The 57,017-nt window shown below is 59.1% G+C and carries 55 protein-coding genes and 1 tRNA gene (1 of these 56 running past the window's edge); 21 read left to right on the top strand and 35 right to left on the bottom strand.

Annotated features, from left to right (window positions below; genetic code table 11):
* The 10 genes from QZ196_RS07255 to rlmJ all read right to left on the bottom strand — a co-directional run.
* Positions 1-555 carry the 5' portion of a type 1 glutamine amidotransferase gene (locus QZ196_RS07255; RefSeq protein ID WP_296425137.1) on the bottom strand. 129 nt of this gene lie to the left of the window's left edge, so only the first 555 of its 684 coding nucleotides appear in the window; the start codon lies at positions 553-555; its stop codon lies beyond the left edge, outside the window.
* Positions 556-687: 132 nt separating this feature from the next.
* Positions 688-2,019, bottom strand: a complete 1,332-nt coding sequence (locus QZ196_RS07250) for a glutamine synthetase family protein (RefSeq protein WP_296425136.1) — start codon at positions 2,017-2,019, stop codon at positions 688-690.
* Positions 2,016-2,822, bottom strand: a complete 807-nt coding sequence (locus QZ196_RS07245) for an ABC transporter permease subunit (RefSeq protein WP_296425135.1) — start codon at positions 2,820-2,822, stop codon at positions 2,016-2,018. Before QZ196_RS07245 ends, QZ196_RS07250 begins: the two co-directional genes overlap by 4 nt.
* Positions 2,819-3,703: an ABC transporter permease subunit gene (locus tag QZ196_RS07240; protein WP_296425167.1), complete on the bottom strand. Its 885-nt coding sequence runs from the start codon at positions 3,701-3,703 to the stop codon at positions 2,819-2,821. Before QZ196_RS07240 ends, QZ196_RS07245 begins: the two co-directional genes overlap by 4 nt.
* Positions 3,704-3,760: 57 nt before the next feature.
* Complete coding sequence (locus QZ196_RS07235) at positions 3,761-4,486, bottom strand: transporter substrate-binding domain-containing protein (RefSeq protein ID WP_296425134.1); 726 nt, start codon at positions 4,484-4,486, stop codon at positions 3,761-3,763.
* Positions 4,487-4,510: 24 nt separating this feature from the next.
* Positions 4,511-5,284, bottom strand: coding sequence for an amino acid ABC transporter ATP-binding protein (locus QZ196_RS07230; RefSeq protein ID WP_296425133.1), 774 nt, complete (start codon positions 5,282-5,284; stop codon positions 4,511-4,513).
* Positions 5,285-5,367: 83 nt separating this feature from the next.
* Positions 5,368-5,775, bottom strand: a complete 408-nt coding sequence (locus QZ196_RS07225; protein ID WP_296425132.1) for a PhnD/SsuA/transferrin family substrate-binding protein — start codon at positions 5,773-5,775, stop codon at positions 5,368-5,370.
* Positions 5,772-6,125 carry a hypothetical protein gene (locus tag QZ196_RS07220; protein WP_296425131.1) on the bottom strand — a complete coding sequence of 118 codons (354 nt, stop codon included), beginning with the start codon at positions 6,123-6,125 and terminating at the stop codon, positions 5,772-5,774. The genes QZ196_RS07225 and QZ196_RS07220 overlap by 4 nt, the downstream gene beginning before the upstream one ends.
* Positions 6,122-6,565, bottom strand: a complete 444-nt coding sequence (locus QZ196_RS07215; RefSeq protein ID WP_296425166.1) for a TerB family tellurite resistance protein — start codon at positions 6,563-6,565, stop codon at positions 6,122-6,124. The genes QZ196_RS07220 and QZ196_RS07215 overlap by 4 nt, the downstream gene beginning before the upstream one ends.
* Positions 6,566-6,570: 5 nt before the next feature.
* Complete coding sequence (rlmJ, locus tag QZ196_RS07210; RefSeq protein ID WP_296425130.1) at positions 6,571-7,362, bottom strand: 23S rRNA (adenine(2030)-N(6))-methyltransferase RlmJ; 792 nt, start codon at positions 7,360-7,362, stop codon at positions 6,571-6,573.
* Positions 7,363-7,481: 119 nt separating this feature from the next.
* Here rlmJ and QZ196_RS07205 point away from each other — a divergent pair, with 119 nt between their 5' ends.
* Positions 7,482-8,222 (top strand): MipA/OmpV family protein, encoded by a 741-nt coding sequence (locus QZ196_RS07205; protein WP_296425129.1) that lies wholly within the window; start codon positions 7,482-7,484, stop codon positions 8,220-8,222.
* A 441-nt stretch (positions 8,223-8,663) separates the two neighbouring features.
* Positions 8,664-9,224 (top strand): hypothetical protein, encoded by a 561-nt coding sequence (locus QZ196_RS07200; RefSeq protein WP_296425128.1) that lies wholly within the window; start codon positions 8,664-8,666, stop codon positions 9,222-9,224.
* A 248-nt stretch (positions 9,225-9,472) separates the two neighbouring features.
* Here the strand turns inward: QZ196_RS07200 and QZ196_RS07195 are convergent, their stop codons facing one another.
* The 3 genes from QZ196_RS07195 to QZ196_RS07185 all read right to left on the bottom strand — a co-directional run bounded on the left by QZ196_RS07195 (position 9,473) and on the right by QZ196_RS07185 (position 12,106).
* Entirely contained in the window at positions 9,473-11,116 is a 1,644-nt protein-coding gene (locus QZ196_RS07195; RefSeq protein WP_296425127.1) for a CTP synthase, read from the bottom strand.
* Between the two features lie 160 nt (positions 11,117-11,276).
* Positions 11,277-11,633 carry a preprotein translocase subunit SecG gene (gene secG, locus QZ196_RS07190; protein ID WP_296425126.1) on the bottom strand — a complete coding sequence of 119 codons (357 nt, stop codon included), beginning with the start codon at positions 11,631-11,633 and terminating at the stop codon, positions 11,277-11,279.
* Between the two features lie 77 nt (positions 11,634-11,710).
* Positions 11,711-12,106 (bottom strand): DUF6524 family protein, encoded by a 396-nt coding sequence (locus QZ196_RS07185; protein ID WP_296425125.1) that lies wholly within the window; start codon positions 12,104-12,106, stop codon positions 11,711-11,713.
* Between the two features lie 140 nt (positions 12,107-12,246).
* Between QZ196_RS07185 and QZ196_RS07180 the strand changes: the two genes are divergently transcribed.
* A complete protein-coding gene (locus tag QZ196_RS07180) occupies positions 12,247-13,539 on the top strand; it encodes an adenylosuccinate synthase (protein WP_296425124.1) in 1,293 nt (430 codons plus the stop codon).
* The gene (locus tag QZ196_RS07175; RefSeq protein ID WP_296425123.1) at positions 13,539-13,760 is read left to right on the top strand and encodes a DUF2842 domain-containing protein; all 222 of its coding nucleotides are present in this window, start codon (positions 13,539-13,541) and stop codon (positions 13,758-13,760) included. The genes QZ196_RS07180 and QZ196_RS07175 overlap by 1 nt, the downstream gene beginning before the upstream one ends.
* Before the next feature lie 138 nt (positions 13,761-13,898).
* Here QZ196_RS07175 and QZ196_RS07170 read toward each other — a convergent pair whose 3' ends face one another.
* Entirely contained in the window at positions 13,899-15,680 is a 1,782-nt protein-coding gene (locus QZ196_RS07170) for a hypothetical protein (RefSeq protein ID WP_296425122.1), read from the bottom strand.
* Between the two features lie 220 nt (positions 15,681-15,900).
* Between QZ196_RS07170 and QZ196_RS07165 the strand changes: the two genes are divergently transcribed.
* Positions 15,901-16,485, top strand: coding sequence for a thiamine diphosphokinase (locus tag QZ196_RS07165; protein ID WP_296425121.1), 585 nt, complete (start codon positions 15,901-15,903; stop codon positions 16,483-16,485).
* On the opposite strand, the gene QZ196_RS07160 is transcribed toward QZ196_RS07165, so the two are convergent.
* From QZ196_RS07160 to QZ196_RS07150, 3 genes are read right to left on the bottom strand one after another with little or no spacing between them, the layout of a single operon-like run.
* Positions 16,427-17,353, bottom strand: coding sequence for a DMT family transporter (locus tag QZ196_RS07160; RefSeq protein WP_296425165.1), 927 nt, complete (start codon positions 17,351-17,353; stop codon positions 16,427-16,429). The genes QZ196_RS07165 and QZ196_RS07160 overlap by 59 nt on opposite strands.
* A gap of 38 nt (positions 17,354-17,391) precedes the next feature.
* Complete coding sequence (locus QZ196_RS07155; protein ID WP_296425120.1) at positions 17,392-18,765, bottom strand: L-serine ammonia-lyase; 1,374 nt, start codon at positions 18,763-18,765, stop codon at positions 17,392-17,394.
* The gene (locus QZ196_RS07150; protein ID WP_296425119.1) at positions 18,765-19,451 is read right to left on the bottom strand and encodes a glutathione S-transferase family protein; all 687 of its coding nucleotides are present in this window, start codon (positions 19,449-19,451) and stop codon (positions 18,765-18,767) included. The genes QZ196_RS07155 and QZ196_RS07150 overlap by 1 nt, the downstream gene beginning before the upstream one ends.
* A gap of 151 nt (positions 19,452-19,602) precedes the next feature.
* Here QZ196_RS07150 and rpiA point away from each other — a divergent pair, with 151 nt between their 5' ends.
* From rpiA to QZ196_RS07125, 5 genes are all read left to right on the top strand, one after another.
* Positions 19,603-20,391: a ribose-5-phosphate isomerase RpiA gene (gene rpiA, locus QZ196_RS07145; RefSeq protein WP_296425118.1), complete on the top strand. Its 789-nt coding sequence runs from the start codon at positions 19,603-19,605 to the stop codon at positions 20,389-20,391.
* A 37-nt stretch (positions 20,392-20,428) separates the two neighbouring features.
* A complete protein-coding gene (locus tag QZ196_RS07140) occupies positions 20,429-21,865 on the top strand; it encodes an FAD-dependent oxidoreductase (protein WP_296425117.1) in 1,437 nt (478 codons plus the stop codon).
* A gap of 78 nt (positions 21,866-21,943) precedes the next feature.
* Entirely contained in the window at positions 21,944-23,077 is a 1,134-nt protein-coding gene (hflK, locus tag QZ196_RS07135) for an FtsH protease activity modulator HflK (protein WP_296425116.1), read from the top strand.
* Positions 23,077-23,955 (top strand): protease modulator HflC, encoded by an 879-nt coding sequence (locus QZ196_RS07130; protein ID WP_296425115.1) that lies wholly within the window; start codon positions 23,077-23,079, stop codon positions 23,953-23,955. The genes hflK and QZ196_RS07130 overlap by 1 nt, the downstream gene beginning before the upstream one ends.
* A 206-nt stretch (positions 23,956-24,161) precedes the next feature.
* Positions 24,162-25,616, top strand: coding sequence for a Do family serine endopeptidase (locus QZ196_RS07125; RefSeq protein ID WP_296425164.1), 1,455 nt, complete (start codon positions 24,162-24,164; stop codon positions 25,614-25,616).
* A 74-nt stretch (positions 25,617-25,690) separates the two neighbouring features.
* Here the strand turns inward: QZ196_RS07125 and QZ196_RS07120 are convergent, their stop codons facing one another.
* Complete coding sequence (locus tag QZ196_RS07120) at positions 25,691-27,784, bottom strand: TRAP transporter fused permease subunit (RefSeq protein ID WP_296425114.1); 2,094 nt, start codon at positions 27,782-27,784, stop codon at positions 25,691-25,693.
* A gap of 58 nt (positions 27,785-27,842) precedes the next feature.
* Complete coding sequence (locus QZ196_RS07115; protein WP_296425113.1) at positions 27,843-28,844, bottom strand: TAXI family TRAP transporter solute-binding subunit; 1,002 nt, start codon at positions 28,842-28,844, stop codon at positions 27,843-27,845.
* A 332-nt stretch (positions 28,845-29,176) separates the two neighbouring features.
* Between QZ196_RS07115 and QZ196_RS07110 the strand changes: the two genes are divergently transcribed.
* Positions 29,177-29,500 (top strand): 2Fe-2S iron-sulfur cluster-binding protein, encoded by a 324-nt coding sequence (locus QZ196_RS07110; protein ID WP_296425112.1) that lies wholly within the window; start codon positions 29,177-29,179, stop codon positions 29,498-29,500.
* A complete protein-coding gene (locus tag QZ196_RS07105; protein WP_296425111.1) occupies positions 29,500-30,201 on the top strand; it encodes a VCBS repeat-containing protein in 702 nt (233 codons plus the stop codon). Before QZ196_RS07110 ends, QZ196_RS07105 begins: the two co-directional genes overlap by 1 nt.
* A gap of 57 nt (positions 30,202-30,258) precedes the next feature.
* Here QZ196_RS07105 and cobS read toward each other — a convergent pair whose 3' ends face one another.
* Complete coding sequence (gene cobS, locus QZ196_RS07100; RefSeq protein WP_296425110.1) at positions 30,259-31,020, bottom strand: adenosylcobinamide-GDP ribazoletransferase; 762 nt, start codon at positions 31,018-31,020, stop codon at positions 30,259-30,261.
* Positions 31,021-31,097: 77 nt separating this feature from the next.
* Here cobS and cobT point away from each other — a divergent pair, with 77 nt between their 5' ends.
* Entirely contained in the window at positions 31,098-32,108 is a 1,011-nt protein-coding gene (cobT, locus tag QZ196_RS07095) for a nicotinate-nucleotide--dimethylbenzimidazole phosphoribosyltransferase (RefSeq protein WP_296425109.1), read from the top strand.
* Here the strand turns inward: cobT and QZ196_RS07090 are convergent.
* Together QZ196_RS07090 and QZ196_RS07085 are read right to left on the bottom strand one after the other, a co-directional pair.
* Entirely contained in the window at positions 32,105-33,985 is a 1,881-nt protein-coding gene (locus QZ196_RS07090) for a cation:proton antiporter (RefSeq protein WP_296425108.1), read from the bottom strand. The two genes, cobT and QZ196_RS07090, sit on opposite strands and share 4 nt — an antisense overlap.
* Positions 33,986-34,045: 60 nt before the next feature.
* Complete coding sequence (locus tag QZ196_RS07085; protein ID WP_296425163.1) at positions 34,046-34,504, bottom strand: Lrp/AsnC family transcriptional regulator; 459 nt, start codon at positions 34,502-34,504, stop codon at positions 34,046-34,048.
* Between the two features lie 137 nt (positions 34,505-34,641).
* On the opposite strand from QZ196_RS07085, the gene hppD reads away from it, so the two are divergent.
* Complete coding sequence (gene hppD / locus QZ196_RS07080) at positions 34,642-35,736, top strand: 4-hydroxyphenylpyruvate dioxygenase (RefSeq protein WP_296425107.1); 1,095 nt, start codon at positions 34,642-34,644, stop codon at positions 35,734-35,736.
* Here hppD and QZ196_RS07075 read toward each other — a convergent pair.
* Both QZ196_RS07075 and QZ196_RS07070 read right to left on the bottom strand, forming a co-directional pair.
* Positions 35,733-38,135: a hypothetical protein gene (locus tag QZ196_RS07075; protein ID WP_296425106.1), complete on the bottom strand. Its 2,403-nt coding sequence runs from the start codon at positions 38,133-38,135 to the stop codon at positions 35,733-35,735. The genes hppD and QZ196_RS07075 overlap by 4 nt on opposite strands.
* Positions 38,136-38,245: 110 nt before the next feature.
* Entirely contained in the window at positions 38,246-39,538 is a 1,293-nt protein-coding gene (locus QZ196_RS07070) for an O-acetylhomoserine aminocarboxypropyltransferase/cysteine synthase family protein (protein ID WP_296425105.1), read from the bottom strand.
* Between the two features lie 86 nt (positions 39,539-39,624).
* On the opposite strand from QZ196_RS07070, the gene QZ196_RS07065 reads away from it, so the two are divergent.
* A complete protein-coding gene (locus QZ196_RS07065; RefSeq protein WP_296425104.1) occupies positions 39,625-40,047 on the top strand; it encodes a VOC family protein in 423 nt (140 codons plus the stop codon).
* Between the two features lie 33 nt (positions 40,048-40,080).
* Here the strand turns inward: QZ196_RS07065 and QZ196_RS07060 are convergent, their stop codons facing one another.
* A complete protein-coding gene (locus QZ196_RS07060; protein WP_296425103.1) occupies positions 40,081-40,515 on the bottom strand; it encodes a hypothetical protein in 435 nt (144 codons plus the stop codon).
* Entirely contained in the window at positions 40,505-41,146 is a 642-nt protein-coding gene (locus tag QZ196_RS07055) for a DUF5671 domain-containing protein (protein WP_296425102.1), read from the bottom strand. The genes QZ196_RS07060 and QZ196_RS07055 overlap by 11 nt, the downstream gene beginning before the upstream one ends.
* A 121-nt stretch (positions 41,147-41,267) precedes the next feature.
* Here QZ196_RS07055 and QZ196_RS07050 point away from each other — a divergent pair, with 121 nt between their 5' ends.
* A complete protein-coding gene (locus tag QZ196_RS07050) occupies positions 41,268-42,713 on the top strand; it encodes a ferredoxin reductase family protein (RefSeq protein WP_296425101.1) in 1,446 nt (481 codons plus the stop codon).
* 192 nt (positions 42,714-42,905) lie between these two features.
* Here the strand turns inward: QZ196_RS07050 and QZ196_RS07045 are convergent, their stop codons facing one another.
* The gene (locus QZ196_RS07045; protein ID WP_296425100.1) at positions 42,906-43,907 is read right to left on the bottom strand and encodes a hypothetical protein; all 1,002 of its coding nucleotides are present in this window, start codon (positions 43,905-43,907) and stop codon (positions 42,906-42,908) included.
* A gap of 84 nt (positions 43,908-43,991) precedes the next feature.
* Positions 43,992-44,285, bottom strand: coding sequence for a hypothetical protein (locus tag QZ196_RS07040; protein WP_296425099.1), 294 nt, complete (start codon positions 44,283-44,285; stop codon positions 43,992-43,994).
* A gap of 389 nt (positions 44,286-44,674) precedes the next feature.
* Here QZ196_RS07040 and QZ196_RS07035 point away from each other — a divergent pair, with 389 nt between their 5' ends.
* The 4 genes from QZ196_RS07035 to QZ196_RS07020 all read left to right on the top strand — a co-directional run bounded on the left by QZ196_RS07035 (position 44,675) and on the right by QZ196_RS07020 (position 49,584).
* The gene (locus tag QZ196_RS07035; RefSeq protein ID WP_296425098.1) at positions 44,675-45,775 is read left to right on the top strand and encodes an ABC transporter ATP-binding protein; all 1,101 of its coding nucleotides are present in this window, start codon (positions 44,675-44,677) and stop codon (positions 45,773-45,775) included.
* Positions 45,776-45,850: 75 nt separating this feature from the next.
* Positions 45,851-46,963, top strand: coding sequence for an extracellular solute-binding protein (locus QZ196_RS07030; protein ID WP_296425097.1), 1,113 nt, complete (start codon positions 45,851-45,853; stop codon positions 46,961-46,963).
* Between the two features lie 117 nt (positions 46,964-47,080).
* Positions 47,081-48,694 (top strand): ABC transporter permease, encoded by a 1,614-nt coding sequence (locus tag QZ196_RS07025; protein ID WP_296425096.1) that lies wholly within the window; start codon positions 47,081-47,083, stop codon positions 48,692-48,694.
* Between the two features lie 2 nt (positions 48,695-48,696).
* Positions 48,697-49,584: an ABC transporter permease gene (locus QZ196_RS07020; protein WP_296425095.1), complete on the top strand. Its 888-nt coding sequence runs from the start codon at positions 48,697-48,699 to the stop codon at positions 49,582-49,584.
* 27 nt (positions 49,585-49,611) lie between these two features.
* On the opposite strand, the gene QZ196_RS07015 is transcribed toward QZ196_RS07020, so the two are convergent.
* The 7 genes from QZ196_RS07015 to QZ196_RS06985 all read right to left on the bottom strand — a co-directional run bounded on the left by QZ196_RS07015 (position 49,612) and on the right by QZ196_RS06985 (position 56,014).
* Positions 49,612-50,541 carry an AEC family transporter gene (locus QZ196_RS07015; protein WP_296425094.1) on the bottom strand — a complete coding sequence of 310 codons (930 nt, stop codon included), beginning with the start codon at positions 50,539-50,541 and terminating at the stop codon, positions 49,612-49,614.
* Positions 50,542-50,624: 83 nt separating this feature from the next.
* Positions 50,625-51,428 (bottom strand): MBL fold metallo-hydrolase, encoded by an 804-nt coding sequence (locus QZ196_RS07010; protein ID WP_296425093.1) that lies wholly within the window; start codon positions 51,426-51,428, stop codon positions 50,625-50,627.
* Positions 51,425-52,213 carry a TatD family hydrolase gene (locus tag QZ196_RS07005; RefSeq protein ID WP_296425092.1) on the bottom strand — a complete coding sequence of 263 codons (789 nt, stop codon included), beginning with the start codon at positions 52,211-52,213 and terminating at the stop codon, positions 51,425-51,427. Before QZ196_RS07005 ends, QZ196_RS07010 begins: the two co-directional genes overlap by 4 nt.
* Before the next feature lie 11 nt (positions 52,214-52,224).
* The gene (locus tag QZ196_RS07000) at positions 52,225-53,331 is read right to left on the bottom strand and encodes a DNA polymerase III subunit delta' (protein WP_296425091.1); all 1,107 of its coding nucleotides are present in this window, start codon (positions 53,329-53,331) and stop codon (positions 52,225-52,227) included.
* Positions 53,328-53,936: a dTMP kinase gene (tmk, locus tag QZ196_RS06995; protein WP_296425090.1), complete on the bottom strand. Its 609-nt coding sequence runs from the start codon at positions 53,934-53,936 to the stop codon at positions 53,328-53,330. Before tmk ends, QZ196_RS07000 begins: the two co-directional genes overlap by 4 nt.
* Entirely contained in the window at positions 53,933-55,111 is a 1,179-nt protein-coding gene (locus QZ196_RS06990) for a D-alanyl-D-alanine carboxypeptidase family protein (RefSeq protein WP_296425089.1), read from the bottom strand. Before QZ196_RS06990 ends, tmk begins: the two co-directional genes overlap by 4 nt.
* Positions 55,112-55,141: 30 nt before the next feature.
* On the bottom strand, positions 55,142-56,014 hold the full coding sequence (locus tag QZ196_RS06985) for an SPOR domain-containing protein (protein ID WP_296425088.1): 873 nt from the start codon (positions 56,012-56,014) through the stop codon (positions 55,142-55,144).
* Between the two features lie 289 nt (positions 56,015-56,303).
* Between QZ196_RS06985 and QZ196_RS06980 the strand changes: the two genes are divergently transcribed.
* Positions 56,304-56,393, top strand: a tRNA-Ser gene (locus QZ196_RS06980).
* The last annotated feature ends 624 nt before the right edge of the window (positions 56,394-57,017 follow it).

Raw genomic sequence — 57,017 nt, 5'->3', positions numbered from 1 at the left:
GGTCGCCAGACCGCTGATAAAGGCCGCATCAAATTCCGGATGGGCCTGCACGGTAAAGGCGCGCTGGCCATAGATCAGCGCGGCGTTCTCGCAAAATGCGTTGCTGGCGCATGTCGTTGCATCTGTGGGGCGCGTAACAACCTGATCCTGATGCCAGGCATTCAGCGACACAGACTGTCCGTTCCAGTCATAGGTCTGGCGGCCGACAGCCCAGCCACCGTCAAATTTCATGACCTTGCCGCCAAGCGCTTGCGCGATGATCTGATGGCCAAAGCAGATGCCGACCATCGGGATGCCAGCGGCATAGATGTCGCGGATCAGCGCCTCAAGCGGGGGGATGAACGGAAGATCTTCGTAGGTACCGTGTCTGGAGCCGGTAATCAGCCAGCCGTCACTGTCTGTGATCTGTGCCGGAAATTCCATATCAACGACGTTGTACGTCTGGAAACTGAAACCATTTCCTTGCAGTAGTTTTTCGAAAAGATCAGCGTAATCGCCCAGTTCAGGCCGGATTTCATCCGGCGCATGGCCTGTTTGCAGGATACCGATTTTCATAAAGCACCATGTGTTTGGATTGACGACACGCTAGCCTGAGTGAAAGACCACCGCAAGCACGCGCAGCAGCGAAGGCTTTTCTGGAAAATCCTTCTGGACCCAAAATTTTCCGGAAAATTTGGTTTCTCCTGCTTAAACCGTATCCAGATACAGTTCCAGTCGCTGTTCATCCGTCAACTCTTTGAAGTAATGAAGCTCCTGCCGTTTCGTCATGACGAAATTATCGACCAGCGTGTCGTCAAAGATGCGCCGCGCGATCGGGCTATCTTCAAACGCATCAATCGCGGCTGCCCAGGTGTCAGGAATTTGCAGGATGTCTTGATCATAGGCATTGCCTGAAATCGGCTTGGGTGGGGTCAGGTTGTCCTCGATCCCGATCAGTGCCGACCCCAGCACCGCCGCCAGAAACAGATAGGGGTTCACATCGCCGCCGGCGACGCGGTGTTCGACCCGCCGTGCCTTGAAACTGCCACCGGGGACCCGGACGGATGCTGTCCGGTTGTCATAGGCCCAGCAGACGCCTGTTGGCGCGTGGCTTTCGGGGACCAGCCGTTCATAGGAATTGCCGTGCGGCGCAAAAATCAGCGCCAGATCGGGGATCCCTTTCAGGCAACCGGCAATCGCGTTGTGCAGCAACGGCGTGCCTTCAAATGTGTCATTGGCCATCAGGTTGTTGCCATCGGCATCAATCACGGAAAAATGCGTGTGCAGCCCGCTGCCGGCATATTCGTGATATGGCTTTGCCATGAAACTGGCGGCCATCCCGTGATTGCGCGCCACACCGCGCACCAGCATCTTGAACAGCCACGCATCGTCGGCGGCCTTGAGCGCGTCAGGGACATGTTCGAGGTTCACCTCGAACTGGCCCATGCCAACCTCTGAAATCGCCGCCTCGGCAGGGATATCCATCACTTCGCAGGCGTCATAAAGATCGTTGAAAAACCCGTCAAAGGCGTCCAACGCCCGCAACGACAGGACCTCGGCACCGGGCCGCCGTTTGCCAGAACGCGGTGATCGTGGCTGCCGGATGCCATCGCCGCTGTCATCGACCAGATAGAATTCCATCTCGGTCGCAACCACCGGCGTCAGGCCGCGTGCCTTGTAGCGGCCAACGACACGGCTAAGCGCCTGACGCGGATCGCCTTCGAACGGGGTGCCGTCTTCGTGAAACATCCACATGGGCAGCAGGGCCGAGGGGCTTTGCAGCCACGGCATCGGAACATAGCCACGTTCGGTGGGCATCAGCACCCCGTCGGGGTCGCCAGCTTCGAACACCAGTGGGCTGTCTTCGACATCCTCGCCCCAGATATCAAGATTGAGGATGGAAAATGGAAACCGCATGCCGTCTTCTTCGAGTTTTGGTGCAAACTTGCGTGGCACGCGTTTGCCACGTGCCTGCCCGTTCAAATCTGCCGCACCGCAGCGCACATTGCGCACTTCGTGATGGTCGTCGAGCCAAGTCATCTGATTGCCTGTGGTTTTATGCGCAGCTTTGCGCGTTGGTCCTGCGGTAAATGGCGGTTCAGCCCGGCGTTGACCAGTCCAAAGATGCCGACCACAATCAGGGTCAGCACAATGAAATAGCCGGCCAGGATCGGATACGGGACGAAAGGGTTGAATGTCTTGTCGGCAAAATAGCTGGCATAGTACAGCGCATCACCGCGTTGCTGCGTCGCTGGAAACCCCGAAAAGAACACCAATGTCGTGGCGTGAAACAAAAAGATGGCTTCGTTCGTGTAGGCAGGCCAGGCCAGACGCAACATCGTCGGCCAGATCACCCGCCGAAACCGCGACCAGCCCGACAGGCCATAGGCATCCGCAGCTTCGATATCGCCCTTGGGGATGGATTGCAGTGCGCCATAGAATATTTCGCCGGAATAGGCGGCGGTATTGAGGAAAAGCACCACCAATGCCCCCGCCCATGCCGAGGTCAGCGGGCTGAAGAACGGATAGGCACCTTTAAGACTGAGGAACAGAAAGTAGGCAAAGAAGAACTGGATGAAAAGCGGTGAGCCGCGAAAGATAAAGATGAACCATTCGGACGGTTTGCGGATGAACGGGTTGCGGGCCGCTTTGCCCATCGCCACCACCGTGGCCAGAAAAAAGCCGGCACAAAGCGCGACGACGCCAAAATACACATTCCAGATCATGCCGGACCCGATCAGGGTGAACTGCTGGCACAGTGTGAAATCATTGCGCGGCAGCAGGCGTTCGCCAATACCCTGGCTGCGCAACCCGTAGTCGATGATGGTTTCCCAACAGCTCATCGTGCCGCCTTTCGCTGGCGTTCCCCGGCGGCAGTCGCCTGCCCAAGGGTCAGTCTGGCCATTATCTTGTCCAGAACAAGTTCGGACACTTTGGTAAAGCACAGGTAGAAAACAAGCAGCGCGAAGAAATACCAGATGCGCCAGTCAGGATGCGGATAGTCGGTGAACTGCGGCTGTTTGGCCCCGCCCAACTCGCGCGCCCAATAGACAATATCCTCGACCCCCAACAGAAACAAAAGCGGCGTTGACTTGATCAGAACCATCCACAGGTTGGATAGGCCAGGCAGGGCAAAGACCCACATTTGCGGCACCAACACACGCCAGAATGTCTGGCGGCGCGACATCCCATAAGCCTCGGCGGTTTCAAGCTGGCCGCGCGGAACGGCACGCATTGCGCCAAACAGGACATTTGCGGCAAAGGCCCCGAAAACGATGGAAAACGTCAAGACAGCGATGGAAAACCCATAGGTTTCATGGACCCATTGCGGCGCATTGCCCAGCGGCAGTTTCGCGGCAGCGCAGACGACGAAATCACTGCCCTGCCGCACCGGGTCGGTCCAGTCCGGGCATTTTATCGTATGACGGATGTATTCAAACATCTGATCCAATGCGATCACGAAGAACAAAAAGAATGCAATATCCGGGACGCCGCGCACGATCGCGATATAGGTCTTGCCGATCCAGCGCAGCGGCGTGATGTGGCTGCGCGCGGCCGATGCCCCGCCAAAGCCAAAGGCCAGCGCGACGGGCCCGGTAATGGCCAGTAACAACAGGACCGTCCCCAGCGCATAATAGATCGACATATGCTTGCCTGTGGTCAGGTAGCAGCTAAGCCATTGAAACCCTTCAAGGATGGCGGGGTCTGTGCAGAAACTGAAAATGAGATCACCGGGGGTGAGGAAGGATCAAGGGGGCGACGGACCCCCTTGATCAAGTGCTTAGAATAGGGCGGAACCGGGCAGCCACTTGGCGATCAGCGCGTTCAGGGTGCCGTCATCCTTCATGGATTGGATTGCGGTGCTGAACTTGTCGCGCAATTCTGTATCGGTCTTGCGGACGCCAAGGCCGATGCCGCCGCCGATCAGAACGTCATCACCGATGATGGATACCTCTGGATCGGATTCCGCAACAGGCTCCAGGAATGCCTTGTCGGCCAGAACCGCATCGGCTTCGCCATTCTTGACGGCTGCGATGGTTTCATCTGGCGACGCGAACTCGAGCAAGGTCGCCCCAGGCATCCCCGCGACATAGCTGGCCTGAATCGTGCTGGCCTGCGCGGCAATCACAGCGGTGGTCACGTCGACATCGCCCATACCAAGAAATGCAGAGGGGTCGGGCAGGGTGTAGGCGTCTGAAAAGTCGATGACCTCCTTGCGCTCGTCGGTGATCGACATGCCCGCGATGATGGCGTCATAGTTGCCAGAGACAAGGTTGGGAATGATGCTGTCCCATTCGTTGGTGACCCATTCACAGGTCAATGCGGCCCGCGCGCAAAGCTCATCACCCAGTTCGCGCTCGAACCCATCCACTTCGCCCGCGTCATTGATGAAGTTGTAAGGAGGGTAGGCGCCCTCGGTGGCGAGCCGCACAACAGTATGCGACTCGGCGAATGTCATGCTGCCGACAAGGGCCAGTGCAGCGGTGGAAAGGATCAGTTTTTTCATCAAGAATACTCCGGGGTTAATGTGTCATGCGATCGTGGCGGATAGAAAACCGCGCAGTCGATCTGTTTTGGGATTGTTGAAAAGCACGTCTGGCGCGCCTTCCTCTTCGATTTTGCCTTGGTGCAGGAACACGACATGGTCACTGACGTCAGCTGCCAGTCGCATGTCGTGCGTGACGATCAGCATGGTCCGGCCTTCGTTTGCCAGATCCTTGATGACCTTGATGACCTCCTGTTCCAGCTCGGGGTCCAGCGCGCTGGTTGGTTCGTCAAACAGCAGCGCCTTGGGTTCCATGCATAACGCGCGCGCAATTGCGGCGCGTTGCTGTTGCCCGCCCGACAGTTGCGCCGGATAGGCGTCACATTTGTCACCGATCCCGACCTTGTCGAGATATCCGCGCGCGGCTGCCTCAACCTCTGCCTTATCGCGCTTCAGCACGGTGACAGGGGCCTCCATCACGTTTTGCAGGATTGTCATATGTGCCCATAGATTGAATTGCTGAAACACCATCGACAGGTTCGTGCGGATACGGATCATTTGGGCGTGATCGGCGGGGCGGCGGTACATACCGGTCCCTTTCCAAATTACCGGTTCTCCGCAGAAAATCACATCGCCTTGCTGGCTCTCTTCCAAAAGGTTGGCACAGCGCAGCAGCGTCGATTTCCCCGACCCCGACGACCCGATCAGCGACACCACATGCCCCGCAGGCGCGATGATATCCACACCCTTAAGCACCTCAAGCGGGCCATAGGATTTGTGTAAATCGCGGATCTCGATGACGGGGGCAGTTTCAGTCAATGGGGCAACTTTTGTTATTCTCTCGCCAAGTAGTGCTTATTTCGTACGCCTTTGCAACGCATTGGTGTCGCGGTGACCGTACGTCAGTCCGCGATTGCCTTAATCTTGGGCGGAAGCGGCAAGTCATAGGTGATCTGCGGCAGCGCAACAATCCCCCGCAGGTTGAGCGATGTGCGCACTGCGGCAGGCGCGGCGCGTATAGCACCCGCAATGGCGGTGAAGTAGGGCGCAGGATTCTGTCCCGCACGGGTGATGAAACTTTGCCCCGGCGTGCTGTGGGTCTGAGCGATGATGCGCAGGTGCTGCAATGCCGGGTTTTCGCGCGCCTCGATCCACCACGTCTGTGCATCAATAGCCGCGATATCTGCCTGACCGGTCGCGACAGTGGCGATGCTCTCATGGTGACTGCCGGTGACCATTGGCGCGGCAAATCGAAAACCGCGTGCCTCGGCCCATGTTTGTGGCGCGCCATAGCCCGATTGGGACATCATATCGTTGCAGGCAAAACGCGCATTCGCAAAGTCCTGCGGGGTGGTGCCCGCGTATCGTGATGCACGACAAACACACTGTTGTAATAGCCCGGCGCGCAATCAGTAAGCCCATGATCGGCGGCCCCGATCAGCGTCACTTTGTCACGAAATTGCGCGCGGTACGGCAGATTGCAGATCTGCCCCAGAACCAGATCCGGGCGCTGCCAACTTGCCACATGGTCAATGTCATGGTCAAGCATATCGGGTGCGGCGATGCCCTGCGCCCGCAACCGGTCCCTGATCAACGCCCATAACGTATCATGCGCGGCCCGGTTCGAGCGGCGCGCGTACATCGGTAAGCTGGCGATCATCCCCGGTCCGCGATGACCCGCAGCCTTGCCTTGTGGCTATCTTGATCCGACACGCCCAGCAGTGACGATATCATCCGCATCAGGCTGTCTTCCTCTTCCTCGCGCAGGCCGTCAGCCAGAACGACCGACCACATCGCCGCGATCACGGCAAGGCGATCATCATAACCCACGGCGTCCTTGATCGCGCGGGTAAAGCGCACGGTGTCGGGCGCCTCGGCCTCCAATACTTCGCAATCTGCACGCAGGGCTGCGGCGGCGGTCGCGGGCAACGCATAGCGGGCCGCAAGGGCGCAGTCGATTTGCTGGATTTCAGCAGCGGCATAATGGCCGTCAGACCGCGCAATGCGAACCAAAAGCGCACCAAGCGCGAGCCGTGCGTCCGGATCGGACAGCTTTTGTGGTTCGGGGGCGGTTAACCGCCGGAGCAAATCAGCAAACATGGCCATTACATACGTCCCTTGAATTTATGTTGAAAGAGGCGTGATAGCTTTGCGGCCTCTTGCGCGAACCCATAAGGTGCATTGACGACAAACAGACCGGACCCGACCATGCGGTGACCGGGACGTGCCGGCGCAAAGCTGACCTCGTGGGTTATCGCGTCGGGGATGGCCCCCCGCAGGGCCGCGATCATTGGCTTGTGCGGCGCGTCTGTCAGAATAGGATACCACAGCATCAGCACCCCAACACCCCATTTGCGGTGAATATCACCAAGCGTTTTGGGGATGGTTTCGTAGTCCGTCTTCACCTCGAACGATGGATCAATCAGCAACAGACCGCGCCGGGGATCGGGCGGGCAGACCGACAGGGCCATTTCCCAGCCATCACGCTGGCGATAAATCCCGCCATAGGGGGCCATATTGCCTTTTAACGCGGCAAATTCCTGCGGGTGCAGTTCGGCCAGATGAATGTTGTCCATGGGGCGCAACAGCTCTGCCGCAACCAATGGTGATCCGGGATAGGCATTCGGCCCATGCGCTGCACGGATGCGTGCCAGCACTTTGGCATAGGGATGGTCAGCGGCAAACCAATCGCGGACAATCGCAATACCTTTGGCGGCTTCACCGGTCTTCACCGCAGCCTCGTCGGTCAAGTCATAAAGACCGCGCCCGGCGTGCGTTTCCAGATAGCTTAGCGGTTTGTCCTTGCGGACCATATAATCCAGCGCCCAAGACAACAGGCTGTGCTTGTGCACATCCGCCAGATTGCCCGCGTGATAGCCATGTTGGTAGGATAGCATGTGGATCGCCTCTTGTTTTCCCACCGCACGTAGCAACAAAGCAGCGGCACGCCAAGGCGCTTGCCATGGTCCTGCGGCGTACTACCCTTGAACACCGATGATCTGATGAAAGAAATCCCATGCGCCTTTTGCCTTTTTTGCTCCTCTGCTGTCCTGTCGCGGCTTTTGCGGAAGGTGAACCGTCAATCAGCTTCGCGTTGGGTCTGGGCGCGCAATCGTCGCCGGGCTATTTTGGTGCGGATACCAATGCCGTCGGACCAACGGGCAGCTTTGCGCTTGGCGCACTGTCGCTGGGGCCCGTGACGCTGGGCGGTGGCGATGCTGACGATGGCTTTGGTCCACGGGGGTCGTTTCGGATTGTCAGCAGCCGCGCCGCCGCCGATTTCCCAGAGCTGGCAGGCATGACCGACCTTGATCTGGCCGTCGAAGTGGGCGGCGGGGTGCAATACAGCGCGCCAAACTTCGATGTTTTCGCTGACCTGCGTTATGGGGTCATCGGGCATGAATCCATGGTCGCCGAGGTGGGGGGTGATGTCATCTACCGCGCCACCGACCAACTGACATTCCGCGCCGGCCCGCGCCTGTTTTGGGGCAGCGACGACTATGCACAGACATATTTCGGGGTAACGTCAGCCGAAAGCGACGTCAGTAGCTTTGCCGCATTCGACGCGCGCGGCGGGTGGCTTAGCCAAGGGGTCAAGGCGCAGGCGACATATCAGATCACCGACGACTGGGGCGTCACCGGCACGCTGCGCTATGACCAACTACGTGATGATGCCGCCGACAGCCCGATCACCCAGACCACCGATCAGGTCAGCGCCAGCGTGGTGATCACGCGAAAGGTGGCGTTCAGGTTCTAAGGCTGGCAGTGTGTTGCAGTGCGTCCTATGGAAATGACCGTTTCTGGCCCAAAGTGCTGCGGTCCGCATGCGTGTCGGCTATGCGCAGATAGTGACGTTTGCAAAATTTGACCGTTGCGCCAAAGCGGCCGTTGGGCAACGATGCAGCGAACGACAGGTCAGAGCCCAGAGAGGAGGATTGCTGCGGAACAGCGAATGCCCGGTTCTGTGACAGAGGCCAAAAAAACGTGAAGGAAGAAACCTGCGTTTGCCAAGGGTCTGCAGAAAAAGAATCAATGGAGGTTTTGCTGCTGGACGCATCTATGACCAATGCTACCGCTTTTGGGGCCCGACGAGGCGTCTTGCCATATTGGGCCTTGTATGGTTCGGTTCAAATACGGCGCAACGCACTCCTTGTTGATAAGCGAATGTACTATGAGTTGGTCAAAGCTCGATAATCAGATGAAAAACTACCATAATGAACTTACATCATTGGTGAAAGTGAGTCCGTTGATGGCAGACCGTCTCGCAACGACAATCGCGAGCGAGGTGCGATTTTTTCAGCCAAATACCAAGCGGGCGATACGCGAAGCTACCCCGATCAAGCTTTCCGCAAGACTGGATGAGCTCAAGTCTTTTCAATATTTTATGGACAGCATGCACATGTCCGGAGGGGATAAAGCACCGCAGGTTGTTCGCGCTCAAGTCATAATCCAGAACTACATCTGCTTTGTTTACCTTAGCGATGCCTGTTTCTATGAACTCAAGAAGGCTTCCAAAGCAGGAACGACCCTCAGGAAATGCGCGAAGTACTTGACTGATAATCCAATACGAGCGTTCCGCAACGCTATTGCCCATTCAAATTGGACCTACTCCAAAGACAGCTCATCATTGGTTTACTGGGCAAGGAAAGGCGCAGACAGAAACGAACCTCTGGTCGAGCATACGGTGAGCAATGAAACCCTGGCTTTTTGGCAAGCCCTGAGCAGATGCACAGCTTATGCTGCATTTGAAAACTTGTAATATCTATCAAGAATTTGAGACCAGTATAATAAACCACCGTTTGTTGACCTGCCCGAAGCGGCCATTGGCTCAACCGCAGCGGAAGTCAGTTCCGTCCCGCATCTCGGCCATTCCACCAGTGTCGCGCGTGCGTCCGTTCTTTGTCTACCTCATCGCCCCGCACATTGTCCGCTTCGGGCCTACTGCCGTCATCGGAAGCACTGTGGTCGATGGCAACTTCGTCCCGCACAGTGGGCCCGGCAAAGCGATTACACCAGCCGCGAAATTTCCACTGCGGCGCGCACGAAATCAGCAAACAGTGGGTGCGGCGCAAAGGGTTTTGACTTCAGTTCCGGATGGAATTGCACGCCGATAAACCACGGGTGGTCTTCCCATTCGACAATCTCGGGTAGTTTGCCGTCAGGCGACATGCCCGAAAACTTCAGGCCGACGCTTTCCAATGCCGCGCGGTACTTTATATCGACCTCATAGCGGTGGCGATGGCGTTCTTCGATTGTCGTGCCGCCGTATATCTTGGCCGCATGCGACCCTTTGGCCAATGTCGCGCCATAGGCGCCAAGGCGCATGGTGCCGCCCTTGTCGTCGCCGGTTTTGCGCGCCACGGTGTGGCTGCCCTTCACCCATTCCTTGAGGTGGTAAACAACGGGCTCGAACCGCTTTTTGCCCGCCTCGTGATCGAATTCTTCGGACCCGGCGGTTTTCATACCCGCGACATTGCGGGCGGCTTCGATCACCGCCATTTGCATGCCCAGACAGATACCCAGATAGGGGATTTTCTTTTCGCGCGCGAATTGCGCCGCCTTGATCTTGCCTTCGGTGCCGCGTTCGCCAAAGCCGCCGGGGACCAGAATGGCATGGAAGCCTTCCAGATAGGGGGCGGCATCCTTGCTGTCGAACAGTTCGGCGTCGACCCATTCGATCTTGACCTTGACCCGGTTCGCCATGCCGCCATGGGTCAGCGCCTCTGCAATCGACTTATAGGCGTCTTCAAGCTGGGTGTATTTGCCGACGATCGCGATCTTGACGTGGCCTTCGGGGTTGTGGATGCGGTCATAGACATCGTGCCAGACATCCAGCTTGGGTGCGGGTGCCGGCGAAATGTCGAACGCATCCAGCACGGCCTGATCCAGCCCCTGTTCATGATAGGCCAGCGGGGCCTCGTAGATGGATTTCAGATCATAGGCGGCGACCACGCATTGCTTGCGCACATTGCAGAACAGGGCTATCTTCTCGCGCTCTTTTTCCGGGATCGGATGTTCGGACCGGCAGACAAGGATATCGGGCGCAATCCCGATGGATTGCAGTTCCTTGACCGAGTGTTGGGTCGGCTTGGTCTTCAACTCGCCGCTGGCCGCCAGATAGGGCAGCAGCGTCAGATGCATGAAAATGCATTGGCCGCGCGGTTTGTCATGCGCGAACTGGCGGATCGCCTCAAAGAACGGTAGGCCTTCGATGTCACCGACGGTGCCCCCGATCTCGCAAAGCATGAAATCAACTTCATCGTCGCCGATCTTCAGGAATTCCTTGATCTCATTGGTGACATGGGGGACGACCTGAATGGTCTTGCCCAGATAATCGCCGCGCCGTTCTTTTTCCAGCACGGTGGAATATATCCGGCCAGAGCTGACCGAATCTGTCTGGCGCGCCGGCACCCCGGTAAAACGTTCATAATGACCAAGGTCGAGATCCGTTTCGGCCCCATCATCGGTGACGAAAACCTCACCATGTTCAAATGGCGACATCGTGCCGGGATCGACGTTCAGATAGGGATCAAGTTTGCGCAGGCGTACAGAAAAGCCGCGTGCCTGCAAAAGCGCACCCAAGGCGGCCGAAGCGAGGCCCTTGCCCAACGAAGACACAACGCCACCGGTAATGAAAATATAACGCGCCATCGGCTGGGGTCTCCCGTGAAAAATTCCAAAAAACTGTGGGAAAGCGAACTGTTAAATTCGCATCATCACGGGGTTTGACTAATACCGGATTCGGGGCCGATGCGCAACCGGTGACGCAATATCATGTTGCCAAATGGATAGTGCAGGCAACCGCTTGTGGTTAGTTGCCCGACGGAACCAGTGGTGCCTCATCCGCGGACGGGGGCAGCAGGCTGCCACCAAGGTCCGGCACCGTGGTGCCGTCTTGCGCGACTGGCGCATTGCCCAAACGGTCCACAACCGACGATCCGGCCGTTTTTTCCGCAGCGATCAATGTCAGCGCAATCGACGTGCAGATAAACGCAATCGCCAGCGTCCATGTGAATTTGCTCATCGCGGTCGGTGCGGGCCGGCCACCGGAAGCACCACCGCCGCCGCCGCCCATACCAAGGCCGCCACCCTCTGACCGCTGCAAAAGCACGGTACCAATCAGGCTAAGTGCCAGAATCAGGTGGACGATAAGGACGACGTTTTCCATCAGGCGGGCCTTTCGGGGCGTTCACGAACACGCGGTATCTAAAAGCTGCGCGTGCGTCCCGCAACCCCTGAAAGGTCCTATTCGTCCACGTCGTCAACGTCAGCCTGGCCGCTTAGCTTGCGGCGCACGATCGACCACGACAGCCCGACCGCCAACACAAGCGACATTGCGACGATCGCAATCCATGTATTTATCGCAGGATTATTCAAATCAATCAGGCCCTGATCATACAGAACCCACAGCAATGTGCCGACCACGGCAAGAATCAAAAGCATCCCAAAAATGCCAATCGACCGCAGCGTCGCGCGCAGATAAATAATATAGCCGACCAACAGGATCAGCCCGAACAGAACGGTCAGCGACAGGTTGGTTTCATAATTGGCCATGCTCCAGCGCCCAAAATTCCATTGTGTCGGATTATATGTGGCGGTCAGCAGGCCCAAGGCACATAGCCAGCGAATAATGAAACCCATGATATGCCCTTTTGCGTTGACGTGCGCAGACCATGGCAATGCCTGTCGGGCCTGTCCAGTCCGGGCGGCGGTAAATTTCCGGTTTCCCAAAGACCAGCACAGCGATATAGGACAAGCGAAGATCAAAAGGGACAGTGTTCATGGCAAATGTGGTGGTGGTTGGCGCACAGTGGGGCGACGAAGGCAAAGGCAAGATCGTCGATTGGCTGTCCGAGCGGGCCGACGTGATCGCCCGCTTTCAAGGCGGACATAACGCAGGGCATACGCTGGTCATTGATGGCGCTGTCTACAAGTTGCATGCGCTGCCATCAGGCGTCGTGCGCGGCGGCAAGCTGTCGGTGATTGGCAACGGCGTCGTTCTGGACCCGTGGCACCTGATGGGCGAGATCGAAACCCTGCGTGGTCAAGGCGTGTCGATCACGCCCGAGACGCTGATGATCGCGGAAAATACGCCGCTGATCCTGCCATTCCATGGGGAACTGGACCGCGCCCGCGAAAACCAGAGCTCTGTCGCCAAGATTGGCACCACCGGGCGCGGCATCGGGCCTTGCTATGAAGACAAGGTCGGGCGCCGCGCGATCCGCGTGGCCGATTTGGCCGATGATGCGACGCTGGAATTGCGGCTGGACCGTGCGCTTATCCATCATGATGCGCTGCGCCGCGGGCTTGGGCTGGACCCGATTGACCGCGATGGCGTGCTGGCGCAACTGCGTGAAATCGCGCCAGCGGTGCTGCAATACGCAGCGCCGGTCTGGAAGGTGCTGAACGAAAAGCGCAAGGCGGGCAAACGCATTCTGTTCGAAGGGGCGCAAGGCGCGCTCCTGGATATTGATTTTGGCACCTATCCGTTCGTGACCTCGTCCAACGTGATCGCAGGGCAGGCGGCGACCGGTGTCGGCTTGGGCCCGGGGGCAATAGATTTTGTCCTTGGCATCGTAAAGGCCTACACGACCCGCGTGGGCGAGGGGCCGTTCCCGACCGAATTGCTTGATGATGACGGTCAGCGATTGGGCGAACGCGGCCATGAATTTGGCACGACAACCGGGCGCAAGCGGCGTTGCGGTTGGTTCGATGCGTGCCTGCTGCGCCAGACCTGTGCGACCTCGGGCATTAACGGGATTGCCTTGACCAAGCTGGATGTGCTGGACGGGTTCGAGACGTTGAAAATCTGCATCGGCTACGCATTGGACGGTCAACAGCTTGATTATTTGCCGACAGCCGCGGACCAACAGGCGCGTTGCACCCCGATCTACGAAGAAATCGAAGGTTGGTCGCAATCCACCGAAGGCGCGCGGTCGTGGGCCGATCTGCCTGCACAGGCCATCAAATACGTCCGCCGGATTGAAGAGCTGATTGATTGTCCGGTGGCGCTTGTGTCTACTTCGCCGGAACGCGAGGACACGATCCTTGTCACTGACCCCTTCGCTGACTGATGGCGCTGGGGTACAAAGCGCGCAAACGTCTGGCGCTGGTGGTGCTTGTTATCGGGCTGCCCGCATATATCGCGCTGGCCGTCACCGTGATGAGCGAGGCGGCGCGGTTCCCCAGGGCGGTGGAGTTTTTCATCTATGTGGCTTTGGGGATTGGCTGGGTTTTCCCGCTGAAATGGGTCTTTATGGGGATCGGACAGCCGGACCCGGACGAAAAAGCGTGATCTAACGGCGCGTGCCTGCGGCCCGCATGACATTTCTTGTTTGGTGCCTATGGCCGCTGTTTCGATGATTTGACGGATGTTTGACGCGAAACAGGCGGGGTCTTGGCCCCGCCTGTTTTCGTTTGCAAATGTGCGGCGTTAGCCTTGGGCGGCCTTGTCATCGGGCCGGAACCGCGTGTCTTCGGAAACCTGAAACCGCCCGTTGTTCAGTTTGATGATCTTGCTTTGCCGCAGCAGTCGACCAAAGGACCGCAACCCGTCTTCGCGGCTGAATTCATCAGTCGAGGCCATTTGGACTTTTTTCATGACCTGCGGTCGCGAGAAATCATCGTCGCCTTCGACAAAGGCGATATAGGCCGCAGCGGCCTCGAGGAGATCGGCCAGTTCCGTCGCACCCTGCTGTTTGGCAAACTCCGCAAAGTCACTGTCGCCAGCACCGATATCCTCTTTGGTTGACGCGATCTGGCGCAGCCGTTCCGTTGCGCGATCAGGCGTTTGATCCGTGTCATCGACGCGCTGTGCTGGAACCAGCCGTAACGGTGAAGGGGCCGCCGTGGGCGCATCATCAACGGTATCCAGCGCATCTGTCGTATCATGCACATCAAGATCGTCGCGGAAGGCTTCACCCGGATCGCGTACATCTGCACCCGGATCACCAAGCTGTCGCGCGGCTTCGGTGGCTGCAACTGCGGCTTTGAGCTGTGCAAACGCATCGCGGTGGCGGCGTCCCTCTGGTTCATTCAGACGCTCATCGGCCTGCGACAAGATGCGTGACATCTCTTCATCGTCATTGTCGGGTAGTTCGTCGCGTTTGGACCTGTTGTTTTCGCGGCGCAATGCGATTTCACGCGCGACTTCGGCGACCTCGTCGTGCAGGCTGAATTCCTCGGTGTCATCGCTGGTGGCAGGCGCCATGGCATCATCTTCTGTGGCGTCATCAAAGGCGATATCGCCATCGGTTTGGGCGTCATCCGTTGCCATCTCGGCGGCATCGTCGTCGGGTTGTGCCGTCGTCAGGTCATCATCATCGTCAAGGCTGTCTTCATCGGTCTGCGCAATGGTATCTTCGGCATCATCACCTGACTGCTCTTCTTGGATGATCCGCGCGGCATTCCGCTGCGCCAACGCGGCAAGCCGTTGGGCCAAAGGATTGGCCAAGGGCGCCGTTGTCGTCTCGGGGCTATCGGTCAAATCCTCGGAAAAACTGTCTTCGACGGCGGGTGTCGCCGTCCGGCCAACCACAGCCCGGATACGCTGCAGCTTTGCCGCGATACTGTCGTTGCTGTCTCGCGCGTCGTCTTGCTCTGCGGGATCATAAAACGGCGCTTCTGCGACAGTATCTTCTGCGACAGTATCTTCGGCGGCAGTATCTTCGGGTGCCGCGTCTTCGTCGTCATCCTCTTCAAAATCGTCTGCCATCAGGTTGTCGGCAGCATCATCCAGATCGTCGTCGTCTTCGTCTTCAAAAACAGCTGTGTCCTCTGCGTGGGCCGCTTCTGCAATCTCGTCATCCAGATCCGTCGCTGCAAAATCTTCTTCATTTGCGGCAAGGGCACCATCGCGCGCGACGCCAGACGCGTCTTGGGCGGTGTCGGGCTTTTTGATCCGCAGGCTAGGGGCGGCGCTGTCTTGATCGGCGGTATCTGCAGCGATCTCGGGACGTTTGAGCCGCAGGCTGACACGGCTGCCGCCATTTTCGCTCTCGATGTCGACGGGGGCACCGGCTTGTGCTGCGGTCAACGCCGCCAGAGTGGCCATGTCGGGTGCTTGCGGCGCTACATCCATAAACCGATCATGACCGGCCAAGGTGTGAAAAAACGACACAACGGTTTTCATCGTTTCGACCGAATCGTCGAACCCTTCCAGCCGGCAAGAGAAAGTGCCATATGATACATCTAGAATTTTACTGGTATCGCCCATGAGTTATCCGCTTTCTGAAGTTTTCGGCAGCCGCGCGCTGAAGCTACATTGGCCGTATTCCAAGAACACCATCACGTTCCATTCGGGATGTTTTTGTGACCGTTTTGAGGAATGATTGTGAATTGGAGTAAAATAAGTGTCAACTGACGTTATTGTTTCCAGTTTTGATCCGATATGCATCGTCGGCGGTGCAAGGATTGGAAACAGTGAAATTCAATGCTTGTCGCGGATCGTAGGCCAATTTGTCGCGGCCGATGGCGGGGCCGATCATCTGCTTGCAGCGGGTGTGACGCCGGCGGCGGTCATCGGCGATCTGGACAGCCTCTCGCCAGCGGCCCGCGTCACCTTTGCACGGCAATTGTGGCACATTCCTGAACAGGACACGACCGATTTTGAAAAAACGCTGTGCCGGGTGGCGGCGCCTTGGATTCTTGCGCTTGGATTTACGGGGGGGCGCATGGACCACGCGCTTGCGGTGCTGAATGTGTTGGCGCGCTATCGCGACCGTGCCGTGGTGCTTTTGGACAGCGACGATGCCAGTTTTGTGGCGGCTGACGGGCCGATGTCGCTGGGGCTACCTGTTGGCAGCCGGATATCGCTGATGCCATTGGCCGACGTCCGCGTCACGGCGACCGGGCTGCGTTGGCCACTGGACGACAGGGCCATGCATCCAACCGGCACGATCAGCGCATCCAATGAGGTGGCGCAGCCGCAGGTCCATATCCATTCGACTGGGCCTTTGCTGATCACACTACCGCGGGCGCATCTGGCGGCGATTTTGACAGACGTCGCTCCCGCAGAATGATATAAAGTCCGGCGGCGACTGTGATGCAGATCCCGATGGCGGCTAGGCCATTGGGCAGATCCGCGAAGATCAGCCAACCGATGGCCGTTCCGAAAGGGATTTCCAGATATTGCATCGGGGCAACGGTTGACGCAGGGGCAAATCGCAGGCTCCAGGTCATGCACAGATGCGCAAGCGTGCCGACGCCGCCCAGTGCCAGCAGCAGCCACCACGTGCCGGGCCCGGGCGCAAAAACCACGGTTTCCCCCGCAGCGGACAGCAAAAGCGCAAGCGGGATCATCACCGCTGTCGCCTGCACGCCGCTGATCGCCTGCAAGGTGATCGCCTGCAAGGTGATCGGATCAACGACCCGCGCAATCCGGCGCGTTACCATCATGAACAGGGCGAAAACCATCGCCACGCCCAGCGGCAACAGGGCCGGGACACCCACTGCGGCAAAGTTCGGCTGAATGACCAGCAACGTACCACCAAAGCCCACCGCACAGGCCACCATGCGGTGGGTGCCGACCTGCTCTCCCATGACGAAATACCCCAGCAGCAGCATCAGGAACGGCATCACAAACGCAATCGCCAGCGCATCTGCCAGCGGCAAAAAACGCAGTGCGCTGAACATGAACCCGATGCCAAGGATATGCAAAACTGTCCGCAGCACCGTCCACCCCAACAGTCCCGGCGGCAGGCGAAACCCATGGCCGCGCCAAGCCACCAGCGGCACCAAGATCAGGGCCTGCACCACAAAGCGCACCAGCACCAGCACCGACACTGCGATCATGTCACCCAGAAGTTTGGCAATGCCGTCACCCAGCGGTGCCAGCACGCAAAACGCAAGCATCAGCATCACACCGAAAAAGGGCCGATCAGGTAATATGGGCGCAGCTTACGGTGACGACGACCAAAGGCAAAGGGTCAGCAGTTCGGCACATTCACCGCAAGGCCACCCAGCGCGGTCTCTTTGTATTTCTCGCTCATGTCCGCGCCGGTCTGGCGCATCGTTTCAATCGCGACATCCAGTGCGACAAGGTGCTGACCGTCACCGCGCATCGCCAGCGATGCCGCCGACACGGCCTTGATCGCGCCCAGCCCATTGCGTTCGATGCACGGGACCTGCACCAAGCCTCTGACCGGATCACAGGTCATGCCCAGATGATGCTCCAGCGCGATTTCCGCGGCATTTTCGATCTGTTCCGGTGTGCCGCCCAGGACCGCCGCCAGACCGGCCGCCGCCATTGCCGCTGCACTGCCCACTTCCGCCTGACAGCCACATTCCGCCCCCGAGATCGAGGCGTTGAACTTGATCAGCCCGCCGATGGCCCCCGCCGTCAACAAGAACTCGGGCACCCGCGACGCCACGGCGCCCGGCACATGATCCAGCCAATAGCGGATCGTGGCAGGCACCACGCCTGCGGCACCATTGGTGGGGGCTGTCACAACTTGCCCGCCTGCCGCGTTCTCTTCGTTGACGGCCATCGCATAGGTGGACATGAAATCATTGATCGTATGCGGGGCGCTCAGGTTCATGCCGCGTTCGGCCTGCAGCGCATCAAATATCCCCTTGGCGCGGCGGCGTACCTTCAGCCCGCCGGGCAGAATGCCATCGGTGACAAGGCCCCGATCAATGCAGGCGTTCATCACCTGCCAAATCCGGGCGAGCCCGCGATCCAGATCGGCATGGGGCATCCGCGACAACTCGTTCGCGCGCTTCATATCGGCGATGGTCTTGCCGGATGCCGCCGCCATTTCAAGCATTTGCGCCGCCGATTTGAATGGAAACGGCACCGGCGGGCCGGTATCGCCATCCTTGCCGGCGGCCAATTCGGCCTCGGTCAGCACAAAGCCGCCGCCGATTGAATAATAAGTCACCTGCGTGATCACATCGCCCTGCGCATCCGTGCCCCGCAGGATCATCCCATTGGCATGGCCGGGCAGGGCGGGGCCATAGTCGAACGCCAGATCATCCTTGGGATGAAACCGCAGACGGCCAAGCCCCTCTGGCATCACGGTGTGTTCCGTCGCGATCCGCGCCAGCGCGGCTTCGGCCCGGGCCGCGTCATAAGTATCGGCCTGAAACCCGGCAAGACCGAGAATCACCGCGCGATCCGTTGCATGGCCCACGCCGGTAAAGGCCAGACTGCCATGTAGCGACGCCCGCACGCCGGTTACGGCAAAGGGCAGCGCGCGCAGATGGTCCAGAAACCGGGCCGCCGCCACCATCGGGCCGATAGTATGCGATGACGACGGGCCAACGCCGACCTTGAACATATCGAAAACGGATAAAAACATCAGGTAGCACTTCCTTCGGGTGGGTTGCATGGCTGTGGAGCGGAAAACGGCGTCTGGCCCAGCCCTTCGGCCACTGCGGCGCGCTGGGCTGCCGGACGTTCTTCAAACCGTTGGGCAAAGGTCCGCAGCCGGGGCCAGCGCGCCAGTTCAAACCAATCTGTCGCCCCCCCATAAAGCGCGGGCCAACGCAAAAGCGGTGCCAGATAACAGCCCTGCGCCGTGGCCGCATTCACATCCAGCCAATCGGCATCTCGCGCCGCTTGCAGCATATCAAACTGGGCCGTCAGTCGCGCGCGGGTCATCGTGCGCAAGGCGGCGCTGTCGCCGTCGGTGTATTGCGCGGGATAGAACAGCATCCGCTGCGTCGGATGCAGCGTATTGCCCAGCCAGATCAACCATTGCAAGGCCGCGCCGCGCCGGGGCGCATCAATCGCCGGCATCTGCGCGCCGCGCTGCTCTGCCAGCCACAACAGGATCGCGCCGGTTTCAAATATGGCACCCTGCGGGGTTTCCAGCACGGGGATCAACCCGTTGGGGTTCAGCGCCAGATACGTCGGCGATTTTTGCGCACGCGCCGCACGGTCCACAAGCACGGCCTCATATGGCAAATCCAGTTCTTCCAGCGCCAATCGCACACAAAGCGAGGCATTGTCAGGGGCATAGTGCAGGCGCAATTTTGACATCATGGCCGGACCTTACTGCATCGGCGTGGGACAATCCGCCCAAATACGACGCAAGCGCCTAAAAACCCGAAGACCGGCCCGATCGTGGTATTTGAGGTCTCGCACCCAGTGCACATTTTGGTATAAGGCCCTAGGTTAATTTTGGAGCTGCCCCATGACCAGTGAATTGTCACCGATCGACAAGGCGAAATTTATCGCCGCAAAACAAGCCACCGAATATGTAAAGTCCGGCATGAAGGTCGGGCTTGGCACCGGGTCCACCGCCGCGTGGCTGGTGCAGTGCCTAGGCGAAATGGTCCGCGACGAAGGCCTGTTGATCAAGGGCGTGCCGACCTCCAGCCGCACCGCCAGACTGGCCCGCGACGTCGGCATCGAAGTGATCACTTTGGACGAGGCCAAATGGCTTGACGTGACCATCGACGGCACCGATGAATACGACGCAGAACTGAACCTGATCAAAGGCGGCGGCGGCGCACATCTTCAGGAAAAAATCGTGGCAACAGCCAGCGACCGGATGATCGTGATCGCGGATGCGTCAAAAAAGGTCGATACGCTTGGCGCGTTCCCCTTGCCGATCGAGGTGATCCCCTTTGGCATGCGCACGACACGGGCGCTGATCGAAGAAACGCTGATCAGCATGGATGTGCTGGGCCGCGACGTGACCCAGCGTATGAACGGCGATGCGCCGTTCGTGTCCGACGAGGGTAACTTTATCCTTGATCTGCATCTCAAACGCATCGGTAACCCGCGCCAGCTTAGCCTGATCCTGAACCAGATCCCCGGCGTTGTCGAAAACGGGCTGTTTCTTGATATCTGCGATGTGGTGATCGTCGGCCATGCCGATGGCCGGGTCGAGGTGACGGACATCACCAATGACACCAACGAACAGGTGCGCTTCGACGTGCGCGATGATGACAACATTTTTCAGGATTTTGCTGACTGATCGTCAGCGTCCGATTTTTTGATGGCGGAGCCTTCACATGACATTTGACTACGACCTTTTTGTGATCGGTGGCGGCTCTGGCGGGGTGCGTGCCGCGCGCGTGGCTGCGGCGACCGGGGCAAAGGTGGCGCTGGCCGAAGAATACCGGATGGGCGGCACCTGCGTCATCAGGGGCTGCGTGCCCAAGAAGCTGATGGTATTTGCATCCGGCTATTCTGAAATGTTTGCCGATGCCCGCGCGTATGGCTGGGATGTGACCGAAGGGGCGTTCAACTGGCCCAAGTTCCGCACGCACCTGCATGCAGAACTGGACCGGCTCGAAGGTATTTACCGCAAGCTGCTTGCCAGTTCCGACGTCGCGATCTTTGACGCCCGCGCCACGTTGCGCGATCCGCATACCGTCACGCTGTCCACCGGGCAGCAGGTCACGGCCAAACATATCCTTGTCGCGACCGGTGGCCGTCCGGTCCTGCCAGATATGCCGGGGGCCGACCTTGGGATCACCTCCAACGATATCTTCTTGCTGGACGCTATGCCCAAATCAATCCTGATCATCGGCGGCGGCTATATCGCGTCCGAATTTGCGGGCATCCTCAATGGGCTGGGCGTGGCTGTCACACAATTCTACCGGGGCGCGCAAATTCTGCGTGGTTTCGATGACGAGGCACGTGGCCTTGTGGCCGAAGGCATGCGCGAAAAAGGCGTTGATCTGCACCTTGGGACCAACATCATCGAAATGCGCGCGGCCACGCAGGCCGATCTGGATGGCCAAACCGAAGGCACCCCGATGGAGGGCGGCAAACCCGTCAGCGTGCCGGGCGCATCGGCGGGCCATGGCATCTGGGTCAAGGCCACCAACGGGACATCGCGGGTTTACGATCAGGTCATGTTCGCGACGGGCCGCGCACCCAATACCGACGGGATGGGGCTTGATGAGGCCGGCGTCGCGGTTGGCCGTCGGGGCGAAATTGTCGTCGATGACTACAGCCAGACCAAAGTGCCGTCGGTCTTTGCCATCGGCGATGTGACCAACCGGGTGCAGCTGACGCCGGTGGCGATCCGCGAAGGCATGGCTTTTGTCGAAACGGTCTTCAAGGGCAACCCGACGAAAGTCGATCATGATCTGATCCCGTCGGCGGTGTTCACGCAACCCGAACTGGGCACCATTGGCCTGACCGAAGAACAGGCGCGCGACATTGAACCGATCGAGATTTACTGCAGCTCGTTCAAGCCGATGAACCACGCTTTTGCGGGCCGCAGCGACCGTGTGTTGATGAAACTGGTCGTCAGCAAGGCCACGCGCAAGGTGCTGGGCTGTCATATTGTCGCTGACCATGCGGGCGAAATGATCCAACTTGCAGGGATCGCGGTCAAGATGGGCGCAACAAAGGAAGACTTTGATCGCACCGTCGCCGTCCACCCAACCATGGCCGAGGAATTGGTCACGATGAAGGAACCTGTGCGGACCGCTTGATATCGCGGGCAAAAGGCACACATGACACACTAACGGCCCGGCGTCGCGGGGCAGAAATAAAGGAAGCATAGAAGCACGATGGCAGGAAATACTGGGGGCCCATGGGGCGGCGGCAATAATGGATCAGGCGGCGATGACGACGGCAATCGTGGGGGGCGCAAGCCCGGCAATGACGGACCGAACATCCCGGAGATTGAAGATCTGGTAAACAAGGGCCGCGAACAACTGCGCGTTCTTATGGGCGGCGGCGGCGGCAGCGGCGGTAACCGTGGTACGGACGGCCCAAGTGGTCCGCAGCTGACGCGCGGCACGCTTGGTCTGGGTGCCTTGGTCCTGATCGCACTTTGGCTTTCAGCGTCGGTCTATACGGTCAAACCCGAAGAACGCTCTGTCGAACTGCTGCTGGGGCGTTATAGCCAGACAGGTGGCCCCGGTCTGAACTTTGCGCCATGGCCGGTTGTCACGCGTGAAGTCGTTGCCGTGACAACGGAACGCAACATCGACATCGGCACCAGCCGGTCGGGCATGGATGCGGGCCTGATGCTGACAGGCGATGAAAACATCGTGGATATTGATTTTCAGGTTGTCTGGAATATCACCGATCCGCAGCTTTACCTCTTTAACCTGTCCGATCCGCCACAAACCATCGATGCTGTCGCTGAATCTGCGATGCGCGAAATTGTGTCGCAATCCGATCTTGCGCCCATCCTGAACCGGGATCGTGGTGCCATTGCCGAACGTCTGCGCGATTTGCTGCAATCGACATTGGACAGCTACGATTCAGGTGTGAACATCATCCGTGTCAACTTTGACAAAGCCGACCCGCCTGAGCCGGTTATCGCATCGTTCCGCAAGGTGCAGGATGCCGAACAGGAACGCGACCGCGTGCAGAACGTCGCTGACGCCTACGCCAACCGCGTTGTCGCCGAAGCGCGCGGTAATGCCGCCCAAATCCTTGAGCAGGCCGAAGGTTACCGCGCCCGCGTGGTCAATGAAGCCGAAGGTGAAGCCAGCCGTTTCACAGCCGTTTTGGGCGAATACGAAAAAGCACCGGAAGTCACCCGTAAACGCCTGTATCTGGAAACCATGGAACAGGTTCTTGGCGGCGTTGACATCGTCATTCTTGACGAAGGCCAAGGTGGCGGTCAGGGCGTCGTGCCGTACCTGCCGCTGAACGACTTGCGTCGCAATACAACCGAGGGGTCAAACTAATGCGGAAATCAGCATTCCTTCTTCCCGCACTGGTCGTGATACTTGTCGCGGCACTATCATCAGTCTTTATCGTGGACGAACGCGAAAAGGTTCTGGTCCTGCAGTTCGGCCAAATCGTCAAGGTCAAGGAAGACCCCGGTCTTGGCTTTAAAATTCCGCTTATTCAAGAGGTTGTTCGCTATGATGACCGTATCCTCAGCCGTGATCTGGAACCACTTGAGGTGACGCCATCCGATGACCGTCGTCTGGTCGTCGATGCCTTCGCGCGGTACCGGATCGCGGATGTCGAACAGTTCCGTCGCGCCGTTGGTGCAGCGGGCATTGATGGTGCTGCGCGTCGTCTGGACAGTATCTTGCGGGCACAAACCCGTGAAGTATTGGGTTCGGTCAGTTCCAACGACATCCTGTCGGTCGACCGGGCCGCGCTGATGCTGCGGATCCGTAACAATGCCATCGCCGAAGCACAGGCGCTGGGCTTGCAGGTCATCGACGTCCGTCTCAAGCGGACTGATCTGCCACCTGCCAACCTTAACGCCACCTACGAGCGCATGAAGGCCGAGCGGGACCGCGAAGCTGCCGACGAAATCGCCCGTGGTCGCGAAGCCGCCCAGCGGATCGAAGCCGGTGCAGACCGGACCGTGATCGAATTGGTGTCGGATGCAGAACGTCAAAGCCAGATCATTCAGGGTGAGGCCGACGCGCGTCGGAACGACATCTTTGCGACGGCCTTTGGCGCGGACCCGGAGTTCTTTGAGTTCTACCGCTCGATGACCGCCTACACACGGTCCCTGCAGTCTGGCAACGCCACGATGGTCTTGTCACCTGACAACGAGTTCTTCAACTATCTGAAGTCCGATCAGGGCGCCGCTGCGAACTGATCAACCGACCGATTCCAATGCTTTGGGGCCAGCGCATGCGTTGGCCCTTTTGCTTTTTCTGACGTGATTTTGTTCACAGGGTGGTGACATTGTTTGTGTTGTACATTTCGCGCCTTAGATAGATCATCAGGTATCACCGCAGCCCATGATCCAATGGGCCCAATAATCCACAAGGAGTCGTGCCCGTGAAATCGAAGGCAATTGCAATCCAACACGATCAGGGGCAAGCCCGCCGCCTGTTCACCGCACTGTTTGCGGTCATCGCACTTGCGCTGGCTCTGGTGCTTGCGCAGGTCAACGCATCAAATGCCCAGGCGCGGCCCGCGACGTTTGCCGATCTGGCCGAAATGGTCAGCCCATCGGTCGTGAATATCACCACCAGTACCATGGTCGCTGGCCGCACAGGCCCGCAGGGCATTGTCCCCGAAGGCTCTCCCTTCGAGGATTTCTTCAACGATCTCGACCGTGGCCCGGGACAGGGCGCGCGCCGCTCATCCGCACTTGGCTCCGGCTTTGTGATCTCGGCTGATGGCTTTATCGTCACCAACAATCACGTCATCGAAGGTGCCGACGAAATCTCGATCGAATTCTTCTCCGGCGAAGAGCTGCCAGCCGTCTTGGTCGGCACTGATCCCAATACGGACATCGCCTTGCTCAAGGTCGATGCGACCGACCTGCCGTTTGTCAAATTCGGCGACAGCAACGGTGGCGGCGCCCGTGTCGGCGACTGGGTCATGGCCATGGGTAACCCCTTGGGTCAGGGATTTTCGGTGTCCGCAGGTATCGTGTCTGCCCGTAACCGTGCGCTTTCGGGGACCTATGATGACTACATCCAGACCGACGCGGCGATCAACCGTGGCAACTCTGGCGGCCCGCTGTTCAACATGGACGGCGATGTCATTGGCGTGAACACGGCCATCCTGTCTCCAAATGGCGGCTCGATCGGGATCGGCTTTGCGATGTCGTCGGCTGTGGTGCGCAATGTCGTGGATCAGTTGAAAGAGTTCGGCGAAACCCGGCGCGGCTGGCTTGGCGTGCGTATCCAGGATGTCACACCAGATATGGTTGACGCGATTAGCGGGCTTGAAGCGGCGCGCGGTGCGTTGGTCACAGACGTCCCGACAGGCCCCGCCGAAGACGCGGGCATGTTGTCGGGTGATGTGATCTTGCTGTTTGATGGCGTGCAAATCGAAGACACCCGCGAATTGGTCCGCATCGTCGGCAACTCTCCCGTGGGCAAGGAAGTCCCGGTCGAGGTGCTGCGCGGTGGCGATATGGTCCAGTTGACCGTGGTGCTTGGACGTCGCGAAACATCCGAAGCCGTGGCGTTCCCAGCCTCGACCGATGAACAGGACGACCCGGCAGAAGCCGAAATTCTGGGCCTCACCCTGTCAGAAATCACGCCGGACCTGACCGAACAATATTCGCTGACCACCGATACCGGTCTTGTCATTACAGGCATCAACCCCGCGTCCGAAGCTGCGTCCAAAGGCCTGATCGAAGGCGATGTCATTACGGAAGCCGGACAGCAGGCGGTGACGAACGTCGCCGATCTTGAAGCCCGGATCGTCGAAGCGACAGAGGCAGGACGCAAATCCATCCTGCTTTTGGTACGGCGCGGTGGTGATCCCCGCTTTGTAGCGCTTGTTCTGGAAAAATAATCCATCCCGTTGAAAACACAAAAGGCGGCTCCCCAAAGGAGCCGCCTTTTTTCTTTGGGATGGTGGCGGGCCGGTTACGCGGCTGCCGTCACTGGCGCCTGCCGCAGGTTCCAGACCAACAGACCCACAACCACGGCTGCTGCAACCAGATGCACCGGTAATCCGGCAGGCCAAAGACATGCGGCACCCGCCACACCTAATACGGTCCGCACAACAAGGCCCACGGGCCGCTCCAGACAGCCCTGCAAGGCGCCCGCCAGCGCATAGATCCCCACGACGCCAAATCCGAAAATCACCACCATCACCCCCCAATCCCCGGATAGAAACGGGGTGTAGGCGATCATCAGCGGCACGATATACAGCCCCTTCGCCAGCTTCCAACTGGCAAAACCGGTGGCCATCGCGGGCGCTTTGGCAATCGCCGCCGCCGTAAACGCCGCAAGCGCGACAGGGGGCGTGACATTGCTGTCCTGACTTAGCCAGAAGATGATCATATGCGCCGACAGAACCGCGCCGATCATCACCTCTTGCGGGACCACCAGATCGCGCAGCGGGGCCGCGACTTCCAATGGCAGCGCCCTGATGATCGTCGTCGCGTCTGCCGGACTTAGCGGTCCTGCCAGCACCGATGGGTCAGGCAAGGCAAACATCAAGATCGCGTTGCCCGCGTCCCCCAACGTGCCCATCGCCATTGCGTCAATGACAAACCGATCCGCAATCATCCCGGCAAGCGCGGGGGCCGACAGCGTCGCCAGCACGATATAGGCTGCCGTCACCGGTAGCCCCATGCCCAGAACTAGACTGGCCAAGGCGACCAGAACGATTGCAATCAACAGGTTGCCACCGGCCCAGCTTGCAATCATCAGGCTAAAGGTATTGCCGATGCCTGCCGTGGCAATGACATTGACCACAAGGCCCACGGCACACAGCAACACAGCCGTCATGATCATGCCCTTGGTGCCCATCACCATCGCTTCGAACACGGCCCTGGGGCCCATCGGGTTCGTGGTCAGCCAACTGGACCCGATCACTGCCAGAATGCCAAAGACAGCCGCATAGGCGGGCGTAAATCCTGCGACCAACAGCCCGATCAACGCGCCGATAGGCAGCAAAAAGCTGGCACCGCCTTTGACGAATGCCGACCGCAACGTTTCCCCGTTGCTTTCCATTGGGGGCAGACCAAGCCGGCGCGCTTCGATCCGGACGAAAAACGCCACCGACAGAAAGTACAGCAAAGCGGGCAGGGCGGCGACCGCCACAATCGTCTCGTAGGGGATCTGGGTAAAGCTGGCCATGACAAAGGCACCCGCGCCCATGATTGGCGGCATCAACTGGCCGCCCGTGGATGATGCGGCCTCGACTCCGCCCGCGAATGTCGCCGGGAAGCCCGCCTTTTTCATCAGCGGAATGGTGATGACGCCGGTCGATGCGGTATTGGCCACCGCCGATCCGGAAATCGTACCCGTCAGGCCAGATGCAATCACGGCCACAATGCCGGGGCCGCCGACCATGCGGCCCGCAACGGCGCGGGCCAGATTGATTACAAAATCCCCCGCCCCTGACCGCAGCAGAAAGGCGCCGAAGATAATGAACAAGAACACATAGGTCGATGAAATCCGGGCAATCGTGCCAAACATTGCGTCGTCGCCATAGATCGACCGAAACGCAATCGTTTCCCAGCTCAACCCCGGAAAGCTGAACACGCCGCCCACAAACTTGCCCCAAAACCCGATATAGCTCAGCGAGATGATGATCAGGCCGGGAATGATCCAGCCGGTCAAACGGCGTGTCAGGTCAATCGCGCCGACGACACAGGCGATCGCGGCAATCCAATCCAACGGGGCGAACTTCACGCCACGATCATAAATCGCATTCTCGGCCGCAGGCAGGTAAATCGCGGCTGCCGCAACCGTGGCACCCAGTGCCAGATCAAACGCCAGCATGCCGCGACTGCGCACAGCCCCGCGGACCAGCGGATGCAATACAGACGCCAAAAACGCAAAGCCCGCAAAGTGATAGGCGTTGCGCTGAAATTCAGAGATAATCGGATCAAACGCCACGTAAATATGGCCCACGGCAATCACAAAGCACAGAAGTGTCAGGGCCATGTTGGGCAAGCCGGTGAATTCGCGTTGGACCAGCCCTTCGGCGGGGCGTTCTTCGGACATCACGGGGTTCCTTCTTTGCAAAGTGGCCCGCGTCATCGACGCGGGCCACTGTCCCTGCTTATTGGGCGATCAGTCGCGCAGGCACATTGACGCCCACTTCCTGATAATAGCGCAGCGCGCCGGGGTGCAGCGGCACGGGCAGCCCCGCGATGGCGGTTTCAATCGACATCACCTTTGTGGCCGGGTGGATCGCCTGCAGAAACGCCAGGTTCTCATAGATCGCTTTGGTGATCTGATAGACGTTTTCTTCGGGCAAATCGGCATTGGTCGCCAAAAAGTTCGGCTGCGCCACCGTGTTCACATCCTCGGTCTGGCCCGGATAGGTGCCGGCAGAGATCAAATACGGTGTCCACAGTTCGCGTCCGCCATCGGCAGCCGCCAGTTCCTCGGCGGTGAATGACAGCATCATCACGCCGGCCCCGGCAGATGCGAACAATTGGCTGATCGCGCCGGTCGGCACACCCGCCGGCGCACCCATACCCCTGACCTGACCGTTTTGCAGCGCATCGGCTGCCGGTCCATAGCCGCCGTAGACCAGCTCATAGTCCGTCTCGACGTCGACGCCCAAACCAGCCAGCAACGCCGCGTTGGATCCCAATGTGCCGGAATTCTGCGCACCCAGCGCCATCGCCTCGCCCTTCAGCGCGACCATGTCAGCCATCGTGCCGGTCGGTGCGGCATCAGCAGCAACGACAAACTGTTCCACATTCTGCCATAGCATCGTGACCGAGCGCAGATTGGTTTGCGCGCCTGCCTCGTCCAGCGGGCCAGTGCCGCTTGCCGCGTAATAGCCGTAAAGGCCCTGCAAAATGGCAAACTGCGCCTCGCCTTCGCGCAGCAGACGAATGTTTTCGCCCGACCCCGCAGAGCTGATCGCGGACATGCCGATCTTTTCCGATGGCTCTAACTTGACCTTCACCAGCGTCGAAAGGGCAACGCCCACAGGATAATAGGTGCCGCCGGTCGATGCGGTCGCCAGAATATAGCTGGCTTCTTCTGCCTGCGCGACAGGTGCAGCCAAAACAAGACTTGCCGCAACAGCGGCTTTCAGGAAATTCATTGTGTCTCCTCCCCAGAGATTTCATGTCGCCCAACAGGCCGGGCGGACGACCAAAAGAAACATGGCCGCACTCATGAGAACAAGGTGATTTGGAAGTGCCGACTTAAGTTATTGATTCATATGGGGGTCGAAGGTGTTTTTCACGCGATGATTCTGGTGCCTGTGCGGATTTTCACACAGCTGATAGCGCCAACATCATCGCGGACCCGCACCAATGCGACAATGAGTCGGATGCAATCAGCGCGATTCCGCCCGAAAATACACTGGCAGAGCGCGCCATGCTGAATTACTAACACCGGGAACTTGTTTTTAGATCGAAGGGGCAAAGCGAAATGGCTAAGATTACCTATGTTGAACATGGCGGCAAAGAACATGTTGTCGAAGTTGCCACCGGGCTGACCGTCATGGAAGGCGCGCGCGACAATGGCATTCCCGGGATCGAGGCCGATTGCGGCGGCGCCTGTGCCTGTTCGACCTGCCATGTCTATGTGGACGCGGCTTGGGTGGAAAAACTGCCCGCCAAGGATGCGATGGAGGCCGACATGCTTGATTTTGCGTATGAACCCGATCCGGCGAAATCCCGCCTGACGTGCCAATTGAAAGTCACCGATGCGCTGGATGGTTTGCGTGTGCAGATGCCGGAAAAGCAAATCTGATGCGGTTTTGCGCCTTGGCATTGGCCCTTTGGCCAGCCGTAGCCGGGGCGCAAACCATCACGCAGGCGGGTTTCGACGCGCCGACCACACGCTATGCCCATGGTATTTTGGGTGACGCGGTAGAGTGGGGCAAACTGCGGTTTCGAACGCAAAGTCAAACCTTCGCAATCACCTTGCCCGAAAACCACGTCTTCGAGGATTGGCAACCCCGTCTGTGGGACGTCACCGGCGACGGACACCCCGAGATGGTGGTGATCGAAACGGATGTGCAGGCGGGTGCGGCGCTGGCCATTTATGGCCCTGCTGGCAAGCTGGCCGAAACACCGCATATCGGGCGGCCGCACCGCTGGCTGGCACCGATTGGGGCCGCCGATCTGGACGGCGACGGTGCGATCGAAATCGCGTATATCGACCGCCCGCATCTGGCCAGAACGTTGCGGATCTGGCGCTATGCCGATGGCACGCTGACCCATGTCGCGGACCTTGCGGGCCTGACGAACCACCGTATCGGCGAGACGGACATCGCGGGCGGCATCCGCGATTGCGGGCAGGGCCCCGAGATGATCACCGCAAATGTCGATTGGACCCGTGTGATGGCGACGACATGGGGCGGTGGCACCCCGCGCACCCGCGACATCGGTGCCCACCGCGACCGCGCCTCATTCGCCGCAGCGCTACGCTGTGCGACGTTGGAAAATTGAGCGCGACCGCGCATTCCCGGTTCTGATAGCTGCCACGCGACGCATCATTGCGCGGCGTTACCCCATCACCGCGACGATCACCAAAAGAACGGCGATTTCCGTGATTTGCTGTGTCGCCCCCAAGATATCGCCGGTCTGGCCGCCGATCTTGGAGCGTGCGACCATGCCGCACAGCAGCGTGGCACCGACAGCCGCCAGTATCGGCCCGACCCCGATGCAGATCAGCCCTATCACCGCACCAAGCGCAACTGCCAACCACGCGGTTGCCGCCGCAGGCCGCCCGACATGCTGGCTTAATCCATCCGCGCGGGCATTGGGCAGGGTGGCCATCAGGACCACCATGCCGGTCCGGCTCACCACGCCCAGACCAATCAAAACCGGCCAATAGCTGCCGGTCGCAACAACCGCCAGCAGCACCAGCCAGCGGATCATCAGCGTCAGCGCCAGCGCGATCACACCGTAAACCCCGATATGGCTGTCCTTCATGATGGCCAGTCGCCGGGTCCGGTCCCAGCCGCCCCAAAGCCCGTCCGCACTGTCGGCCAAACCGTCCTCGTGCATCGCGCCCGTCAGGATCACGGACACCGCCAGCACCAAAGCGGCGACAATCCCCGACGGCAGCCCGGCTGCCAGCAACAGCGCCACGGATGCCGCGCAAATCACCCCGACCACCAGCCCGACCAGCGGATAGGCCCATGCCGCCGCCGCGCCCCGCGCCATGGCGCGGTCGGTATTCACCGGCACCGGCAGGCGCGTCAACAGCCCCAGTGCGGCGGGCAGGTCGTGGATCGTGATCAATCCGGCGTCGCGATTGTCCAAGCTGATGCCCCTTCTGGCCCTTTTCATCCCATCCCTGATCGTTAGACAGGTGCAAACAGTTACGCAACGAGGACCTGATGCAAGCGCCTTTTCAAACACTTCCCGAATTCCGCGAACTGCTTTTGCGAATGCCGCAAACTGACCGGCAGGCAGCCCAAGCCGCGACAGACCGCAATGGGCAATTGACCAAGCCACCGGGTGCGCTGGGACGTCTCGAAGATCTTGCCGTCTGGTATGCGGGTTGGCGCGGCAATCCCCAACCGCTGATCACCGCACCGCAGGTTGTCATCTTTGCCGGCAACCACGGTATCTGCGCGCAGGGCGTGTCGGTTTTCCCGCCCGAGGTGACCGTGCAGATGGTTGCAAATTTTGAACATGGCGGGGCCGCGATCAATCAATTATCCAAGACATTCGGCGCCCGCATGGATGTGCATGCCCTGTCGCTTGATACGCCGACCGCTGATTTCACCCAATGCCCGGCGATGACCGAAGACGAAGTGATTGTTGCCCTGCAAACCGGCTGGAATGCGGTCGATTCGCAATCTGACCTTCTGGTCACCGGCGAAATGGGCATCGGCAATACCACGGCTGCCGCCGCCGTTGCGGCAGCCGTGCTGGGCGGCGATGCGGCTGATTGGACCGGGCGTGGCACGGGCGTCGATGACGCCGGTCTGGCGCGTAAAACTGACGTCGTCGCGCGTGGGCTTGCCTTGCATCGGCCCGTCGATGCGTTACAGGCGCTGCGGTGTCTGGGCGGGCGCGAACTGGCCGCGATGGCCGGCGCGATTGCGGCTGCGCGGCATCACCGTATCCCGGTTATCCTTGATGGTTTTATCTGCTGCGCCGCCGCAGCCGTGCTGGAAAAGACGCAAACCGGCGCGCTCGATCATACGGTGGCGGGGCATCTCAGCGCCGAAGGCGCACATCAGCGACTGCTTGATGCGCTGGGTAAGCAGCCACTTTTGAACCTGGGTCTGCGCCTTGGCGAAGGGTCGGGGGCGGCATTGGCCATTGGCGTTCTCAAAGGCGCGATTGCCTGCCATTCCGGCATGGCGACATTCGCAGAGGCAGGGGTCAGCGGGGCCTAGGTCTTGGTGATCTTGTTCTCGTCGGACTGCTGACGCGACGCAAGCGCTGTCTCCAATTCGTTGTTAAGCTGCTTGGCGCGGGCCACATAGCCGGGAATATCCTGCACCGGCACCCCCGGCTGCCACAGCTCGGCCAATTCGCGTACCGCCTTGCGATCATGCTGATAGAACGTCTGCTCCGCTTCCGCGGCCTCAAATTCGGTCAGGCCCAGATTTTCCAGCGCATAGCGCCCGGCGCGCAGCGAACTGTCGAACATCTCGCGGACGATGTCATTGGCCCCGGCATTATACAGCTCGAACACATGCACGCGGTCACGGGCGCGGGCGATGATGTGCAGATCCGGGCGGGCCTTGCGGGCATAGGCGACCAATTGTGTGGCCGAGGCTTTGTTGTCAATCGCAACAACCAGCACCTTGGCATCCGCAAGACCGGCGGCATTCAGCAAATCGGGCCTTGTCGGATCGCCGAAAAACCCGCGAAAGCCGAATTTACGCATCATCTGCACGGTCGCAAGATTGCTGTCGATCACGACAGTGCTGAAACCGGCGCTTTCGACAAGACGGTTCACGATCTGACCAAACCGGCCAATCCCGGCAATGATGACCGTGCCCTTTTCATCGACTTCATCGTGCTGTTCGTCCTCGGTCTCAACCATCCTGCCGCTCAGGACATCATAGACAATGAACAGCAACGGTGTAATCAGCATCGACAGGGCGACAACCAGCAATAGCTGGCCCGCCAGATCAGGGCTCAGGACACCCTGTTGGGTCGAAAATGACGTCAGAACAAAGCCGAATTCGCCTGCCTGCGCCAGTCCAAGCGTGAACAGCCAACGGTCCTTGCCACGCAGCTTGAACAACAGCGCCAGACCAAACAGGACAATGCCCTTGATCACCATGACCCCGGCGGTCAAACCCAGGATATAGCCCGGTTCACGAAACAGCAGTTGAAAGTTGATCCCAGCGCCGACCGTAATGAAAAACAGCCCCAGCAACAGGCCCTTGAACGGCTCAAGGTCGCTTTCCAGCTCGTGCCGAAATTCCGAGTTGGCCAGAACCACACCGGCCAGAAACGTGCCAAGCGCGGGCGACAGGCCGACCATGCCCATCAGCACGGCGATGGACACAACCATCAGCAGGGCAAGGGCGGTGTACATCTCGCGCAGGCGCGCCTGATGGATATAGCGAAACACCGGGCGGGTCAGGAAAACACCTGCCAAGATCACGGCGGCAACGGCGCCCAGCGTCACAAGGGTCACGCCCCAGCCCGGCAGCCCCTCAACCAGACTAAGCGCTGCGTGCTCGTCATGCGCCTCGTCCAGGGCAAGCTGCATCGATCCATCTGCGGTAAATTTCACCGGCGCGGCAATGGCCAGCAGCGGCAACAGGGCCAAAATAGGGATCACGGCAATATCTTGGGTCAGAAGAACGGAAAACGCCGATCGCCCACCGCCGGTCTGCATCAAGCCCTTTTCAGTAAGGGTTTGCAATACGATAGCCGTCGAAGATAATGCGACGGTCAGGCCAATGGCCAGCCCGATTTCCCAGCTGTGACCCAGCGCCATCGTGGCACCCATGATCAAGACCGTCGTCAGCGTCACCTGCAAACCGCCCAATCCGATCAGCCGGTCGCGCATGTCCCACAGCGCCCGTGGTTCCAGCTCGAGCCCGATCAGGAACAGCATCACCACGACACCAAATTCGGCAAAGTGCTGAATGTCCTGCGCCTCGGTTCCGACCAGACCGGTGAGGGGGCCAATCACAACCCCGGCCAGCAAATAGCCAAGGACCGACCCCAACCCCAAACGCGCAGCCAAAGGCACCGCGATGACCGCAGCGCCAAGATATATTGTGGCTTGGAGCAAGAATGTTTCCATGAACACGGTATTGCAATCCGTAAGGTGATTAGCAACGCGCGATTGTGCCGCGCTGCACTTTCACACCGGCAGCGGCGCGTCCGGTTTCACCCGCTCCATCACGATCTGGCTTTGCACCCGGCTGACCGCCGGATGTGGCAACAGAACCTGCTGCACCAGCATGTTCAGCGCCGTCAGGTCCGCGCAATAAATCCGCAGCAGATAATCCGCCTCGCCGGTCAGGGTCCATGCGCCCACGATTTGCGGTTGTGTGCGGGTCAGACGTACGAAGTCGCGGGCGTTTTCGGGGGTATGTGTCGCCATGACGATCCGGACAAACGCCTCGACAGTCAGGCCAACTTTGTCGGGGTTCAGATAGGCGCGATAGCCAGCGATATAGCCCTCGGCCTCCAATCGCTGGCGCCGGCGGCCAGCTTGGGACGGTGACATATTCAGCGCGGCACCCAGATCCTGTGCGGTCAGCGTGGAATCGCGCTGGAGCGCTGCAAGCAGTTGCAAGTCGGTTGGGTCCAGGGTCATGCGTAACATCCGCGCAAATTTATACAACTGTGCGGCACCATCGCACATATAAGCGGATTTGGCCATGATATTGCGTCAATTCCACTGAAATCACGCGGTACAATGATGTCATATTCAGCTAGAAAAGGAGACATCCCATGGGTCCCTTCCCACATGACGCCCCCAAGGCCACCATCACCGCCGAAAACCCCGCAGGCACCGACGGGTTCGAATTTGTAGAATTCGCACACCCCGACCCCGACACCTTGCGGGCGCTGTTCGCGCAAATGGGCTACACCCACACCGCCACGCATAAAACAAAAGCGATCGAGCTTTGGCAGCAGGGCGACATCACCTATATCATCAACAATGAACCCGGCAGCCACGCCACGGCGTTCGTCGCGGAACATGGGCCGTGTGCGCCATCCATGGGCTGGCGTGTTGTCAATGCGCAGCACGCCTTCGATCATGCGGTCAGCAAAGGTGCGACGCCCTATGACGGACCCGCAAAAACGATGGATGTTCCTGCTATCGTCGGTATCGGCGGCAGCCTGATCTACTTTATCGACCAGTATTATGACACCAGCCCGTACAACGCGGCCTTCGACTGGGTCTCAAACGCGCACCCCGCCGGTGTCGGCTTTTATTATCTCGATCACCTGACCCATAATGTGCACAAAGGGAACATGGACAAATGGTTTGCCTTTTACGGCGACCTGTTCAACTTCCACGAAATCCGCTTTTTCGATATCGCAGGCAAATTCACTGGCCTGCTCAGCCGGGCGCTGACCTCCCCGTGCGGCCGTATCCGGATTCCCATCAACGAAGACCGGGGCGAGACGGGCCAGATCGTCGAATACCTCAAACGCTACAAAGGCGAAGGCATCCAGCATATCGCGGTTGGCGCGCATGACATCTACGGTGCGACCGATGAGATCGCCGCGCGCGGCATCAAATTCATGCCCAAACCGCCCGCCGCCTACTACGAGCTGAGCAAAACCCGCGTTGTCGCCCATGATGAGCCTCTGGACAGGATGATGAAACACGGCATCCTGATCGACGGCGAAGGTGTCGTGAACGGCGGCGAAACCCGTATTTTGTTGCAAATATTCAGCAAAACGGTCATCGGGCCGATCTTTTTTGAATTCATCCAGCGCAAGGGCGACGACGGCTTTGGCGAGGGGAATTTCAAAGCGCTGTTCGAAAGCATCGAAGCCGATCAGATCGCACGCGGTGTGCTCAAGGCGGGTTAGCCCGCAGGCAATTCCAACGCATAGGTGCGGCCACGCTTGACATAGTTCAGCACGCCTTCACCAATCGCTGTGACCTGACCACCATCCAGCGCGCTGCCCACCTCGACGCGCACGTACCGGCCATTGCCAAGCCGGACGAGGGCGCGGCGGTCATTGGACCTGCCATAAACGCCGATCAGATTGATGTCGCGCAGCCGCAGCACGCCTTCCTCTGTCGCAGCCCGTGCGACACCACCGGGTCCGGCTCCTGTGGACGGAGGCAGCGTGATTTCGGGCGTCGGCTGCGCCTGCTGCGGTGCGCGGGGTGTGGCCGTGGTCGCCGTGGCCGCAGGCGCACGGGCCAGCGCGCTGGCCACCACGCGGGCAAAATTCTTGGGGCGCGTCTCTGGGCGACGTGACGCACCAATGGCATTGGGTGTTATGTCAATAAACGGGGCGGCCTGCGTGTCGGACGCTATTCCCGCGATGACAGCCGTGATGTCCGGATTGCTTGGGAAATCCGAAGGCCGCGCTGCGGCAAAAATCGCCGTCGGACGCAGGCGTGGCCGGATGTCCGTCACCGCAGCCGTCGCCTCTGGTTCAGACGTGCTGCGGGGCTGCAACCCGGCAAGGGCAACGCCACCGGCTGTCGCAACGGGCGGCGGTCTGGTGGTATCCGTCGGCCGCAACACTGGCTGCACGGCAGGTTGTCCCGCAATGACCACGACACCGTCGGGGGCAGGGGCCAGCGCTGCCATGCGCGCCAAATCCGCCTCTGACAGCTCGGGGCGCAGGCGCACTTGGAAATCAGGCAGTCCGGCAAAAACCACTGCCCCTTCGGGCGTCAACGCCCCGGCTGATGTCGCCAGAATAAACCCGTCATCATCAATCACAAAACTCACATCGGCAGGCGGCGGATCAGCGGGCACAAGGAAACTTGTCGCAGGCTGCGCCGCCGTCTGATCCAGCGTTGCCGGTTGCCTGATGCGCCCCGGAACCGTCGCCGGGTCGGGCCGCATGATCCCATCCGCCTTGGTCGTGCGCGGGACATCCACAAAACGCGGGGCCCGCTGCCATACACCCGTCGCGGCATAAATCTGCTCTGCCTCCGCCGGGCTCAGAACCCGCCCGCGCAAGACCGGCGCGCCGACGGTGGCCTGCACCGTTTCGGGTAGGGTTGGTTCAGGTGGGCCCTGCACCGGGGGCGGCACCGCATCCGGCGCGGTTGCAAGGATCACCGCCGGGGGAGGCGTCGTGACGATTGCACCTGCCGCCACGCGTTCCGGCCATGTGACCGGGCCGTCGTTGGCGTCAATAGGCGGCAGCCCGGCGATGTCCAGCAGCGGCCCGTCAGGCCCTTTGTCCTGCGTTTCCGCAGCGGGGATGGCCGGTGCCACCGCGACCGGAACAGCATCATTCGTCTGCGACCAGACCACGAACCCGGCCAGCGCCACGCTCGCGGCCAGTCCGGCGCCCCATACCCAAGGCGTATTCCTGCGCACTGCCGCCGTCGGGGCGCGACGGGGTGTTGTTGCCTTTGCAATGGCAGCAAGCGGCGGCGCGGTATTCAGGGTCGGTGCCACCGCGCTTGGTCGTGGTGCCGCCAGCTTGGCCACCTGCGCATGATATTCGGGGATCACCGCATCCATGCGCATCGCATCCATCGCAGCGGTCGCCGCTCGGACCACAGGCGCGGCATCGATGACAGGCGGCGCATGATACTCTGGCACGACCCGGTCAATCCAGATCACAGCTGCGGCAGGCGGTGTCGGGCGCGCAACACGCGGCGCGGCCACCGGTGCCAATAACGCATCCAGATCAAAACCACCCGATGACGCCATGTCCTGTTCGTCCGTCTCAAAGACCAGCAACCGCGACTTGATGCGTGTGCCCACCACCAGCACCGGCAACGCATCGCGCGTCACGCGGCCATCGGCGCCCAGCACCTCTGGCATCATCGCCGTCGGGCCAAAGAATACTTCGCTTTGAAAGGTGAACGGCGCGGGCACCGCGACAAAACACACCGGACTGAACCGGTGGGCGCGGGCAAACGCTTCGGCCTCGTCCAATGTCTCGCGGGCGACAGCGGCGATATGGGTGCGGCCGCCAAACCGTTCGCAGTCAATGACCAGTTCGTCCAGCGCATAGGGCGTTGCGCCATGCAGCGCGCGATGGATATCGCCCATGTCCGTCCGCGTGCTGTCAATCGCGATGTATTTGACCTGATCCAGTGGGATCACGATCTTCGTGCGCAGCCCGCCGGGTTCAATTGCAAGCGCGTTTGCGCGCATCTGTGCAAGGGTCGCATCAAGATCCGCATCGTCGAGGTCAGCTTTGCCAATCAGCCGCCAACCACCGCGCACCCGGTGCAACAGCTGAATTCCGTCTAGGGAAAGCGAAAGCGCGAAATTCGTGGTCATAAAACGCATCTAGCATGTTGATGTGATCGGCAAAACGCGTTTGCCCCCGCCGATAAAGCCTATAGCAGAAACCCGCCCACGCCAAGGGTGCGGGCGGGTTTCCTGGGTGGTTACGCCGTGGCCTTGGCCAGTGCCTGATCCAGATCGGCGATCAGGTCATCGGCATCCTCGATCCCGATTGACAGACGCACGATGCCGGGTCCGGCGCCCGCTGCCTCTTGCTGTGCGGCGGTCAACTGCCGGTGCGTGGTCGATGCGGAATGAATGATCAGACTGCGCGTATCGCCAAGGTTAGCCACATGGCTAAATATCTCAAGGCTATCGACCAGTTTGACACAGGAATCATACCCACCCTTGACGGCGATCGTAAACAAACCACCCGCGCCTTTGGGGCAAATCTTGGCAACCAGCTTGTTATATGGCGAACTTGCCAGACCTGCATAGGTCACGTAATCCACGCGGGGATCATTTTCCAACCAGGTTGCGACCTTCACCGCGTTTTCGACATGGCGGTCCATGCGCAGGCTCAGCGTTTCGATGCCCATCAGCGTGTAATGCGCCGCTTGCGGGTTCATCGTCATGCCCAGATCGCGCAGACCAATCGCAATCCCGTGGAAGGTGAACGCCAGCGGGCCGAAGGTCTCGGCGAATTTCATACCGTGATACGCGGGTTCTGGCTGCGACAGGGACGGGAACTTGTCGTTGGCGGCCCAGTCGAATTTCCCCGAATCGACAACACAGCCACCAGTGACCGTGCCGTTGCCAGTCAGGTATTTCGTCGTGGAATGCACGACCAGCGTCGCGCCATGCTCAATCGGGCGGCACAGGTACGGCGTCGCGCTGGTGTTATCCACGATCAGCGGAATGCCCGCCGCGTCCGATATCGCCGAAATCGCATCCAGATCCGTGATATGACCACCGGGGTTCGCAATCGCCTCGCAAAAGACCGCGCGGGTGTCGTCATCAATGGCGGCTTTCACCGCGTCCAGATCATCAAAGTCCACGAATTTCGCCGACCAGCCAAAGCGCTTGATCGTCTGGCTGAACTGCGTGATGGTCCCGCCATAAAGCCTTGTAGATGCAATGATATTCCGTCCCGGCTCCATCAGCGGAAACAGGGCCATGATCTGTGCGGCGTGGCCGGACGAACAGCAAACCCCGCCGACGCCGCCCTCAAGCGTCGCAATGCGCTCTTGCAATGCGGCGACCGTCGGGTTGGTCAGGCGCGAATAGATATAGCCGACCTCTTGCAGGTTGAACAAGGCCGCCGCGTGGTCGGCATCGCGAAACACATAGGCGGTCGTTTGGTAAATTGGCACTTGCCGGGCACCGGTTGCCGGATCGGGTCGGGCACCTGCATGAACCTGCAGCGTGTCAAAACCATATGTTGGGCCGTCAGTCATTTGTCTCTCCCTTTGAAATTTGTTGGCGCAAGGTGTAGGCGGAAATCTGTGCCTGCTCAACGGCCCATGCGAAAAAGGAACAAAACATGCCTGTCCCCTTCCACCTTGCCTTTCACGTTACCGATCTGGACGAAGCGCGGGAATTTTATTCCGGTGCCTTGGGCGCCACCGAAGGGCGCGCGACCGATACATGGGTTGATTTTGATTTCTTCGGCCATCAGCTTAGCCTGCACCTTGGCACCCCGTTCGCCAATGCCCCCACTGGCAAGGTCGGTGATCACATGGTGCCGATGCCGCATTTTGGCGTCGTGCTGCCGTTGGATGACTGGACAGCCCTGGCGGGGCGGCTTGAAGACCGGCAAACCGATTTCATCATCGCCCCTTCGGTCCGTTTCAAGGGCGAGCCGGGCGAGCAGTGGACGATGTTCTTCCGCGACCCTTCCGGCAACCCGATCGAGATCAAAGGCTTTGCGGACACCAGCGGCGTATTCGCCAAGGTCCAAAGTTGAACCGCGACCCACGCACCCGTTGCCGCGAAACGCCTAGCGTACACGCCCCGTGACACAGCCTGTTTCGGGGTTGAACGACGCATTGACTTGACCAAGACGTTGGTAACTCTGACGCATCGCCTTTTCGGCATCATGGAACGTAGCGCAGACCGCATAGGTGCTTTCCGTAATCCGAGAGTAGGTGTAGGGCGTGCCGGTTTCATTATCCACAAGCACATCGGCGTCGATTTGGATCCCGCCGCAGTATGCCCTGATATTCTCCAGTGTTAATGCGTCGGGCAAAACCGGCTGCAATATCCGCCAATTACTGCAGAAAAGCGCGCTCGAAATCTGCTTGAGATCGTCATAGCGTTGCCGATCGAACGCGTCCCGTCGCGCTTCGCGGGGGCCACCGATGGTGATGATACCGAAAATGATGGCCGCCACGATCATGGCCGTCGCACCACCAAAGAACAGCCTACGTTTCATTGTTGCGGCCTTCGACATCTTGCAAGTAAAACGCGAATATCGCCAAGGTCACAATCGCCACGACCGTCGCCTTCAACACAAACCGCAGCGTTGCCTCACCTTGCAGGAACCCAAAGATCAGGACCGTCGCGTCCCCCAGAAAAGTCAAAGCAGACACGAACAAAGTAATATAAGTCAACCATTTACGGACCGGTGACCGGCGGTGCGTTTCGTGCAGTTCAATGCGCTGTCTGGTGTGGCTGGACATCCATAAATAGACCGGGGCAGACACGATCAAAGTGGCAATCGACCACCGCATGCGGCGCGCGGCACCGATTTCCAGAGTCGCATGATCCGCCGGATCAGGCAGCGCGATGTCCAAAATGGCATGCACAAGCGCAATCAGATGGATGGCGGTAAATGTCAGGGCGGTAAACAGAATGGCATAAATAAAGACGTCATGCGCTGTCAGCTGCGGGCGGGGCATCGGAATGGGGGGCTTGAAATCGCCCTCGGAAAATGCCTCCAACGCCTCATTTATATCGCGATTTGACCAACCCGCTTGCCGCAGGGCTTGCCGGATGTCCTGCCGGGACCGATCCGCCAGCAATGCGTCACGGACAAACTGCCCCACCGGATCTTTTGTCTGCATGTGCGTTCCCCCCCCCGGCGCGCCGCGATTGCGAAAACCTGTTGGGGTCTCAACCGCATCGCTATGATATTACAGGCGTATTTGGACGAATGGATTGACCCAAGTCAAGCAGCGCCCGCCTTTGCCCCCCCTCGCGGGCCACTACGACCACCGTTGCGGGGCCGGGGCCGGCCCATCGGTTCAGACCCGCCTGCAACGCAAGCCCGAACGCGCCTTGCGCAAGATCAATGCGGCGCGGTGCGAATACCGGCAGAAAAAGGGCATGAAGCAAATCTTTCTCGGCGCACTTTACCTTGTCGTTGTGGCTTTGCCGCTTGCGGTGTCGTGGATATTCGGCGGCGGGCCACGGCCATGGCGCCAAGAACTGGCGACAGGTCTCGGCATGCTCGCCTTTGCCATGATCCTGGCCGAGTTTGTGTTGTCGGGCCGCTTTAAACGCATCTCGCGTGGGGTTGGCATGGACGTCACGATGCGCTTTCATCAAATCATGGCCCGGACCGCGCTGGCCTTGGCACTCGTGCATCCGTTTTTATATGGCGGCACCCCCGCAGGCGGCCCAAGGCCGTGGGACCCGACCCGCATCCTCAGCGTGACGACGGATTTTTCCATCCTTGCCACAGGCATCGCCGCATTCGTGCTGCTACCAAGCCTCGTGGCTTTGGCAATCTATCGCAAATATCTGGACTACACTTATGAAACATGGCGCCTGATACATGGCATCGGTGCCCTGCTTATCGCCGGATTGCTGCTGCACCACACAATTTACGCAGGGCGCTACAGCGCCGAACCGCAGGTAATGTGGCTTTGGATTGCGATGACTGCAATCGCGGTCGGATCGCTGTTTTATGTCTACCTGATCGCACCGCTGCGCCAGTTGTCGCGGCCATGGTATGTTGCGGCCATCACTCGCTTGTCGCCCAAACAATGGGGGCTGACCATCGCGCCCAAGGGGCACGGCGGCATGGCCTATCAGGCCGGGCAATTTGTCTGGCTGAATGTCGGGCATACGCCGTTTACCTTGCATGAAAACCCGTTTTCCATCAGCTCGGCCCCCGCCGTCGGTCCAGACCTGTCGTTTGTCATCAAAGAGCTTGGCGATTTCACCAGCAGCCTTGATCAGATCACGGTCGGGGACCGCGTGTATCTGGACGGACCGTTCGGCCATGTCACGGTGGCTGGCCGCAGCGAACCGGGCATCGCGTTGATTGCGGGAGGCGTCGGTATCGCGCCGCTCATCGGGATTTTGCGGCAGGTGCGGCTGACAGATGATCCGCGGCAGCTGCGTTTGATCTACGGCAATCGCCGCGCCGATCAGATACTGTTTCGCGATGAACTGGCAGACGAGGACGTGACATATGTTGTGTCCGAGCCGCCAGCCGACTGGCACGGACACACCGGACTGATCGACGGCGCATTGCTGGACGATGTTTTCACGCCCGACCAATTCCGCGACTGGCTTTTCGTCCTCTGCGGTCCGCCGATCATGATGGACATCGTCGAAGCGCAGCTGATGGTGCGTGGAACACCATCCGATCATATCCTGTCAGAAAAGTTTTCCTATGATTAGGCCGCTGAAACGTCGCAGCGCGCAGCAGCGCGCGTCATTCGCCATCTGGATGATCAACATCATCCTTTGCCTGATGCTGGTCGCCTTCGTGCTGCGCTGACGGCGGATGTGTCTGTCCTGCAATCGTATGTACGCTGTATTTACAGGTCCTGTACGCCATACGTATGGCCCTGCGGGGGCAAGCTGCATGGCCTAGCGCATCCAGAACCCGGCAGCCTTGATCTTGTTGCGCAGCGCTTTTTCGTGGCGCGGCATGTCGTTTGGGTCAAACAGGGCGCGCACCTTCTTGCCGCGCCCTTGATAGATCATACGCTTGAACGGGTCATATTGTTTAAGCCATTTTTTGATCTTATTGGGGCCTGCCGCATCCTCCAACAGCGCGACGGTTCGATCGCTTTCGCGCGCATAAAGCAGCGGTAATGTCCGGTAATGACAGGTTATTTCGCCGTCCAACCCGGCCAGCTCCGGCCCCGGACGACCGCCGCCGAACGCATGGATCACCAATGGCAGCACCACCTGATCCAACCACGGATCAAGCGGCTGAATGACCAGCGCGTTTGGCGGATCATCACGCACCGACACCGCATATTCGGTGAACCGCGCCCCAAACGCGGCGGGGTCCGCACCATAGAACCAACCGGCATTGAAATACAGATACCGTTCCCAATATTCGTCCGGCTTGCTCAGGTCCAGCGACCCCGCAAAGTCCAGCCCGAACCGGTCATAAAGCGATTTCCAAATCGCCGTATATCCGGGCCAATACAGCTCTTCCACCGGCCAAGTGCCCTCGCGTTTCATGGACGCTGCGGGGCGGTCAAAGTCGAAGGGCAGGGCGCTTAGCTCAGCCATGACCAGCGTGTCAGTGTCAAAGAAAACAAAGGGTTGCCCCGCCGGCAGCGTCTTTAGCCCCTCGATCTTGTTGCCATAGGGATATGATTGGCCAAAGTGGGTGGACGTAAACGGCACCACCTGTGCGCCCATCTCGGCCAGCGCTGTCTTTATGTCTGTGGACATCCGCGGATCGCCATCCCAAAGCGCACCCGGCTGTGGCTCTGCAACGATCAATTGCCCGCTGAACAGCGGCGAATTTGCCCGCAGCGATGCCACGAAAAGGACGGCCTCATACTGCAACCTGCCGGCCTGACCGACAATCAAGATATTGAATGGCCGGTGTGTCGTCTGCGTGTGCGCCATGCTGTGTCAGTCCCGCGGTGTCGTGCATGCTGTAGCGCTGGGCGGGTGCTGTGGCAACCATCGTGGCGGCGCAGTTTTCCGCTGTTAATGAAAGTGAAAGAAGTCCGACGTATTGATAATCGGCAACCACAGAACGCGGTGATGGCGCATGATCGTGGTCAGGTAGAATAATAGATAACTGGCGATTGCATTGATTTCGCTCGGATTCTTGATCTCATGACAGCCCCGCAGGCCATCCTCGATCGGGGCTATCGGATATTTTTGGCGCATGACGTCGACTGCGTCAGGGTGCGAACCCCGCGCGAAACGCTGGTGCAGCGCCGGATTGGCAGTGTTCTTGCCCTGATTCAGATCATCGCCCGCAAGACGGGTCGGCATTGTGCGACGTTGGATGCGTTCGAGCCCAAATTCGACAAACGGATATCGGCCCGTGAAAAGCCCCCGGCCGGTCGGGCAACAACCCGACCGGGACCGTTGATAAGCTTGGGGTTGTGACGTGCGCCGGAATTTCGTCATAAAACGTGCGGGCATTCGACATTTTCGAATCTGAAACGCGTGCTGGGGTGAATATAATGCGCTATTTGTCCTGCCAATTATGCCTTTCTCGGGTCAATTGGCCAAAAAACTGTGAAAATTTACGCTATTTGACTGTCTTGTCGCATGTGCTGCGCCTTTTCGGTCTTTCCGGTTGCATAACCGGGGACCGCTTGTTTTAGTTCTGAAATGAAAAGTGCAGAAAAATCTGCCGGACGTCAGGGAGACTGGATGTGTCACAATCCGCGAACAACACCGCGTTTGTTGAATTCGAACGTGTGCAGAAAAGCTATGATGGTGAGACGCTGGTCGTCAAAGACCTGAACCTGTCGATGCCCAAGGGTGAGTTTCTCACCATGCTTGGGCCTTCGGGGTCGGGCAAGACGACTTGCCTGATGATGCTGGCCGGTTTTGAAACAGCAACCCACGGGCAGATCCGGCTTGGGGGCACGTCAATCAACGACATCCCGCCGCACAAGCGTGGCATTGGCATGGTGTTCCAGAACTACGCGCTGTTTCCGCATATGACGGTGGCGGAAAATCTGTCCTTTCCGCTGGAAGTCCGTAAGATGGGCAAGGCCGAGCGGGAACAAAAAGTAATGCGTGCGCTGGGCATGGTACAGATGCAGGACTTTGCGGGGCGCCGTCCCGCGCAGTTATCGGGCGGTCAACAGCAACGGATCGCGCTTTCGCGGGCGCTGGTGTTTGAACCCGAACTGGTGCTGATGGATGAACCGCTTGGCGCGCTGGACAAGCAACTGCGCGAAACGCTGCAGTTTGAGATCACAAATCTGGCGCATCAACTGGGCATTACCGTGGTTTATGTGACCCATGACCAGACCGAAGCGCTTACCATGTCCGACCGCGTTGCGGTGTTTAACGATGGCCGCATTCAACAGCTTGCCCCGCCAGACGAGCTTTATGAGAAGCCGCAAAATTCGTTCGTTGCGCAGTTTATTGGCGAAAACAACACGCTGGAAGGCGTGGTGCAGGAAATTAGCGCGGACGCTTGCATTGTACGGCTCGACAGCGGTGACATCATTGATGCGCTGCCCGTCAACGTATCAAAGGTGGGCGATCGCACAAAGGTATCAATCCGGCCCGAGCGTGTAGAATACGACAAAAGCCGTTTGCGGCCCGGTGCGCATACACTGAAGGCGGAAGTGCTTGAATTCATTTACATGGGCGATATTTTCCGGACACGCCTGCGGGTGGCTGGCACGGATGATTTCATCATCAAGACACGCAACGCGCCTGATCAGGTACGGCTGACGCCGGGCACCCAGATCGAAATCGGCTGGTTGGAAAAAGATTGCCGCGCGCTCGAGGCGTAGCGGCGGAATAGGGCTGCCATCGCCCGGACGGCGGCCTTGCAACACACAAAACGGGTATGACAACGGGAGTATCAAATGAAACTGACCAAAGCATTTATGGCAACAACGGCACTGACAGTGGCTGGCACAGTCGTGATGGCCGCAGGCCACATGGCTGACCAAATGACCATCGTCAGCTGGGGCGGTGCCTATTCGGCATCACAGCAGGCCGCATATCACGACCCCTACATGGCCAATACTGGCGTGACGATCATCAACGACGAAAGCTCTTCCGAGGCAGTGGCCAAGCTGCGTGCGATGAGCGAAGCGGGCAACATCACATGGGATCTGGTTGACGTAGAAGCCGCAGACGCCATCCGCCTGTGCGACGAAGGCCTTGCGATGGAAATTGACGCGGATGAGGTGCTCGCACCCGGCGACGATGGCTCGACTGCAACCGACGATTTTGGCGATATGCTGGTAAATGATTGCTTTATCCCACAGATCGTTTTCTCAACGACCTTTGGCTACCGCACCGACATGGTGCCAGAAGGCGTTGCACCGCCAAGTGGCGCATGCGACGTGTTCGACCAGGAAACATATCCCGGCAAGCGCGCGCTGAACCGCAACCCGGTTGCGAACATGGAATGGGCATTGCTGTGCGATGGCGTTGCGTATGAAGACGTCTATGACCTGCTGGAAACAGACGAAGGTCAGGCGCAGGCATTTGCCAAGCTTGACACCATCAAGGACGACACCGTCTGGTGGACATCTGCAGCCGAAGGCGTTCAATTGCTTGCAGATGGTGAAGTCTTCATGGGGTCCACCTACAATGGTCGTCTGTTCTCGGCCATCGTTGAGCAGAACCAGCCGATCGGCATGGCATGGGACTGGCAGATGTTCGATCTTGACGGTTGGGTGATCCCCGATGGTCTGTCGGACGAGCGTCTTGCACGTGTCTTGGACTACGTAAGGTTCGCAACCGATACACAGCGTCTGGCAGATCAGGCCAAGTATATCTCTTACGGTCCGGCCCGTCAGTCGTCTGCACCTTTGGTCAGCACACACGCTACGCTGGGTATTGATATGGCACCGCATATGCCGACAGACCCGGCAAATGCCGAAAACACCTTTGTGAACAACTACACTTGGTGGGCAGATTATCGTGACGATCTGGACGCCAAGTTCCAAAGCTGGTTGGCACAATAAGCGATTTCGTAAGGTGGGTTACAACCCACCTTACGACACGACTTCTGGGGCGCGATCAGAGAACGGTGGACATGCCAATGGGCTGTATGATCGTGCTGAGGGAAAAGGGCTAAGACAATGAGCGAAGTGATGCTGGCCGCAGATGGCCGCCCTCTCAAGGCCAGCCTGAACAGGGCTTTGCGCCGTCAAAAACTGCGTGCGCTGATGCTGATCGCGCCGCTGCTGATATTCATTATGCTGACATTCATTATCCCGATCGGGCAGATGCTGTTCCGATCGGTCGAGAACCAGATTGTCGGCGATACAATTCCGCGGACAGTCGCCGCTCTCGCCGATTGGGACGCAGAGGCAGAGCCGGTCCCCGGAGAGGATGTCTTCTCGGCCTTCGCCAAAGACATGATGGTTGCGGTCGAATTGAAGCAACATACCCGGTTGGGTAGCCGTCTGAACTACGAAGCCTCTGGTCTTTCGTCGCTATTCCGCAAGTCGGGGCGCCGTGTCGACGACATGGGTGAAGGCTACGCGGACCAATTTGCAGCTGTTGATCCCGCTTGGGCCGACCCCGCGACATGGGTCACGTTGATGGCGGCCCCAAGGTGGGTGGAACGGCAGGCTGCCTGGGATGGTGAGGGCGCCGAGCCAAAATTCATTCTCTCCGCGTCCATCACTGATGATTTACCTCAGACGGCCAGTATATATGCCGATTTCGCACGGGTGACCCAGTCCGAGGACGAAGAAAGCCCAACCGAAGAAACGCCATGGAACGTTGTCTATCTGGCGCTGTTCGAGGACCTGACCGCTAATCCTGACGTGCAGATCGCAGGGCCGGTGGGTGATCTTGTCGCCGCAACTGTCCCGCAATTGGCGGCATTCACCCAAGAAGACATTCGCGCGGCGTTTGTTGCGGCCGATGACGGCTGGGAAGAAACCCGCGTGTGGAAAACTATCCAGACCTACAGCGCGCCCTATACAGATGGGTATTTCTTGAATGCGATCGACCTGCAAAAGACGCCGGATGGTGTTGCGTGGCAGCCAGAGAACGAGCAAATCTATATCACGTTGTTCTTGCGGACGATGATGATGTCCGTGTTGATTACGGTCAGTTGCATCTTGTTGGGTTACCCAGTGGCGTGGCTGCTGGCCAATCTACCCGCGCGCAAGGCTAACATGTTGATGATACTCGTTCTTTTGCCATTCTGGACATCGCTTCTGGTGCGTACATCCGCCTGGAAGGTGCTGTTGCAGCAGCAAGGCGTGATCAACGATACACTGGTTTGGTTCGGGCTGGTGGCCGACGATAACCGTCTTGCCCTGATCAACAACGCCACAGGTACGATCATCGCAATGACGCACATCTTGCTGCCTTTCATGATCTTGCCGCTGTATTCCGTCCTGAAAACCATTCCGCCTTCATACCTGCGTGCGGCCAAATCGTTGGGGGCTACGAACTGGACGGCATTCTGGCGGGTCTATTTCCCGCAAAGCGTGCCCGGGATTGGGGCGGGGTCGATCCTCGTGTTCATCATCGCGATCGGTTACTACATCACACCCGAGATCGTGGGCGGCACCAAAGGTGTCTTTATCTCCAACCGGATCGCCTATCACATCTCGACGTCTTTGAACTGGGGCCTGGCGGCGGCACTTGGTGCGATATTGTTGGCAATGGTCTTGTTGCTGTACTGGGCTTACGACCGCATCGTAGGCATTGATAACGTGAAATTGGGAGGCTGAGAATGAGTGCGCTTCCGCCATATGCGACGACCGGTCAACGGATCTGGTACTATAGCTTTCGGGTGATCGTGGGGTTAATCCTGTTCTTTTTGATCGCACCGATCCTCATCATTATCCCGCTGTCGTTTAACGCGGAGAATTTCTTTACGTTCACGCCAAAGATGCTGGCGCTGGACCCAGAGGGTTATTCTCTCAAACATTACCGTGACTTCTTTTCCAATCAGGATTGGATCAGGCCCCTGCAGAATTCGCTGATCATCGCGCCATTCGCGACGATCATCTCGGTATCGCTGGGAACATTGGCCGCGATCGGGCTGAGCCAAAGCCATGTGCCGTTTCGCAGGGCAATCATGGCGATTCTGATCTCGCCGATGATTGTGCCGCTGATCATTTCGGCCACGGGCATGTTCTTTTTCTATAGCCAGCTGGGTTTGTGGATGGAAGATAGCCTTGGGCTGTCGAAGTCACTGACTGGCTATATCAAAGTGATTTTGGCGCATGCGGCACTTGGTATTCCGTTTGTGATCATTACCGTTACGGCGACACTTGTCGGCTTTGACAAATCGCTGACCCGCGCTGCGGCAAACATGGGCGCGACGCCGACTGTGACGTTTTTTCGGGTGCAGATGCCATTGATTTTGCCCGGTGTGATTTCCGGTGGGCTATTCGCCTTTATCACATCTTTTGATGAAGTGGTTGTTGTGCTGTTCGTCGGTGCGGCGGCCCAGAAGACACTGCCATGGCAGATGTACACGGGTTTGCGCGAGCAGATCAGCCCAACCATTCTGGCTGTTGCCACGGTACTTGTAGCGGTTTCGGTGCTGATGTTGGCGACTATCGAAATCTTGCGGCGCCGTTCAGAGCGGTTGCGCGGCATGTCACCGGGATAATCATTTTTCTGGAAAAATGACAGGGCGTCAGGGCAACAGAGCCAGCCAGCACCAGACGGTAAGGATTGACGCCCCGGTCCCGACCAGCACCGCAGAGGCGGCGACCCGTTTGGCTTTTCCGTACATATTTGCAAAGACGTAGGCATTAATGCCCGGCGCCATTGCGGCTGTCAGCATCGCAGAGCGGGTCTGCGGGATACTGAGGTCGTTCACTTGGGCAATAGACCACACGACGGCCGGGTGCAGGATCAGCGACACCGCAACCACGTAGAGGATTGCGCGCATGTCGCCTTCAGGACGGTAGCGGTATAGCACGCCGCCAAGTCCAAAAAGGGCCGCTGGCAGGGCCGCACGTACCATCAGATCCAGCGCGTCCGTCAGGACCCCCGGGACAGGGATGCCGCCCAAGTTCACAATGAAACCCAGCGTGATGCCAAGGATGAGCGAGTTGCGGAACATCGCGCTCAGGACTTTGGCGGGAAGGGCCGCGATACTGCCGCCCCGGTTGCGGGCGATTTCCATCGCGGTGATACCGACGCCGTAGCAGAACGGGGAATGGATCGCGATGATGGCGTAATTTGCCTCAAGTGCCGAGGCACCATAGGCCCGTTCGGTAATCGGTAGCCCCAGCAACAATGAATTTGAAAAAAGACAGCAAAACCCGATGGCGACGCTGTCCTCCCAATCGCGTTTGAACAAGAACCGCGCGCCCAGAAGCCCCGCCGTGAAGCCGGCCAGCGCCCCGGTATAGAATGTTGCGAGAAGGGTCAGGTCAAAGTTCTGGCCAAGGTCGAGTGTCGAAATGGCCCGGAATAGCAAGCAGGGGATGGCGAAACCTTGGGTGAATTTCATCAGCCCGTCAACGCCGCTGTCGTTGAAGTAGCCTTTCCAGACTGCCAGATAGCCAAAGCCGATGACAAGGAAGACGGGCAGGATAACGTCAATCAAAGCGGCCATGGTCGGGTGTTTCCAAGCAGAGCGGCCAAGCCGCATTTATTTTTTTGGCCTCCGGCGGGGATATTTTTGCTCCGAAGATGTGATCAGGAGATCGGGTAGGTCAAGGTCATGCCGTCATATGCTGGGTGTATGTGGGCGGGGGTTTCTGCGGCAACCGTCGCATAGTCTAGATCGGTGTGCATGTTCGTCAGGATCGCCTTTTTCGGCTTCATCCGGTCAATCCACTGCAGCGTGTTAGCCAGATGCGAATGGGTCGGGTGCGGATCATGGCGCAGGGCATCGACGATCCAGCAGTGCAGGTTTTCGAGCTTTGGCCAGACGGCATCTGGAATGGTGGAGACATCCGGCAAATAGGCCACATCGTTGATGCGGAAGCCAAGCGCGTTGATAGAGCCGTGCGCCACTTCGAACGGCGTCAGGGTAATCGGGCCGCCGGGTCCGTCGATTGTAACGTCGCCGTTGATGGTGTTCAGCTCGCAGATCGGCGGATAGGCCGACCCTTTGGGTTGGACGAAGGCGTAGCCGAAGCGCGACAACAAAGCATCGGTTGTGTCGCCATCTGCCCAGACCTGCAGCCGTTCGTGCATGTTGAAAACGATCATGCGCAGGTCATCAATCCCGTGCACATGGTCGGCATGCGCGTGCGTATAGACCACCGCATTCAGTGTGCCGACGTTGGCGCTGAGAAGTTGGTTGCGCATGTCGGGCGATGTGTCGATCAGCACGCGGGTTACCGCGTCGCCGCTGGAGCGTGTGATCAGAAGTGAACAGCGGGTCCGTTGGTTTTTGGGGTTGCTGGGGTCACAATTCCCCCACAGCCCACCAAGCCGCGGCACACCCCCCGAAGATCCGCAGCCAAGAATGTTGAAGGTCAGCGTATCGGTCATAGAGCGGCCTTCCAGAATAGCCGGTCGAAGTTCGCAGTGGTTTGAGCGGCGAAGTCTGCATAGTTCAGATTGAACAGCGCGGCGCCTACTTTGGCGGTGTGTGCTGTGTAGGCCGGCTCATTCCGCCGACCCCGGTGCGGGGGTGGGGCAAGGTATGGGCTGTCGGTTTCGACGAGGATGCGGTCAATCGGTGCGCTTGCGAAAATATCGCGGAGTTCCTGGCTCTTTGGGAAGGTCGCGATACCTGACATGGACAGGTAGAAGTCCAGATCAAGCGCCGCTTTGGCCAGTGTCGCACTACTGGAAAAACAATGCATGACGCAGGTGTAGGCACCATTGCGATGCTCTTGTGCGAGAATGCGGGCCATGTCGTTATCTGCGGCGCGGGCGTGGATGATCAGCGGCAGTTTGGTTTCGCGCGCGGCGGCAATATGGATGCGCAGCGATTGTTTTTGAATATCCGCGCTGTCGGCGGTGTAGTGGTAATCAAGACCAGTTTCGCCGATGCCCACAAACTTGGGATGCTTGGCCAGTGCAATGAGCGTGTCCACGGTGGCCAACGGTTCGTCGGCGGCGCTCATCGGATGGGTCCCCGCAGCGTAGAAAACCGGGGCGTAGGCCTCTGCGATGGCACGCACCTGAGGTTCGAGCCGCAGCCGCGTGCAGATCGTCACCATGCGTTCGACACCTGCGTCCAGCGCGCGCTGAATAACGTCCGGTCGCTCTGCGTCGAAATCTGCAAAGTCGAGGTGGCAATGGCTGTCAACGATTGTGGGTTGCGTCATGGGAGCCGCCTTTAAGCTGCGGCGACACCTTGCGCCGTCTCTTCGATCTTAAAGATCATATCAAGGATCAAGGCGGCAGGGTCAAGGTTCACTGCACGTCCATGCCGCGCGCGTTGCGACAGGTCTTGCTGCAACTGCGCCCACTTTCGGGCGGCGTGGTCATTGGGGGCGATGCGTGCAAGCAGGCGGGCCTCGCCCGGTGCGCCCTGCGCATTGGGTTCGCCCATCAGCCCGGCGCGCGCCGCGCGCGACAAAAACAGGTCCATCAGATCAAGGGTCAAGCCAAAGCGTATCTCGGCCCCGCGCCCGGCGCAGCTATCGGCAAGTTTCAGGGCTGCCTGCCGATTCATGTGGGGCAGGTCCTCGCTCATTTTGACCAGCTCGGCATAGAGATGCAGGCCGTCGTGATTTAGAAGCCGGATTGCATCACCGGCAGAACCACCCGCAAGCGTGGCAAGGCTTTCGGAATTCTGGGCCGCGTGACCCGCCTGTTCAAGCGCCTTTTGAAGGTTGTCTGCCGACAACGTGCTGCATCGCAGCTCCCGGCAGCGGGACCTGATCGTGGGCAGTAGCCGCGAAGGCCGGTGTGCGATCAAAAGGATCGTGGTGTTCGGGGGGGGTTCTTCCAGTTCCTTGAGAATGGCATTTGCGGCGTTTCGGTTCAGCTCGTCTGCGGCATCCACGATCACCACACGGCGCCCGCCGTCGGCGGCAGACAGTTGAAAGAACGTCTTGAGGTTACGCACCGCATCGACGGTGATCTCGGATCGTAGTTTCTTGGTTTTGTCGTCCCAAGGGCGGCGGATCAGTGCAAGGCGCGGGTGGGCACCGGACTGGATCAGCCGGGCATCCGGGTGCTGTGCATCCACGTCAAGGGTTGGGTCGCCAAAAAAGCCAGTGTCAGGGTTTGCCAACAGGAACGTCGCGATCTTCCAGGCCAACGTGGCCTTGCCCACGCCGCGCGGGCCGGTGACCAGCCAGCCAGAGTGCAGGCGGCCTGACGTGTAGGCATGAAGAAAATCAGCCTCGGCTTTGGACTGACCAAATAGCGTGGCCGTTTTGCGCGGATGCGGCGCGCCTTCGATCCGGTCGGGTTCTGGGATGCCGTCATCCGTCATGCGAAGGCCGCAATTTCGCGGGCAATCTGATCGGGTGTGCGGTTGCCGTCGATCACGATACAGCGGCTGGGGTCGGCATGTGCGAGCGCGAGAAAGCCATGGCGCAGGGTTTCCTGAAAGGGCAGGCCGAAATCTTCAAACCGGTCCTCGCCAGATTTGCGTGCAAGGCCGCGCTGCAATGCTGTGGCAGGGTCCATATCAATGATAAACGTCAGGTCCGGCTCGCGCCCGATCATCAGCGCATGCAGCGCATCGACCTTGGCGCGCAGGTCGCCGCGTGTTGCGCCTTGGTAGACGCGGGTACTATCGGCGAAGCGGTCTGATATCACTGTCTTGCCAGCGGCCAGTGACGGTTCAATCATTTTTTCAAGGTGATCGCGGCGTGCGGCGGTGAACAACAATATCTCTGTCTCGGCGGACCAGCGGTCAGGGTCGCCGGTCAAGACAAGCTGTCTAATCTCCTCGGCGCCGGGGCTGCCGCCGGGTTCGCGCGTCAAGACAACCTGAATACCCTGATCTTGCAGGTGTTGCGCAAGGCGCCGTGATTGCGTGGATTTGCCAGAGCCGTCGATGCCTTCGAAGGTAATGAAACGCGGGCTGGTCATGCGCCTTCGGCTGCCTGTTCCGCGCCGGGTCCGAATTTCTGCCATAGTACATAGGCGGCTGTGCGCAGACGAGCGCTGAAGCCGCCGCGCGCAACATCGGCGTCCGCGACCAGCGGCAGGCGCTTTTGGGGAAGCCCGTCAAGCGAAACCACCAGTTCGCCCAGTTGCTGACCTGCGGTAATCGGCGCCGTGATCGGCCCCGCAAAGACGACTTCGGCATTGACCTCGCCTTGGTTCAAGATCGGGACCAACAGCGACAGGTCATCGGCCACAGTCAGACCGACCGTTGGGGCATCGCCCATCCAGACGTCTGCTTCGGCGATGCGGGTGCCTGCGCGTGCAACATCTTTTTGCGCAAACTGGCGGAAGGCCCAATTCACGAGCTTTTCGGCCTCTTCTGCGCGGTCGGATTGGCTTTCAAGCCCGGTGATCACAAAGATCACCCGTCGGTCTCCCTGTTTGGCTGAACCGACAAGACCGTAACCCGCCTCTTGTGTATGGCCGGTTTTCAATCCGTCCGCGCCGATCCCCAGCGTCAGAAGCGGATTGCGGTTGCGTGAGTTCGAAGGGACCCGATTGTCAAAGGCGAACTCTGTTTCAGCAAAGAGCGGGTAAAAGGTCGGGAAATCCGAAATGATGCGATCCGCCAGAATGCCAAGGTCTTCCATCGACATCCTATGCCCGGCAGCAGGCCAGCCGTTGGAATTGGCAAAACTGGAATTCATCATGCCCATCTGTTGCGCGCGCTGGGTCATCATCCGGGCAAACCCCGCCTCGGTGCCGTCCGGTGACAGGGCTTCCGCCAGAACTGCGCTGGCGTCATTGCCCGACAGCACAATTACACCGCGCAACAGATCCTCTACCGAGACGCGGTCGGTGGTGTCCAGAAACATGGAAGAGCCTGCGTAACCAGCCGCATGGGCAGAAACCGGCAAGAGTTCATCAATCACCAGACGCCCGTCGGTCACGGCCTCGAACGCCATATAGACGGTCATAAGCTTTGACATTGATGCTGGCGGCAGCGGGATGTCTTCATTCTTTGCCAGCAGTACTGTGCCTGTTGTTTGGTCAAACACATAGGCTGCCGTTGCGCGCGTATCAAAGGTCTGCGCAAAGGCGGCTGTGGCACTCAGGCTGACACCCAAAATGACAAATCGGATGGTGGACATGATCATTTGCCAGATTTTCCTTTTCCCGGAACGGACTTAGCTTTCAATGGCAAAAGCATCTACAAAGCCAAGATCTTTGATTTGGGCCAGCACCGCCGCCCGTGCGGCATCGTCTTCGGTCGGGCCTGACACGACACGCCAGACGGTGCGCCCGCCCGCCTGTTCCGCCAAGACAGATGTCGCGATGCCTGCCGTGCGTAGCATTTCAGCCGTGCCACTGGCATTGCGTTCAATGCTGAAGACCCCGATTTGAACCATTGGGCCTGACAGCGTAACCGGCGCAACAGCAACTTCAGCTTCTGCCGCGACGACAACAGGCAAAACGGGTGCTGCAGGGGGTAGGGACGCTTCCACTGCAGGTGCTGCTGTGTCAGCAACGGCTATGGGCGCTGCTGCGCCCGGGGCGGGATCAAGAGGTGTCTGGGCGATGGTCGCAGGTGCGGCAAGATCAGCGACAACAGCATTCACCGGTAGCGCGGCTTTAACGGCAATATCCTCGCGGCGTAGCACGACAACACTGATTTGGGTCGGTGCGCCGGGCAGAATGCCAAGGGCGTCGGCTGCATCTGAAGATATCTGCAGTGGCGGCCCCGGATTTTCTCGCTCGCGCCGAAACAACGCGCCTACCACGGATTTTTCGTTGGCGGGGTTGCGGATCACGACGCGTTCGGGATCGGTCACATCCGGATGTGCGACCCAAATGCCGCCCAGCGACGGACGCCCATCCCAAAGGCCGCGATCCGTCACTTCAAAGACGTCCGGACGCTCAACGTCTTGTTCGACCGTGCGGGCCGGGGCCGGGGTTGCTGCGCCTGCCGTGGTTGCATTTGGGGTGCCGTCACCGGATGCAAACGTGAAGTCGCCGTTTGCGTCGCAGGCCGCGAGGCTGAACGCAGTCGTGATTGCCATCGATATAGGGAGTTTGCCCCACATGCTTATTCGCCTGCCTGTCATTCGTCGCCCCTTCGTTTGCGTCCTGTTTTTCGGGCGCTCATGCCGTTTGTGGCCGTTTTTATTCTTTGTCACGCCTGTTCCCTGCAAAGATCCCAGCCAGATTGCAATAGGTACGTGCGTGCCTAGAGACACATTAGCGCCCGTTTTGGGATTTTGGAAGGCTGATGGCGGAAAAGTCGGCGGATTTCCCCATGGTGTAAAGCTGCTTTTCGAATCATAAATTGGCCGCTAACAGGGACATGTCGGAGGAGTGGCAGAGTGGTTGAATGCACCGGTCTTGAAAACCGACGTAGGTGAAAGTCTACCGTGGGTTCGAATCCCACCTCCTCCGCCAAAGCGTATTGTTTTCAATGGGAAAAACGGAATTTATTTATCTGTACCCACATAAGACCCCACATTGAAAAAACGCTTATAAGAAGCTGGTTCTACATGCTAGTGAGCCACCCTTGTGCGACCAGTACCAAACGCAGCATCGCTCGACTTGCCCAGCGAGGTATAAATTGTAAAGCCGGCAATGGCGGATGAACAAGGTATGGACGCAAGGGGCCGACAGCGCACCACATCGGTCTACCTTGTCAGAAAGCGGGACAGCTATGTTGTCGTCGCCCAGCTTTCGCCAGAGTGCACAGCGCGCCTTGTTGACTGAGGGCAGTAGTTGGGCGCGAGGGCTGAGCAAGCGGCCGCGCTGCGCTGCTTCTGAAATCTTGATTCAGCCGCCCGCGTATGTCGTCCCGCGAGATTGCGGAACTCTGCGACAAACTGCACGTCCATGTTTTGCGTGACATTGAGAAGATGAGAACGGCAATGCAAAAGTGAGCCACGGAAGTGGTGAGATTGTCTTGCTGCGGGCAGAGTAAAACTTTGCCACTTTGGCCCTTTCTGTTTGCAGGGAGGGCGGGGGTATTTTCAGCGTGGAACTTTACAGGAAGGTCCGCCTCGCGCGTCGAGGCGGCATGAG

The sequence above is a fragment of the Yoonia sp. genome (assembly GCF_017854565.1).
Classification (GTDB): Bacteria; Pseudomonadota; Alphaproteobacteria; order Rhodobacterales; family Rhodobacteraceae; genus Yoonia.
This window is presented reverse-complemented; position numbering and strand designations above follow the sequence as displayed.

Bases quoted from the DNA above. Each gene is read 5' to 3' on its own strand.
- tmk (WP_296425090.1), bottom strand. From the start codon at position 53,936: ATGACCAGCCCGCGTTTCATTACCTTCGAAGGCATCGACGGCTCTGGC.
- cobT (WP_296425109.1), top strand. From the start codon at position 31,098: ATGCAAGCGCCTTTTCAAACACTTCCCGAATTCCGCGAACTGCTTTTG.
- QZ196_RS07220 (WP_296425131.1), bottom strand. From the start codon at position 6,125: ATGATCGCCAGCTTACCGATGTACGCGCGCCGCTCGAACCGGGCCGCG.
- QZ196_RS07170 (WP_296425122.1), bottom strand. From the start codon at position 15,680: ATGGGCGATACCAGTAAAATTCTAGATGTATCATATGGCACTTTCTCT.
- hflK (WP_296425116.1), top strand. From the start codon at position 21,944: ATGGCAGGAAATACTGGGGGCCCATGGGGCGGCGGCAATAATGGATCA.
- QZ196_RS07000 (WP_296425091.1), bottom strand. From the start codon at position 53,331: ATGACGGATGACGGCATCCCAGAACCCGACCGGATCGAAGGCGCGCCG.
- QZ196_RS07005 (WP_296425092.1), bottom strand. From the start codon at position 52,213: ATGACGCAACCCACAATCGTTGACAGCCATTGCCACCTCGACTTTGCA.
- secG (WP_296425126.1), bottom strand. From the start codon at position 11,633: ATGGAAAACGTCGTCCTTATCGTCCACCTGATTCTGGCACTTAGCCTG.
- QZ196_RS06990 (WP_296425089.1), bottom strand. From the start codon at position 55,111: ATGATCATGTCCACCATCCGATTTGTCATTTTGGGTGTCAGCCTGAGT.
- QZ196_RS07175 (WP_296425123.1), top strand. From the start codon at position 13,539: ATGGCGCTGGGGTACAAAGCGCGCAAACGTCTGGCGCTGGTGGTGCTT.
- QZ196_RS07060 (WP_296425103.1), bottom strand. From the start codon at position 40,515: ATGAAACGTAGGCTGTTCTTTGGTGGTGCGACGGCCATGATCGTGGCG.
- QZ196_RS07130 (WP_296425115.1), top strand. From the start codon at position 23,077: ATGCGGAAATCAGCATTCCTTCTTCCCGCACTGGTCGTGATACTTGTC.
- QZ196_RS07185 (WP_296425125.1), bottom strand. From the start codon at position 12,106: ATGGGTTTCATTATTCGCTGGCTATGTGCCTTGGGCCTGCTGACCGCC.
- QZ196_RS07075 (WP_296425106.1), bottom strand. From the start codon at position 38,135: ATGACCACGAATTTCGCGCTTTCGCTTTCCCTAGACGGAATTCAGCTG.
- QZ196_RS07090 (WP_296425108.1), bottom strand. From the start codon at position 33,985: ATGGAAACATTCTTGCTCCAAGCCACAATATATCTTGGCGCTGCGGTC.
- QZ196_RS07010 (WP_296425093.1), bottom strand. From the start codon at position 51,428: ATGACCGATACGCTGACCTTCAACATTCTTGGCTGCGGATCTTCGGGG.
- QZ196_RS07250 (WP_296425136.1), bottom strand. From the start codon at position 2,019: ATGACTTGGCTCGACGACCATCACGAAGTGCGCAATGTGCGCTGCGGT.
- QZ196_RS07140 (WP_296425117.1), top strand. From the start codon at position 20,429: ATGACATTTGACTACGACCTTTTTGTGATCGGTGGCGGCTCTGGCGGG.
- QZ196_RS07040 (WP_296425099.1), bottom strand. From the start codon at position 44,285: ATGCCGACCCGTCTTGCGGGCGATGATCTGAATCAGGGCAAGAACACT.
- QZ196_RS07025 (WP_296425096.1), top strand. From the start codon at position 47,081: ATGAGCGAAGTGATGCTGGCCGCAGATGGCCGCCCTCTCAAGGCCAGC.
- QZ196_RS07120 (WP_296425114.1), bottom strand. From the start codon at position 27,784: ATGTCCGAAGAACGCCCCGCCGAAGGGCTGGTCCAACGCGAATTCACC.
- QZ196_RS07235 (WP_296425134.1), bottom strand. From the start codon at position 4,486: ATGAAAAAACTGATCCTTTCCACCGCTGCACTGGCCCTTGTCGGCAGC.
- QZ196_RS07110 (WP_296425112.1), top strand. From the start codon at position 29,177: ATGGCTAAGATTACCTATGTTGAACATGGCGGCAAAGAACATGTTGTC.
- rlmJ (WP_296425130.1), bottom strand. From the start codon at position 7,362: ATGCTATCCTACCAACATGGCTATCACGCGGGCAATCTGGCGGATGTG.
- QZ196_RS07065 (WP_296425104.1), top strand. From the start codon at position 39,625: ATGCCTGTCCCCTTCCACCTTGCCTTTCACGTTACCGATCTGGACGAA.
- QZ196_RS07215 (WP_296425166.1), bottom strand. From the start codon at position 6,565: ATGTTTGCTGATTTGCTCCGGCGGTTAACCGCCCCCGAACCACAAAAG.
- QZ196_RS07115 (WP_296425113.1), bottom strand. From the start codon at position 28,844: ATGAATTTCCTGAAAGCCGCTGTTGCGGCAAGTCTTGTTTTGGCTGCA.
- rpiA (WP_296425118.1), top strand. From the start codon at position 19,603: ATGACCAGTGAATTGTCACCGATCGACAAGGCGAAATTTATCGCCGCA.
- QZ196_RS07200 (WP_296425128.1), top strand. From the start codon at position 8,664: ATGAAAAACTACCATAATGAACTTACATCATTGGTGAAAGTGAGTCCG.
- QZ196_RS07045 (WP_296425100.1), bottom strand. From the start codon at position 43,907: ATGGCGCACACGCAGACGACACACCGGCCATTCAATATCTTGATTGTC.
- QZ196_RS07150 (WP_296425119.1), bottom strand. From the start codon at position 19,451: ATGATGTCAAAATTGCGCCTGCACTATGCCCCTGACAATGCCTCGCTT.
- QZ196_RS07225 (WP_296425132.1), bottom strand. From the start codon at position 5,775: ATGATGTCCCAATCGGGCTATGGCGCGCCACAAACATGGGCCGAGGCA.
- QZ196_RS07030 (WP_296425097.1), top strand. From the start codon at position 45,851: ATGAAACTGACCAAAGCATTTATGGCAACAACGGCACTGACAGTGGCT.
- hppD (WP_296425107.1), top strand. From the start codon at position 34,642: ATGGGTCCCTTCCCACATGACGCCCCCAAGGCCACCATCACCGCCGAA.
- QZ196_RS07195 (WP_296425127.1), bottom strand. From the start codon at position 11,116: ATGGCGCGTTATATTTTCATTACCGGTGGCGTTGTGTCTTCGTTGGGC.
- QZ196_RS06985 (WP_296425088.1), bottom strand. From the start codon at position 56,014: ATGGCAATCACGACTGCGTTCAGCCTCGCGGCCTGCGACGCAAACGGC.
- QZ196_RS07105 (WP_296425111.1), top strand. From the start codon at position 29,500: ATGCGGTTTTGCGCCTTGGCATTGGCCCTTTGGCCAGCCGTAGCCGGG.
- QZ196_RS07055 (WP_296425102.1), bottom strand. From the start codon at position 41,146: ATGCAGACAAAAGATCCGGTGGGGCAGTTTGTCCGTGACGCATTGCTG.
- QZ196_RS07085 (WP_296425163.1), bottom strand. From the start codon at position 34,504: ATGACCCTGGACCCAACCGACTTGCAACTGCTTGCAGCGCTCCAGCGC.
- QZ196_RS07070 (WP_296425105.1), bottom strand. From the start codon at position 39,538: ATGACTGACGGCCCAACATATGGTTTTGACACGCTGCAGGTTCATGCA.
- QZ196_RS07020 (WP_296425095.1), top strand. From the start codon at position 48,697: ATGAGTGCGCTTCCGCCATATGCGACGACCGGTCAACGGATCTGGTAC.
- QZ196_RS07245 (WP_296425135.1), bottom strand. From the start codon at position 2,822: ATGAGCTGTTGGGAAACCATCATCGACTACGGGTTGCGCAGCCAGGGT.
- QZ196_RS07180 (WP_296425124.1), top strand. From the start codon at position 12,247: ATGGCAAATGTGGTGGTGGTTGGCGCACAGTGGGGCGACGAAGGCAAA.
- QZ196_RS07155 (WP_296425120.1), bottom strand. From the start codon at position 18,765: ATGTTTTTATCCGTTTTCGATATGTTCAAGGTCGGCGTTGGCCCGTCG.
- QZ196_RS07205 (WP_296425129.1), top strand. From the start codon at position 7,482: ATGCGCCTTTTGCCTTTTTTGCTCCTCTGCTGTCCTGTCGCGGCTTTT.
- QZ196_RS07015 (WP_296425094.1), bottom strand. From the start codon at position 50,541: ATGGCCGCTTTGATTGACGTTATCCTGCCCGTCTTCCTTGTCATCGGC.